The organism is Xenorhabdus poinarii G6 (assembly GCF_000968175.1).
GTDB lineage: Bacteria > Pseudomonadota > Gammaproteobacteria > Enterobacterales > Enterobacteriaceae > Xenorhabdus > Xenorhabdus poinarii.
In genome coordinates, this window is sequence record NZ_FO704551.1 from 2,998,348 (window position 1) to 3,056,018 (window position 57,671).

General features: G+C 44.4%; 40 protein-coding genes, 1 tRNA gene, 3 rRNA genes and 6 pseudogenes (2 of these 50 only partly in view). 15 read left to right on the forward strand and 35 right to left on the reverse strand.

Translation table 11 applies throughout. From position 1 onward, the window contains the following. Positions 1-179 carry the 5' portion of a type II toxin-antitoxin system RelE/ParE family toxin gene (locus tag XPG1_RS13915; RefSeq protein WP_045959581.1) on the reverse strand. Its footprint begins 118 nt before the window's first position, so the window shows 179 of its 297 coding nt (coding positions 1-179); it begins with the start codon at positions 177-179; its stop codon lies beyond the left edge, outside the window. Further along, the gene (locus XPG1_RS13920) at positions 172-414 is read right to left on the reverse strand and encodes a type II toxin-antitoxin system ParD family antitoxin (RefSeq protein WP_045959582.1); all 243 of its coding nucleotides are present in this window, start codon (positions 412-414) and stop codon (positions 172-174) included. Before XPG1_RS13920 ends, XPG1_RS13915 begins: the two co-directional genes overlap by 8 nt. 225 nt (positions 415-639) lie before the next feature. Between XPG1_RS13920 and XPG1_RS18095 the strand changes: the two are divergent. Next, positions 640-1,480 (forward strand): annotated as a pseudogene (locus tag XPG1_RS18095) (IS5 family transposase). A 12-nt stretch (positions 1,481-1,492) separates the two neighbouring features. Here the strand turns inward: XPG1_RS18095 and XPG1_RS13930 are convergent. The 7 genes and pseudogenes from XPG1_RS13930 to XPG1_RS17770 all read right to left on the reverse strand — a co-directional run bounded on the left by XPG1_RS13930 (position 1,493) and on the right by XPG1_RS17770 (position 6,737). Continuing rightward, positions 1,493-2,379: pseudogene (locus XPG1_RS13930) on the reverse strand (IS982 family transposase). 265 nt (positions 2,380-2,644) lie between these two features. Beyond that, the gene (locus XPG1_RS13935) at positions 2,645-3,814 is read right to left on the reverse strand and encodes an IS701 family transposase (RefSeq protein WP_045959584.1); all 1,170 of its coding nucleotides are present in this window, start codon (positions 3,812-3,814) and stop codon (positions 2,645-2,647) included. A gap of 464 nt (positions 3,815-4,278) precedes the next feature. Then, positions 4,279-4,389, reverse strand: a pseudogene (locus XPG1_RS19320) (IS110 family RNA-guided transposase); the annotation flags it as partial. Between the two features lie 23 nt (positions 4,390-4,412). Then, positions 4,413-4,574, reverse strand: a pseudogene (locus tag XPG1_RS18100) (IS30 family transposase); the annotation flags it as partial. After that, positions 4,541-4,675: a hypothetical protein gene (locus XPG1_RS19190; protein WP_366300640.1), complete on the reverse strand. Its 135-nt coding sequence runs from the start codon at positions 4,673-4,675 to the stop codon at positions 4,541-4,543. The pseudogene XPG1_RS18100 and the gene XPG1_RS19190, both read right to left, overlap by 34 nt. Positions 4,676-5,032: 357 nt before the next feature. Continuing rightward, entirely contained in the window at positions 5,033-5,812 is a 780-nt protein-coding gene (locus XPG1_RS13940) for a TSUP family transporter (protein ID WP_197541107.1), read from the reverse strand. A gap of 4 nt (positions 5,813-5,816) precedes the next feature. Then, positions 5,817-6,737: a Fe(II)-2OG oxygenase family protein gene (locus XPG1_RS17770; RefSeq protein WP_197541108.1), complete on the reverse strand. Its 921-nt coding sequence runs from the start codon at positions 6,735-6,737 to the stop codon at positions 5,817-5,819. 1,366 nt (positions 6,738-8,103) lie between these two features. On the opposite strand from XPG1_RS17770, the pseudogene XPG1_RS19325 reads away from it, so the two are divergent. Next, a pseudogene (locus tag XPG1_RS19325) lies at positions 8,104-8,313 on the forward strand (transposase); the annotation flags it as partial. A 386-nt stretch (positions 8,314-8,699) separates the two neighbouring features. On the opposite strand, the gene XPG1_RS19090 reads toward XPG1_RS19325, so the two are convergent. Together XPG1_RS19090 and metE are read right to left on the reverse strand one after the other, a co-directional pair. Then, positions 8,700-8,825: a hypothetical protein gene (locus XPG1_RS19090; protein ID WP_269450573.1), complete on the reverse strand. Its 126-nt coding sequence runs from the start codon at positions 8,823-8,825 to the stop codon at positions 8,700-8,702. A gap of 259 nt (positions 8,826-9,084) precedes the next feature. Then, complete coding sequence (gene metE / locus XPG1_RS13950) at positions 9,085-11,364, reverse strand: 5-methyltetrahydropteroyltriglutamate--homocysteine S-methyltransferase (protein ID WP_045959585.1); 2,280 nt, start codon at positions 11,362-11,364, stop codon at positions 9,085-9,087. A 108-nt stretch (positions 11,365-11,472) separates the two neighbouring features. Here metE and metR point away from each other — a divergent pair, with 108 nt between their 5' ends. After that, on the forward strand, positions 11,473-12,429 hold the full coding sequence (metR, locus tag XPG1_RS13955) for an HTH-type transcriptional regulator MetR (RefSeq protein ID WP_045959586.1): 957 nt from the start codon (positions 11,473-11,475) through the stop codon (positions 12,427-12,429). Here the strand turns inward: metR and XPG1_RS17780 are convergent. The 3 genes from XPG1_RS17780 to XPG1_RS13965 form a co-directional block, all read right to left on the reverse strand. Next, entirely contained in the window at positions 12,314-13,213 is a 900-nt protein-coding gene (locus XPG1_RS17780; protein WP_071825389.1) for a carboxylate/amino acid/amine transporter, read from the reverse strand. The genes metR and XPG1_RS17780 overlap by 116 nt on opposite strands. A gap of 22 nt (positions 13,214-13,235) precedes the next feature. Then, positions 13,236-14,885 (reverse strand): Na+/H+ antiporter, encoded by a 1,650-nt coding sequence (locus tag XPG1_RS13960; protein ID WP_045959587.1) that lies wholly within the window; start codon positions 14,883-14,885, stop codon positions 13,236-13,238. Positions 14,886-15,191: 306 nt separating this feature from the next. Then, entirely contained in the window at positions 15,192-16,538 is a 1,347-nt protein-coding gene (locus tag XPG1_RS13965; RefSeq protein WP_045959588.1) for an NCS2 family permease, read from the reverse strand. 339 nt (positions 16,539-16,877) lie between these two features. Here XPG1_RS13965 and glk point away from each other — a divergent pair, with 339 nt between their 5' ends. Continuing rightward, complete coding sequence (gene glk, locus XPG1_RS13970; RefSeq protein ID WP_045959589.1) at positions 16,878-17,846, forward strand: glucokinase; 969 nt, start codon at positions 16,878-16,880, stop codon at positions 17,844-17,846. A gap of 145 nt (positions 17,847-17,991) precedes the next feature. Here glk and XPG1_RS13975 read toward each other — a convergent pair whose 3' ends face one another. From XPG1_RS13975 to XPG1_RS13980, 3 genes and pseudogenes are all read right to left on the reverse strand, one after another. Beyond that, positions 17,992-19,626 carry a cyclic peptide export ABC transporter gene (locus tag XPG1_RS13975; protein ID WP_045959590.1) on the reverse strand — a complete coding sequence of 545 codons (1,635 nt, stop codon included), beginning with the start codon at positions 19,624-19,626 and terminating at the stop codon, positions 17,992-17,994. A gap of 264 nt (positions 19,627-19,890) precedes the next feature. After that, positions 19,891-19,998: pseudogene (locus XPG1_RS19330) on the reverse strand (IS1 family transposase); the annotation flags it as partial. Positions 19,999-20,246: 248 nt separating this feature from the next. Then, positions 20,247-20,768 (reverse strand): single-stranded DNA-binding protein, encoded by a 522-nt coding sequence (locus tag XPG1_RS13980; protein ID WP_045959591.1) that lies wholly within the window; start codon positions 20,766-20,768, stop codon positions 20,247-20,249. Positions 20,769-21,035: 267 nt separating this feature from the next. Between XPG1_RS13980 and uvrA the strand changes: the two genes are divergently transcribed. From uvrA to XPG1_RS13995, 3 genes are all read left to right on the forward strand, one after another. After that, positions 21,036-23,891 carry an excinuclease ABC subunit UvrA gene (uvrA, locus tag XPG1_RS13985; protein ID WP_045959592.1) on the forward strand — a complete coding sequence of 952 codons (2,856 nt, stop codon included), beginning with the start codon at positions 21,036-21,038 and terminating at the stop codon, positions 23,889-23,891. Positions 23,892-24,127: 236 nt separating this feature from the next. Next, the gene (locus XPG1_RS18720; RefSeq protein ID WP_173425877.1) at positions 24,128-24,286 is read left to right on the forward strand and encodes a DUF5993 family protein; all 159 of its coding nucleotides are present in this window, start codon (positions 24,128-24,130) and stop codon (positions 24,284-24,286) included. Between the two features lie 12 nt (positions 24,287-24,298). Then, on the forward strand, positions 24,299-24,865 hold the full coding sequence (locus tag XPG1_RS13995) for a disulfide bond formation protein B (RefSeq protein ID WP_045959593.1): 567 nt from the start codon (positions 24,299-24,301) through the stop codon (positions 24,863-24,865). Positions 24,866-25,076: 211 nt separating this feature from the next. On the opposite strand, the gene XPG1_RS14000 is transcribed toward XPG1_RS13995, so the two are convergent. From XPG1_RS14000 to dnaB, 3 genes are all read right to left on the reverse strand, one after another. Then, positions 25,077-26,273, reverse strand: a complete 1,197-nt coding sequence (locus XPG1_RS14000) for an amino acid aminotransferase (protein WP_045959594.1) — start codon at positions 26,271-26,273, stop codon at positions 25,077-25,079. Positions 26,274-26,333: 60 nt separating this feature from the next. After that, positions 26,334-27,413, reverse strand: a complete 1,080-nt coding sequence (gene alr, locus XPG1_RS14005; protein ID WP_045959595.1) for an alanine racemase — start codon at positions 27,411-27,413, stop codon at positions 26,334-26,336. Positions 27,414-27,517: 104 nt separating this feature from the next. Then, positions 27,518-28,927, reverse strand: a complete 1,410-nt coding sequence (dnaB, locus tag XPG1_RS14010; protein ID WP_045960784.1) for a replicative DNA helicase — start codon at positions 28,925-28,927, stop codon at positions 27,518-27,520. A 180-nt stretch (positions 28,928-29,107) separates the two neighbouring features. Here dnaB and XPG1_RS14015 point away from each other — a divergent pair, with 180 nt between their 5' ends. Further along, positions 29,108-30,091, forward strand: a complete 984-nt coding sequence (locus XPG1_RS14015; protein ID WP_045959596.1) for a quinone oxidoreductase — start codon at positions 29,108-29,110, stop codon at positions 30,089-30,091. 111 nt (positions 30,092-30,202) lie between these two features. Here XPG1_RS14015 and XPG1_RS14020 read toward each other — a convergent pair whose 3' ends face one another. Continuing rightward, positions 30,203-30,970, reverse strand: coding sequence for an aminoglycoside nucleotidyltransferase ANT9 (locus XPG1_RS14020; RefSeq protein WP_045959597.1), 768 nt, complete (start codon positions 30,968-30,970; stop codon positions 30,203-30,205). Between the two features lie 58 nt (positions 30,971-31,028). Next, positions 31,029-32,057, reverse strand: a complete 1,029-nt coding sequence (gene dusA, locus XPG1_RS14025; protein ID WP_084717322.1) for a tRNA dihydrouridine(20/20a) synthase DusA — start codon at positions 32,055-32,057, stop codon at positions 31,029-31,031. 210 nt (positions 32,058-32,267) lie between these two features. Between dusA and zur the strand changes: the two genes are divergently transcribed. Next, positions 32,268-32,780, forward strand: a complete 513-nt coding sequence (zur, locus tag XPG1_RS14030; RefSeq protein WP_045959598.1) for a zinc uptake transcriptional repressor Zur — start codon at positions 32,268-32,270, stop codon at positions 32,778-32,780. Between the two features lie 140 nt (positions 32,781-32,920). Here zur and lexA read toward each other — a convergent pair whose 3' ends face one another. Further along, positions 32,921-33,538 carry a transcriptional repressor LexA gene (gene lexA / locus XPG1_RS14035; RefSeq protein WP_045959599.1) on the reverse strand — a complete coding sequence of 206 codons (618 nt, stop codon included), beginning with the start codon at positions 33,536-33,538 and terminating at the stop codon, positions 32,921-32,923. A gap of 119 nt (positions 33,539-33,657) precedes the next feature. Then, entirely contained in the window at positions 33,658-34,029 is a 372-nt protein-coding gene (locus XPG1_RS14040; RefSeq protein ID WP_045959600.1) for a diacylglycerol kinase, read from the reverse strand. Between the two features lie 138 nt (positions 34,030-34,167). Between XPG1_RS14040 and plsB the strand changes: the two genes are divergently transcribed. After that, positions 34,168-36,645: a glycerol-3-phosphate 1-O-acyltransferase PlsB gene (gene plsB, locus XPG1_RS14045; RefSeq protein WP_045959601.1), complete on the forward strand. Its 2,478-nt coding sequence runs from the start codon at positions 34,168-34,170 to the stop codon at positions 36,643-36,645. Between the two features lie 85 nt (positions 36,646-36,730). Here plsB and ubiA read toward each other — a convergent pair whose 3' ends face one another. From ubiA to pgi, 3 genes are all read right to left on the reverse strand, one after another. Continuing rightward, positions 36,731-37,594 (reverse strand): 4-hydroxybenzoate octaprenyltransferase, encoded by an 864-nt coding sequence (gene ubiA / locus XPG1_RS14050; RefSeq protein WP_045960788.1) that lies wholly within the window; start codon positions 37,592-37,594, stop codon positions 36,731-36,733. A 13-nt stretch (positions 37,595-37,607) separates the two neighbouring features. Beyond that, entirely contained in the window at positions 37,608-38,156 is a 549-nt protein-coding gene (gene ubiC, locus XPG1_RS14055) for a chorismate lyase (protein WP_045959602.1), read from the reverse strand. A gap of 182 nt (positions 38,157-38,338) precedes the next feature. Continuing rightward, positions 38,339-39,985 carry a glucose-6-phosphate isomerase gene (pgi, locus tag XPG1_RS14060; RefSeq protein ID WP_045959603.1) on the reverse strand — a complete coding sequence of 549 codons (1,647 nt, stop codon included), beginning with the start codon at positions 39,983-39,985 and terminating at the stop codon, positions 38,339-38,341. 278 nt (positions 39,986-40,263) lie between these two features. Here pgi and lysC point away from each other — a divergent pair, with 278 nt between their 5' ends. The 3 genes from lysC to XPG1_RS14075 all read left to right on the forward strand — a co-directional run bounded on the left by lysC (position 40,264) and on the right by XPG1_RS14075 (position 43,370). Beyond that, complete coding sequence (gene lysC, locus XPG1_RS14065) at positions 40,264-41,637, forward strand: lysine-sensitive aspartokinase 3 (RefSeq protein WP_045959604.1); 1,374 nt, start codon at positions 40,264-40,266, stop codon at positions 41,635-41,637. Positions 41,638-41,819: 182 nt separating this feature from the next. Next, positions 41,820-42,650, forward strand: coding sequence for a glyoxylate bypass operon transcriptional repressor IclR (gene iclR / locus XPG1_RS14070; protein ID WP_045959605.1), 831 nt, complete (start codon positions 41,820-41,822; stop codon positions 42,648-42,650). A gap of 78 nt (positions 42,651-42,728) precedes the next feature. Continuing rightward, complete coding sequence (locus XPG1_RS14075) at positions 42,729-43,370, forward strand: bifunctional 4-hydroxy-2-oxoglutarate aldolase/2-dehydro-3-deoxy-phosphogluconate aldolase (protein ID WP_045959606.1); 642 nt, start codon at positions 42,729-42,731, stop codon at positions 43,368-43,370. Positions 43,371-43,438: 68 nt separating this feature from the next. Here XPG1_RS14075 and aceK read toward each other — a convergent pair whose 3' ends face one another. From aceK to XPG1_RS14115, 8 genes are all read right to left on the reverse strand, one after another. Further along, on the reverse strand, positions 43,439-45,190 hold the full coding sequence (gene aceK, locus XPG1_RS14080) for a bifunctional isocitrate dehydrogenase kinase/phosphatase (protein WP_045959607.1): 1,752 nt from the start codon (positions 45,188-45,190) through the stop codon (positions 43,439-43,441). 91 nt (positions 45,191-45,281) lie between these two features. Further along, positions 45,282-46,589: an isocitrate lyase gene (aceA, locus tag XPG1_RS14085; protein WP_045959608.1), complete on the reverse strand. Its 1,308-nt coding sequence runs from the start codon at positions 46,587-46,589 to the stop codon at positions 45,282-45,284. Positions 46,590-46,674: 85 nt separating this feature from the next. Beyond that, positions 46,675-48,270, reverse strand: coding sequence for a malate synthase A (gene aceB / locus XPG1_RS14090; protein WP_157879506.1), 1,596 nt, complete (start codon positions 48,268-48,270; stop codon positions 46,675-46,677). Positions 48,271-48,581: 311 nt separating this feature from the next. Next, the gene (gene metA / locus XPG1_RS14095; RefSeq protein WP_045959610.1) at positions 48,582-49,511 is read right to left on the reverse strand and encodes a homoserine O-acetyltransferase MetA; all 930 of its coding nucleotides are present in this window, start codon (positions 49,509-49,511) and stop codon (positions 48,582-48,584) included. Between the two features lie 256 nt (positions 49,512-49,767). Beyond that, positions 49,768-49,883: ribosomal RNA gene (rrf, locus tag XPG1_RS14100) — 5S ribosomal RNA — on the reverse strand. A gap of 79 nt (positions 49,884-49,962) precedes the next feature. Next, positions 49,963-52,870, reverse strand: a 23S ribosomal RNA gene (locus XPG1_RS14105). 184 nt (positions 52,871-53,054) lie between these two features. Further along, positions 53,055-53,130: transfer RNA gene (locus XPG1_RS14110), tRNA-Glu, on the reverse strand. 84 nt (positions 53,131-53,214) lie between these two features. Then, positions 53,215-54,757: ribosomal RNA gene (locus XPG1_RS14115) — 16S ribosomal RNA — on the reverse strand. Together the 16S, 23S and 5S rRNA genes with 1 tRNA gene alongside form the textbook arrangement of a ribosomal RNA operon. A 589-nt stretch (positions 54,758-55,346) precedes the next feature. On the opposite strand from XPG1_RS14115, the gene purH reads away from it, so the two are divergent. After that, entirely contained in the window at positions 55,347-56,945 is a 1,599-nt protein-coding gene (gene purH, locus XPG1_RS14125) for a bifunctional phosphoribosylaminoimidazolecarboxamide formyltransferase/IMP cyclohydrolase (protein WP_045959612.1), read from the forward strand. A 45-nt stretch (positions 56,946-56,990) separates the two neighbouring features. Next, positions 56,991-57,671 carry the 5' portion of a phosphoribosylamine--glycine ligase gene (gene purD / locus XPG1_RS14130; RefSeq protein WP_045959613.1) on the forward strand. Its footprint extends 618 nt past the window's final position, so only the first 681 of its 1,299 coding nucleotides appear in the window; its start codon is at positions 56,991-56,993; its stop codon lies beyond the right edge, outside the window.

Consider the following 57,671-nt stretch of genomic DNA (forward strand, 5'->3'; position numbering starts at 1 on the left):
CGAAGCCCTTCGGCAATCTCTGGACACTCATACCCTATCAGAGGGTGTTCTGCAATGGCGAGCAAAACGTTATGCATACTTTCTGTATAGTCATCGGCTTGTTCTATACCAAAATTCAGCAAGGTGTATTCAAAAATTCGCTCGAAGTCCCCTGCTGCAAGGTTAGAGAGCTTATACATTGTGTTTCTGCTTTACTTTAGCTGCGATGTCATGAAGTGATAATGAGCACTCGCCACTTTGCTCACCGGCTTCAATTGCCATTTTTAAAGCAGTAATTTGCTTTTCCTGTCTTTCTAGTAGCCGCAACGCAGAACGAACAACTTCGCTTGTCGAGCCGTAACGACCGGACGCAATGAGTTGACAGACAAACTCATCTAACTGTGATCCGATAGTAACACTAGTAGTACGTGACATGTTTTCACCTATGTGTGAATAGTTAACACAACAATACTAAGCAATTCGCAATCCAAAATCAAAGGTATCGCAATTTATCCCGCGCGATAACTGCACATAATGTATCTAAAGCCTTTGATAACCTTTTATATCCTTTGAAACCATCATAGATAATCAAATTCTGAATTGATGCGCCTTGTATTGGTAGTATTATCATCTAAACGGTTTTCAATATAGAAAAAGATGATGGCACGTTACGACATTCCTGATGACGCATGGATAGTAATAGAACCTTGCCTGCCCCCTATTCATTCAAAGCGAGCAGGACGTCCACATGTTGAACACCGCCGTGTGATAAATGGGATGTTCTGGGTATTGTGCTCTTGGGCACCCTAGCGTGATTTACCTGACCGCTACGGGTCTTGGAAAACGGTCTATAACCGATTTAATCGTTGGTCAAAGTCGGGCATTATCAACACGATATTTAATCGGTTACTGTCCACTCTGGATGAAAAAGGGTTGATTGACTGGGCTGAAATTTGCCTGGATAGTAGCCATATTAGCGCGAGTAAAGATGCCGCCGGCGCGAAAAAAACAGCCCGATATCGCTGACGAGCATGTGCTGGGTCGCTCACGCGGTGGTTATGGCACCAAAATCCACCTGGCAACCGACCGAAAGGGTTTTCCCCTCAACTTGATAGTAACCGCTGGGCAAGCCTATGAAAGTCAATCGGCCATCCCGTTGCTTGATGGCATTGGCGTCCAACGCAAAAATGGTTTCATGAAACGGCGCGGTAAAGCGGTACTGGCAGATAAAGGTTATTCGGGCGGAAAACTCCGCGGTTATCTGCGTAAATTGAGGATAAAGAGCATTATTCCTTATAAAATCAATGAAAAAGGCAGTACTGATGGTCGTACGCAATTTGATAAACAGGCTTATCGTGACCGCAATGTGGTCGAACGCTGTTTCAGTTTTCTCAAAGGAAATCGGCGTATTGCAACACGCTACGAAAAAACTGCACGAAACTACTTGTCCATGGTGAAATTAGGCTGTATTCGACTCTTTTACAAGCGGTTATATAATTAACCTGAGATCGGTTTAAGCCATCACCCGAAGTCCTGTTTTTTCAGCGCTTGTGATATTGAGTGATGGCTTTTTGGGTTTTAAGCAGTAAGCGATTAATCCACCTAATAAATTCAGCATGAAGCCATGCAAACTACGATGGCGGGAATGCTCAAGTTGTGTGACGTTCTTAAGCTGATCATTGATGGTTTCGATGATGAACCGTTTAGCTAACATGGCTCTATCCCAAGCCGCTAATAACCTGGGTTTCATGTTTTTCCGTTGCCCTGTCATTAAGGTTATTCCTTCTGCTTTTAAGTCTTCCGTTAATGCCTTGCTGATATCGCCTTTATCCGCATAAAGTTTATCTAAAAGTCCTTTTGATAATTCTCGAACCGGTGTCCTATCATCAACATTCGCGGGGGGAGTTTTGCCGCCACAATTTCACCAAGATGATTAATAACGAGGTGAAGTTTAAAACCATAGAACCATCCCATCGTTCCTTTTCCTCTCGCCGCCGTCTCTTTAAACACTTTATGTCTTGGTATTCTGAGGTTGTGACACACTTTAATACTGGTTGAATCAATAAATTCAATACCTGTCGGCTTGCCTTTAAGATGCGTAAAAAACGAACTCAATGGGATAAGTACCGTTGGCATGACCTCAAGAAAACGGGTGTAGCTGAGCAATGTAGGAAACGCTTTTCTATGATATAAGCAAATGAATCCAAGATAAAAATTCTTGAAATCACGCTGGTGTGACATATGAAAAGCAATAATAATGGTCATAATTTCACTCGTACTCATTCGTCCTTGGCGTAAGCGTTGACGTTCACCACTCTCAATCAGATACTGTTGCCATTGAGGCATAAAAATCTGACAAAAATCGTCGACATGACAATATAAGTTGACTAAATTACGCATAGCGGGTTCCTTTGTGAGAAGTCATTCTTGGTCGACAGATCTGATCACAGAACTCGCTTTTAGTTCCCTTCTTTTTATCCCGAGTTCAGGTTAATTAAGGGACACGGCCTAATACTACAGCCGTAATTGCTCTGTAACCCTATGATCTTCTCGGCGATGATAATGACATTGTTATGCCCGGTATTGATGCCGTCGTCGCCAGTCTGACCAAGGTAAAATCTGTTCGATTGTCTTTCCCGCTTTTTCCATCAGTTTTGACAGTAGCTTACGGAGTTCCGCTACACTGAGCGGAACCCGACCTACCGGTGTTTTTTTTCTCCTGTACCCGCAGAACCGCGAGGACTGCATGGGCCAGTAACGACAAGGTAATATGCCGGTGCCAACTCTGCCACCGCCGCACTTCATAGTGATCTAGCCCACATTCCCCTTTGGTTTCCTCAAAGCCACTTTCGATTTCCCAGCGACAACCCGCTACCTGAACCAGCGTATTAAGATCAGCCTGTTCTCGCAAGGCATACACCACATAGTAAGCCCGTTCCTGTCTACTATCCCGGCTGCGGCGAACCAACAGATAATGACCATAACGCCGCTCCTCTTCACTGAGCTGTAAACGCCATAATGGCACAACAGCCCAGTCATACTCTCGCTCACCTTTTGTTCCCGTTCCCGCTGAGCGTGTTTTCCAGTCAGTGGCAGTCAACGTATCGGCAATCCGTTCAGCACGGAGATATTTGGGTCCTTGCCACCATAAAGGGGTATTACAGGGAATGGCTAACACGAAGGGCGGGTGTCGGGACTCCAGCCAGACCCTCAGACGACGGTCACGGCCATACACTTCATCCGCGGTCACCCAGCGACAGGGCACGCCAGCATCCCATGTCCGTTCCAGCATCTGCCGGGCTAACTGGGGTTTCGTTGCAAACGTGACACTGGCCGGGATACCCGCAGCTTCACAGCGGGCACGGTCATCGGTCCATTGGCGGGGCAGGTATAAGGCCCGGTCAATAAAAGCATGCCCGCCGTGGCCGGCGTAACACAGAAAGACGCCTATCTGGCTGTTTTCTACCCGTCCAGCGGTCCCACTATACTGACGCTGTACCCCGGCAGAATGGGTCCCTTTTTTGATAAAACCGGTTTCATCAAGGATAAGAACTCCCTGTTCATCGCCCAAATGTTCGGTGACATAATCCCGCAGGATATCGCGGGCCATCTCGACATCCCAATCAGCGCGTTCCAGCAAATATTGAATGCCATCGGGAGAACTTTCCCCCATCCATTCAGCCAGTTGCCAGCTATTCTTACGTTCAACATCACTGAGCAATCCCCGAAGATAGGCGAGGCTGCGTTGTCGCGGGCCGGTAGAGTGAAATAAGGGAGCCAGACGGGCATGTAATGCCTGTAGCGCCTGTTCCCAGATTTTGGCAGGGGATGGCATGTGACACCGCCTTTTATTTAAGGAAGAAGAGCCCTATCATGGCACAATATGGATTACGACTGTAGTACTAATATTATCTCTCATCAATTTACTCCGTTCTCAATCGTAATATTTACATAAAAAAACACTTCAATCGTTATTTAATACCTTTTATTTAACACAGCTCTGATATTAACTTAAATACACGGAAATTTTCATTACAGGATAAGAACTTCTATTATGAATTTTCGCCATAAATACAAATAACAAGATCCTCTATGAAAGGTTAAAACCATAACAATATTATTGTATTAACCAGAAAAAACAAACCCAACAAAAAACAGTTGAAAATTATTATTAAAATAATGATAATTCCTTAAGAAGAAATAAAATTATAAGTTTAAACTTATTATATATAATCCAGAGTGGAAATAATAAATTATCATTAGTTCGTGGTTTCGCATAATAATCTACCATCTTGATTGTCAAGTATTGATAGCATAGCTTTCATCATATGATTGCTGCGTACTTAGTACTCCGTAGCACAAATGAACTAACTTACGCATCTCAACGCCTAAAACCAACATTTTTTCCTTTATTAATAAATAAGTTATTGGAGTTCATCAATACTGACTCTATTTTTTGTTTTTCCTCGTCGTTCATAGCTGCCATGGCGTTTACGGTAGGGTTTACTGGCAATCTGGAGATGTTACCATAAATCGCCTCCATCACTTTTATCTTTATAAATCAGTCTATAAACCGTCTCATAATGTAAAAATACTGCTGGAACTGGCTGGATTCGATGCAGGCAATCACCCGGGCAATTGTGTCATGTACTGGTATTCCCGCTTTGAACAGTCCTTTCTTTTGGAACCATTGCAAGTGACCTTTGTCATAATCCTAAGTATATTATCATCCTTCAGCTCCAGCAATAACAGCGCAAAAATAGACAAAAAAGAATATCAAAAAGGAGATATTGGATTTTAAAAGATTGTCTGTTGTCTTCAATTTAGCCGAAATACAGTCAAAAGTTGTCAATATCCATGAGAAAGTGTCCAAAAAAAGCGTATAAGATTATATCTGCTCTTGTAGGTCAAATCCGGTTTTTGTTAACAAAATCTTCACGATCTTGCCCTGATGTAAGAAGCCGAAGATTTGTTGGATTCACTAATTTCATATAATGGTACGATATAAAAAATAACTTCATCCCTTTAGGGATGAAGTTATTTTTTAATGATGTTACATGGTTGTTATATATAAATATATTGGATTACTAGGCTCAGTTAGTAGCTTTACTGCCATTATAGAACTTATTATTATTAATAACGGTTTGATAATCTTTGTACCATATCTAACAGCAAATTTGGTACCTAACTGGGCTCCAATTGATGCACCTAAGGCCATAGAAATAGCTATTGAAAAAATAATTTCACCTTGATGTAAAAAAACGCTTAATGAACCTAAATTACACGCAACATTAGATAATTTCGTATATGACATTGCATTAATAAGGTTAAATCCCATTAATAAAATGAACGAAACGATGAAAAAAGATCCAACTCCTGGCCCAAAGACACCATCGTAAAACCCTAGAATGGGAGCTACTAATAATGCGAAGCTTGAATAAGTTATCTTAGCTTTTCTTTCTTCCTTATCTAACTTAGGAGAGAATAAAAAATATAAAACAACAAATATAAGTAATATTGGGACAGATATTTGCAATATATATTTAGGAATAAAGCTGATTGATATTGCCCCTATTATTCCACCTAAAAAAGACATAATAGCTATCGGAGTAGCCCGTTTCCAATCTATAAGACCTTTTCGTGCAAAAGCAATTGTAGCAGAAAAAGTTGCGGCTGATGCTTGTAACTTATTAGTAGCTATAGCAGACACTGGGTTTACCCCAGATAAAAGTAAGGCTGGTAATGTTATTAATCCTCCTCCTCCTGCTATCGAGTCAATGAAGCCAGCAATCATAGCGATTATAGTTAAAATGAATATAATATCGTAATCCATTAATTTACCCTTGAATAAGAAGAGGTTGCTCTCTTAATATAATGGGGTTTATGTCACTGCTATATCCAAACAAACGAATTAATAACCGACGATTATCTTTAATAACATCTCTGCAGTGTAGAGATGTGTTATTATTAATAATAATGGTTTTATTTGGGGATAAACTTACTTTTATCATTTTAGCTTCATTTACAAAAAGTTCAAAATTTTTAAATGCTTTTTTTACAAACAAGGGAGCATTTGGATTTACAGTGAATCTATAGGAATTATATTTCATTGAAAATCTACCCATTTTATCAATATCTAATATTGATGTGTTTTTTCCTTCAGCCCCTTTTCCATCAGTAAAAGTCTCACTTCTTGTGAAATCAAAGTTTTTAGTGGTTAGGGCTAGAATTTCCTCAAAATTAAGTTTGTTCAGTATAGGCGCTATAGGAATTATCGTTGTTGGTTCGGATAGTGGATTAAATTTAGCTGTTAAGATAAGTGAAGATGGCGCTGGAGAATGCCCATCTTCAGAACTTGTTGTACAATGATAAGGAGCTTCTGTATGAGCACCAAGAGCAATACCAGAGTGAGAGCTTTTATCAACATTTTCAGGTCGTTCTGTTGCTAATTTATTTGCTCCCCCACCTTTGAAATTGGCAACTAATCTCATTATTTTCCCATGATTATCTATATCATAAGCGAATGAAGACTGCTCAACTAAATGTAAGAGAATTTGATTCGAGGAAGCTAATCTTAAGCATTCTAAATCGTTTTCTAATTCCTCTGGTGATGGAAGAAAATCTGGTATTTTTTTATTATATTGAGTATTTTTTTCGTTTATATGATTAAATACAATGAAACTGGTATCCTTGTTTTTAAATTTATTTATTTCATATATGTTGTCTTTTTCTAATGTATCATAAATTTCATTTGCCACTTTTTCAGCAAACTCGTTACTACCAATAGATTGTGGCCCCCCCCTATCGCTAGTTCATATGATTTCTTGTGTAAGAAACTAGATATTTTTGATGGGAAATTTACAGTTGACTGGAATGATTCTAAAGTCATTTTTTCCGTTCCATGTTTTAGATTTTTTAAGATGTATTTTATGTGTTAGTTCTATGCGTTTGTTTTTCGTTCTGGATGTTAATACTGTGCAAATATTTTTAGTTAAAAATAATTTATTATTTGATTACATATCAAACAAGTTAATGTGATCAGATATCTGTCTGTGTGATTTTACTTAAATTATTTCTGCTTTTTATTTAAAAATTCATGCTCCCACTGATATTATTTATATGAAGCTCATGAGTGATTGGTATTTCACTTATTGAAAATAATATTGTTTTGGATATCTTGTTATTAACCCGACGACAGTTTACATCGCCATAGATCTAGCTCCCATGCGGCTTACTGCCACATAGATTCCAACCTAAATGTCCCACGGGTTAATAGTTAGATTAACCTCTGCAACATTATCATAATGAAAATAAATTAAATGTATCAATAAATTTTAACATCTAATTTTAATTATGTGATGATTATCACTTTTTTTTGTTTATATTTTTTACTTTTTCTATTTCATTTCTTGGTATTATATTTTTATATCTTCAATAAATACAGATATTTATTCTTTATTTTTTTGCTTTTTATATATAAAATTTTATATGCGTTACGGTTACTATATTGTAGTTATTATTAGATTAATATTGACATTCATTTAATGAATAATTTACTGACTTTTGGTGTGTTAATATGAATATTAACACGTAATAGTGAAGTTTTTTGATTATGACCATAAAGGGTTAATTTGATATTCTCATTTTTTTGAAGGACTATCAGAATAGCTGTCACTAATTTCACTTTCGGTTTTATATTTTATATTTTATATTTTTCAATGGAGACAGGTGTTTTTATCTTTATTTTAGGTTTTTATATATAACGTGTTATGGTTCTTACATTGTAGTTATTATCAGATTAATATTAGCATTCATTTAGTAAATGATTTATTGATTTTTGGTGTGTTAATATGAATATTAACAAGTAATAGTGAAAATTTTTTGTTGTGACTCTAAAGAGTTAATTTGATATTCTCATGTTTTTTTGAAGGGGTATCAGAATGGCTGTCACGATAAACGTCGCTTGCTGATATTGCGACCAAATCGAACCTGTACGCAAACCAGAATAAGAGCATGAACGTTTACTTTTCACTCACTGGTTCAAACCCCGATTCCAGGCCGTGTCCCTTAATGCAAATTGATAGTATTATCATCTGAACTGTTTTCAATACGGGGAAAAAGATGATGGCACGTTACGACATTCCTGATGACGCATAGATAGTAATAGAACCTTGCCTGCCCCTATTCATTCAAAGCGAGCAGGACGACCACATGTTGAACATCGTCGTGTGATGAATGGGATGTTCTGGGTGTTATGCTCAGGAGCACCGTGGCGTGATTTACCTGACCGCTACGGGCCTTGGAAAACGGTCTATAACCGATTTAACCGTTGGTCAAAGCAGGCATTATCAATTAGATATTTAATCGGTTACTGCGCATTCTGGATGAAAAAGGCTTAACTGACTGGGCTGAAATTTGCCTGGGTGGCAGCCATATTCGCACCAGTAGTAAAGATGCCGCCAGCGCGAAAAAAAACGCCGCCGGGACTGTCGCCCTCAGTGTGGCGGAACTGCGTAATCTGCTGTCAAAATTGATGGAAAAAACGGGAGACACCGTCGAGCAGATTTTACATTGGTCAGACTGGCGGCGGCGACGCCAATACTCCGCACAACAGTGTTATTATCGAAGCCGTGGTAACCTTATGATTACAAAACACTTACGACTGTGGTACTAGTGCGTTCTGGTGCTCTTTTTCGGCTTCCTGTGCCTAAACCTGTTCATTAACGGGCATTCAGCAAAATTTTTCGTTCAATGGTTTGTGCGATAGCGTCGGCTTTCCGTTCCGGTGACAATGTACAGGTGAAATACTCCCCCCAATAGTGTCGGGAATCCGCAGAACCAAGCAAGATCAAACACCTTTTATCCCGTCTGGCGGTGATGATACCCCCCTAAAATCGGGTGAAGTCAATTTGATACGGTACTGACACTCATCCAGCGGATTCACGCACCAGTCCTTACCTAAATGGTGGGAAAAAGCGGCGGAGCCAGCCTATGATGGATTGAGTTGAGGATCAGGGGAATGGGTTATTTTTTACCCGCCACATTGCATTGATTGCATACTGTGGCGGGTATCTTCGACTTATTTCAGTTTAAACTGATGACAAATCACTGAGTGACGGAGGAACGCAGACGTTTAGCCGCTTCGACCATGTTTGCGAGTGCTTGTCTGGTTTCTGTCCAACCACGGGTTTTTAAGCCACAGTCCGGGTTAACCCACAAACGCTCAACCGGAATACGATCCGCTGCTTTGCGTAATAATGCCTCAATCCATTCAACACTCGGTACATTTGGTGAGTGAATATCATACACCCCCGGTCCTATTTCATTTGGATATGAAAAATCTTCAAACGAATCCAGCAGTTCCATATCCGAGCGAGACGTTTCAATGGTGATCACATCCGCATCCAGTGCAGCAATGGACGGCATAATATCATTGAACTCGCAATAACACATATGGGTATGGATTTGGGTGTCATCTTTCGCAATTGCCGCACTCAATTTGAACGCATCCACCGCCCATTCCAGGTATTCCTGCCACTCTTCTCTGCGCAGTGGCAAACCTTCTCGCAATGCTGGTTCATCAATCTGAATAATGCCAATACCCGCTTTCTGCAAATCATCAACTTCATCACGCAATGCCAGCGCAATCTGTTTAGCAATGGTTTCACGGCTGACATCTTCTCTTGGGAATGACCAACAGAGAATGGTCACCGGCCCCGTTAACATGCCTTTGACGGGTTTATCAGTCAAAGATTGTGCATAGGTCGCCCAATTAACCGTTATCGCTTCTGGACGGCTAATATCACCAATGATCACCGGCGGTTTTACACAGCGGGAGCCGTAACTTTGTACCCAACCATTTTGGGTAAAAACATAACCCTCAAAGTGCTCACCAAAATATTCCACCATGTCATTACGTTCAGCCTCACCATGTACCAGCACATCCAATCCCAGATGCTCCTGTTCTTGAATCGCCTGTTTGATATGTTCACTGATATTGGTGCGATAGTGTGTACTATCTACCCGGCCTTTTTTGAAATCGAGACGCAAGCTGCGAATTTCCGTGGTTTGCGGGAATGACCCGATCGTTGTCGTCGGCCACAACGGTAAGTTATAACGTTGGCGCTGGAGTTTGGCGCGTTCAGGATATGCCTGATGACGTTCACTATCCTGCGGCTGAATCGCGGCAATACGCTCTGCTACCGATAGATTATTCACCCTTGTTGAATGACGACGAGCGCGAATAGGAGCACTATACGTTTCAAGTTCAGCCAGTTTACTGCCTTCTGGTGCATTTAATGCCCGTGATAACAAAGAGAGTTCCGCACATTTTTGCAAAGCAAACGCAAACCAGCTTTTCACTTCTGCATCCAACCCGGTTTCATCGTTCAAATCAATGGGGCTATGAAGCAATGAACAGGAAGTACCGATCCACACATCTCTCTTATTGATTAAAGGGGCAACAAGCTGATATTTCTCACTCAAATCAGCTCGCCAGACATTGCGACCGTTAATTACCCCCAATGAAAACAACCAGTTTTCCGGCAAAGATGTATCTAAATGCTCAAGGGAATCCTGCCCTGCCACTAAATCAACATGCAATCCTTGTACGGGCAGCGATTTTATCGTTTCCAGATTGTGACCAATGCTATCGAAATACGTCGTCAGCAATAATTTCACGTGTCCTTCAAGTGATTGGTAAGCAGTGGAAAATGCTGCCAACCATTCTTCCGGGAGTTCCAATACCAGAGCAGGCTCATCAATCTGCACCCATTCAAGGCCACGTTTTGCCAGTTCTGCCAGCACTTGCTGGTATACCGGAAGAATATCCTTTAAGAGCGACAGGCGATCAAAGGTTTTGCCTTTTACCTTCCCAAGCCATAAATAGGTCACTGGTCCCAAAAGAACGGGTTTGACTTTGTGTCCTAATGCCAGAGCTTCATCAACTTCATCCAATAATTGCGTCCAGCCTAGCGTAAATGCCTGCCCTTCCTGAAATTCTGGCACGATATAATGATAATTCGTATTGAACCATTTGGTCATTTCCGAAGCCGCCACCGGCGTACCTGTTGGTGCCCGACCGCGGGCAATACGGAACAGCGTATCCAGATCAATCTTACCATCTTCATTTTGATGACGCGGTGGCACATTGCCTAATAACAAACTCGTGGTCAATACTTGGTCATACCAGGCAAAGTCACCAACGGGGATTAAATCAACGCCCGCCTCTTTTTGTTGTTGCCAGTGACGTGCACGTAATTCACGCCCTGTTTCCAGCAATTCCTGTTGGGAAATTTTACCCGCCCAATAGTTTTCTTGCGCCTTTTTTAGTTCTCTTTTTAATCCGATACGTGGAAAACCTAATGTATGATTCAAAACCGTCATGTCGTCACCCGTGAAATTTTAGCCGTCTAGATGTTTACACTTCTATAATCAACAGGTAATGTATAAACCACAAGCGCAAATTATTCATTATCATCTTGAAGGTTTTTCATGATCGAAATAAAACATTTAAAAACACTCCAAGCCCTGAACCATTGTGGCTCACTGGCGGCAGCAGCAAATTACCTGCATCAGACGCAATCCGCTCTTTCGCATCAATTCAGTGAATTAGAACATCGGTTAGGGTTTAAGCTATTCATTCGCAAAAGCCAACCCTTGACGCTGACGCTTCAAGGAAAGGTATTATTAAAGCTGGCAGATCAAGTATTACCCTTGATTACCGCTTCCCTGCGTGAATGCAACGAACCGGAAGAGACAAATTTACGTATTGCCATCGAGTGCCATAGCTGTATTCAATGGCTGACCCCTGCACTTAAGCGTTTTCGTGAAACCTGGCCGCAGGTGAATGTGGATTTCAAATCCGGCGTGACATTTGATCCCCAACCCTCACTCCAAAAACGTGAACTCGATATTGTTCTGACATCAGACATTATTGCGGACAGCCAATTACACTACACCCCGCTGTTTGATTATGAAGTGAAACTAGTCGTTGCACCGGATCACCCATTAGCAAATAAACGTCATATCTGCCCACAAGATCTTGCTGATGAAACTTTGCTGATTTATCCCGTCCAGCGACAACGTTTTGATATCTGGCGGCGTTTTCTCCAGCCTGCGGAAGTAACGCCGACATTAAAAACGGTCGATAATACACTGTTGTTGATTCAAATGGTTGCAGCCCGCTTGGGTATCGCCGCATTACCACATTGGGCAGTAGAGACATTCGAGAGACAAGGACTGGTTGTCACCCATACGTTAGGAGAAGGGTTATGGAGCAGATTGTACGCCGCCTGCCGAGAAGGAGAACAGCGCCAACCTGCTATTGATACGTTTATTCGTTCTGCGCGCCAGCACGCGGTGGATAATTTACCCTTTGTGAAGCGGGTTTCAGTATCCAGCGGTGATGCACCCAGAGCGATGCAACAATCAGGCTGCCCCCAATGGTGAAATTCAGCCAATTAGGGTGCGCCTGCCAAATGGCAAAATTGACCAACAATCCCGCCGGAACCAGCATGTTATTCATAATCGCCAGTGTTCCGGCATCCACTTGGGTTGCCCCATAGTTCCACATGAAGTAACCCATCCCCGATGCCCCGACACCTAACCAAATCAACACGCCCCACTGGCTTTCAGTGGTTGGCAATTTTTGCAGATCACCGAATATCAGCCAGCCAATGCTGGCAATAACACAGGCGCCCAAATAGAACCATGAAAATGCCACGTGCTGCGGGATTGGATGAACTTCCATCAAACGCTTATAACCTACCTGGCCAATCGCAAAGAAAATATTGGCCAACTGCACGAGTACCAGGCCAATCCAGAAATCTTCACTCAATTGGTCATAACGAATAATCGCGGCACCTGCCACAGCCAATAAAGAACTTAAAGCATACCCCCAACGCAACCGCTGACGTCTCATCAGATCATAAATCAAGGTGACATAAAGTGGCGTCATGATGGTAAACAGTAAAAATTCTGCCACGGTCAGATAATGATAAGCATGAAAGACAAACAAATACATCACACCAAGCTGACAGGCGCCGACGGCCATATAGAGTGAAATGACTTTCAGCGATAGCCCACGCCAGCGCAAAAATGGCAAAAATACCATTGCCGCCAACACGACTCTGACAAGCACAGAAAACCAGCTATCAACCTGACCAGCGAGATACACACCGATCAAGCTAAATGAGGCAGCCCACAAAAATGTTGTGATCGTTAACAGCCACATAATTTATTGATCTTTTACCTTTTTATTGTTCTTTATCCACTAAAAGCGCTTCTAGCAAATCCAGATCATGCAGCAACGTTTGAAGTGTTTCATTACTAATCTTACGGGTTGCACGCAAGTGATACAGCTCGCCTCGTTCAGCCCTTAATGCCGTCAAACGAAAACGACGCTCCAGATCTTCAACCATAAGATTGTGCTCGATTTCATCCGTTCCTGCGGTACGACGCCGTAAAGAACCTGTGACGCGAGAAGCCACTTCACCGATAACTTCGGCATCCAGTTTTTCTTCCGTACTGGCCGACAAACGCTCTTCCATCTTATTCATACTGATAATAGCCACTTCGGCCATTGCTGCTTTTGCCATTCGGATTTCATTAAGATCTGCCTGCTTATCACCAACGGTCATGCCACGCAAGAACAGAGGCAACGCGACAACCCCGACAAAGAGGGAGAACAAAATCACACCCGCAGCAATGAAAACCAACATATAGCGTGCCGGGAACGGATCACCATCCGGCAAGAAAAACGGCACAGACAGCGCACCGGCCAGCGTAATTGCACCACGAACACCAGCGAATGAGGCTAACCACAGCTCACGGGTCGTATAGGAAGCAAATTCAAGTGGTTTTTTCTTTATCAATACCTTGCTGATATTTTTCATCAGCCATAACCAACCGAACCGCAGTAATAGCAGCGCAACGTAAATGATCCCAACCGCGGCGAACAGCATCCATGTTTCAACCTGTGGGTCAAGATCGGCCTCAGCAACCGACGTTTCCCAAATACCGGGTAATTGCAGCCCCAGCATGATGAACACAAGGCCATTGAAAACAAAGGCCAGCATTCCCCATACGTTATCGGCACGCAGACGCATATCCAGCGGTGCATTACGGATCACGCCCGCCTTACTGATTGTCATACCGGCGGTGACCGCAGCCAGGATCCCGGATACCCCCAGATGCTCAGCAATCATATAAGAGGCGAACGGTAACAACATCATAAACATGATTTGGGTTGCGGGATCGTCTCCACTCCAGCGGCTCATCAATCGCAGTGACTTACTGTACAGCAGTGTGACGACGATACCCGACACCAAACCACCCACCGCGACTTTGATAAACTCGATGGTTGCGCCAGTCACCGTAAAAGCCATCGTTCCCATGGCAATTGCCACGGCGAATTTCAGCGCCACCAGACCAGAAGCATCGTTCATTAATGCTTCCCCTTCCAGCACACTCATCATGTTTTTAGGAATACGTCCTTTTCCAACAATCGAGGACAAGGCCACCGCATCCGTTGGCGATAATACCGCCGCCAGTGCAAAAGCGGCAATCAGTGGAATACTCGGCAATAACCCATGAATCAAATAGCCAATGCCAACCACGGTCACCAAAACCAACACTAAAACTAATATAACGATTTCACGCCCATGCTGGAAAAACTCTCTGGTCGGCGTTTTCCAGCCATCAACAAACAATAAAGGCGGGATAAGTAAAACGAGGAATAATTCAGGGTCGAAAGTAACGTGTAGTCCAAAATAAGGTAAGGCCAGCAACGCTCCCATTGCTATCTGCACTATCGGCAAGGGGATACGGAAAGGTATCATTTTAGTGAGAACACCAGAAACTGACACCACCAAAATCAAAATCAAGATAGTAAAAAATATCTCCATGTTACCCTTACAAATTGCCAAAAATCCGTCGGTGAAAAGATTGTGACTGTTTTTGATTATTAATAACAGCGCTAATACCCATAAATTTTACAGCTATTAGAAAAAACCAAAAAACAATCACATTATGAGTCATCAATCGATAGAACTCCTTTTATCTATTTTAGACTTATCGGCAAGGGGATGTGAAAAATCAGGCTATTTTAGCTTTCTCTTTCAAAGAGAGGGAAAATACCTATTTCAAAAAGAGGGAAAATGCGCAAACGCTATCGCTTACGCATCATATTTTCATTAAGCCACTATTTTTAATCAGATAGCCCAATTTCCGGCATAAAAGACAACTAACACGGCAGCAAGAATAACGGTACCAATATTCAGTTTACGCCATTCGCCCGAAAAAATACGGCCAACAACCAGTGCACTGAAACCTAACATAATACCTGTCACAATATTACAAGTGAGTACAATAAAGACGGCGCACAGCAAACCCGACATAGCATCGACAAAATCATCAAAGTTTAGCTTTCGTACATTACTCAGCATCAATAACCCGACATACATTAAGGCGGGCGCAGTTGCATAGGCAGGCACCAAATACGACAGCGGAGACAGGAATAGAATCGACAAAAACAAAATACCCACAACAGAAGCCGTTAAACCTGTTTTACCACCGACCGCAGTTCCGGCGGCGGATTCAATGTACACCGCCGCGGGGGAAGCACCGATGATGCCCGCAAAAATACTGCTAACAGAGTCTGCTGTCAGAGCCTTACCGCCATTCACGATCTGGTCTCTCTTATCCAATAAATTTGCCTGCCCCGCTACAGCCCGAATCGTTCCCGTTGCATCAAATATTGCTGTCATGACCAATGCCAGAACACTGGGTAAAACAATCGGCTGTAATGCCCCCATAATATCCATGCTGAACATCAGGGACAGGCTATCTTCCCCTAATGTCGGCATTTTAAAAAATCCTTGATATTTAACGGCCGGATCAAAAATCAAACCGAGAATAGATATCACGATAATCATCAACAAAATACTGCCCGGCACTTTCTTCCGTTCCAGACCGATAATTCCCGCCAGCCCCAATATTGTCATCACCACCGGAAATGCCGTCAATGAGCCAAAGGCAACCGGTAAACCCGCATGGGGATTTTTCACCACCAGACCGACGCCATTGGCCGCAATCAACAATAGAAATAACCCGATACCAATGCCGGTTCCATGTGCGATGCCCATCGGCATATTACGCAAAATCCATGCCCGTATGCCTGTCACTGAAATCACCGTAAACAAGCACCCCATCAGGAATACCGCACCCAGTGCCACAGGAATGCTGACCTGCTGTCCTAATACCAAACTAAAAGCCGTAAATGCAGTCAACGAGATGGCACAGCCAATCGCCATTGGCAAATTCACCCACAACCCCATCAATAACGAACCTATACCCGTCACTAAACAGACAGAAATAAACACAGCGGTATGGGGAAATCCGGCTTGCCCAAGCATTCCCGGAACCACAATAACGGAATAGACCATCGCCAAGAATGTCGTTAATCCAGCAAGAATTTCCTGACGCACCGTCGATCCACGTTCAGTAATCTTAAAATACTTATCGAGTTTGCATTGAGTGAGTGCCTGCTTGCCAGACATGTTTTTCCCCTGCTTTTGTTGAATATGCCGCATAAAAAATCGCTCACTTTTTTCCTCAAACCCATCTAAACGAAAACGATTACGTCATAAGTTCACAATATCAATGCGGGACTCGCGAGTTCAGCTATTCGTTTGCGCAATCGTTTGGCTTACTGGACAAAAATAAAGTGAGAAAATTTGAAGCGGATGATTATCCAGTGAATCGGGGATAAGGATCAAGCGATAATCGCCAATTTTATGCGGCCTTTGTGTTTGACCTTGTGTAAAATCCCCTCAGTTCGACATCTGACTGGTTCATTAGGATATTGACCCTTTCTGTAAGATTTTAGGAGATAAATCATGACAACTTATGCCCTGGTAGGCGATATCGGTGGTACAAATGCACGGCTGGCATTATGTGATATAGATACTGGACAACTGAGCGCAGTTGAATTTTACCCCTGCGCACATTATGCATCACTTGAAATTGTTATCCGCCAATATCTGCAACAGCAAGACTGTGACGTCAATGATGGCTGTATTGCCATTGCCTGTCCGGTGACCGATGACATTATCCGTATGACCAACCACAGTTGGTGTTTTTCTGTTAACCAGATGAAAACATCTCTTGGCTGGGAACGTTTTGAAGTGATTAACGATTTTACCGCCGTTTCCCTTGCTATTCCGGTTTTGCAGACAAATGATGTGATTCAGATTGGAGGAAAACAACCTCAAGCTAAGCGCCCTATCGCCGTTTATGGTGCAGGTACGGGGTTGGGAGTTGCCCATCTCATTCATACGGGAAATCAATGGATAAGCCTACCCGGTGAAGGGGGTCATGTCGATTTTGCGCCAGACAGTGAGGAAGAAGATCATCTGTTAAACGTTCTACGGAAAGAATATGGACATGTCTCCGCCGAACGCGTTCTTTCCGGGCCAGGATTAGTGAACATCTATCGTTCTCTCCAGAAGCTGAATAATCAGTCTGTCGAAGATCTGACCCCTAGCGATATTTCTGATCGCGCATTGAATGGCAATTGCCCTATCTGCAAACAAGCATTGGAACTCTTCTGTCGCGCATTAGGTCGTTTTGGCGGAAACTTAGCGCTGAATATCAGTGCCTTTGGGGGCGTTTATATTGCGGGTGGGATTGTTCCCCGTTTCCTTGAATTCTTCCAGACATCAGGATTCCGGCAGGGATTTGAAAACAAAGGCCGATTTACCCATTATTTACGGGATATTCCGGTGTACCTGATTACCCATGATAAACCCGGGTTATTAGGCGCGGGTTCTTATATTCGTCAATTATTAGGCAAGGAAATTGGGTAAATAACCTCAATATATTTGCATGACAAAGGTATGGGAATTTTCATTCCCACCTTTTTAAGTTAATTTCTGTTAAAAAACATTAAGTTTGCCGGGTTTTAAATTTAAGCTAAAATTATCTAAATATTTAGTTTATGACACGATAAAGCTAAGTGTTAGCTGGCTCAATTATCCCCTTAATATTACCATCTTCCAACTTAATTACACGATCAGCAATATGGAAATAAGATTCATCATGGCTAATAACAATGACCGTTTTGCCTCGAGATTTTAGTTCAGGCAAAAGCTCAGTATAAAATAATTTTTTAAACACAGGATCTTGATCCGCAGCCCATTCATCAAATAAATATACTGGCCGATCTTCTAAGTAAGCGGAAATTAAAGCTAACCTTTTTCTTTGTCCTGTTGAAAGTTCAATCGTGGAGAATTTACCATCAACAATTTTGACTTTATGACTCATATTTAATGCTTCAACGTAATAAGTTGCTTTCTCTGTAACATTTGTGTTTGTATCTAATAATTGATCAAATAAATAATAGTTGGAAAAAATTGCAGAAAAATACTGACGATAGTGTTCATTGTTAGACTCATTCATCTTCACACCATTGAGAAAGATAGAACCAGACTCTTGCTCAAATAAACCAACTAGTAGCATAGCAAGAGTAGTTTTACCACAACCATTACCACCAACAATAAATACAATATCTCCTTGATATATTTTTAGGTTCAAAGGGCCAAGTATGAACTGATGTTCTTCTTTATCTTTAGTGTAGTGATGTGTAATCTCTTTTAGCTCAAGCACCAAAGGTTTTTCACTTAAGAATGGGTTGGTTGTATTAATCTCAAGCTGTTTGTATTGTAATTCATTCAACTGGCTATCAAGTTGATTCATTTTATTCAATGAAATTTCCGCTTCTCTGATTTCTGGAATTGCCCCGATAACTTCGCTGATTGGGCCTGTCAAGAATAAAACGATCAGTGCTACTACCACTAAGTTAGCTGGTTCTTGAGGAAGCCAAATAGGGACAACAAACACAATGATACCAATAATTATATAGAAAGCCACGGAGCTTGCATTTAATACCCATGCATAGCTATTAGTGGCTTTAATACAAATATCTTTGAACTTTCTAGCGTCTGGAGATATCACTTTATCGATGAAAATATTTCCTTTTTGTTTATTCAATTTCAGTTCCTTACTTCCGTCTATTAAGCTCTGGAAATTGAAGTATAATTTATCTATTTGATCCCGCAATTCGTTCATTAGGCGTATAGGCCGTTTTTCTAGAATATAGAAAATATACATAGTAAATAAAGAAAGAATAGTCAGAATGATAAATAGTTGCCAAGAAATAAAAGCCAGGTAACCCAAACAAGCGATAATCAACGTGATATTTCCAAATGCTGTCGGTGCTAACATAAAAGATTGTACAAAGACATCTACATCTTTAGTTAAAACCGCCAATAATCCATGCCTCCCTAATTTATTAATTTTTTTGAATGGAGCTTGTAATATTTTAATACTTAAACTTAAACGCAATGAATAAATTGCTGATTGAGTTAAATGTGATAATGTAATTTGCGATAAGGTTTTGCTGAAAAAAAATATAATACACGCACTAAAAAAATCCCAGATGAGAGATCTAAAACTAACTATTTCTGTAATCCCTTTACTAATCACACTGATAACATAAGCACCAGAAAAACCACTCATTAGAGCACTTATTGTCGATAATAAAAATAAAACCCAAGATTGGCGATACAGATACATTACCAAAGTCATATAAAAACCATTAAATAAAATTGTAGTTAATACAGACTATATACTTATTGAGCAATTTACAATACTTGCCTCTTATTGTGACTCAAAAAATGTAACACAGTATCTAATTGAACAACAGATTAATATTTTCGACTTAATAACATTTAGTCAGAAATTGTTTAATAGTGAAAATATATAATAATTCTTTCTTAGATATCTGAAAAACCATCGAAGCTATATTTACAAATGATGACTTCTTTTCCATAAGGCTAAGAATCACACTTTTCATGATTGTAGTGGATCGAAACGTTTTTCAGATTTAGAGTCACCTATCGTTTTTCGGTTCAGCTTTTTGATTCGTGTACGATGAGTTAAATGAGTTCTCTCTTTTCGTCATATCACAACAACTAACTATCTAATACATGCCCCTCTTAAGCGTAAGACATCTAAAAAAATCAATAACTTCTTGAGATATTCCGGGATATCTCCATTCAACCCAATTGCGCACCAGCCTCCTTAATTTTGGATAATTTTCGCTCCTCATCACGTGATAGAGTAGAGTGGTACGAAATAGATAATGAAAAGCCCCGAATTAACGGGGCTTACAAACTTAAAATTTACAAAAGTCTCTATGGTATTTTTTAAAACGGAATATCATCATCAAAATCCATTGGTGGCTCATTGCTCTGTGGCGCCGGAGATTGTGCCGGACGAGATGAGGCCATACCGCCACCACTGAATTGTTGAGATGCCTGTGGCTGCTGTGGTTGTCCCCAACTACCTTGTGCTGGTGTATCCTGTGCTGCGCCACCACGGCTGCCCAACATCTGCATTGTGCCACCGATAGGGTTGACCACAACTTCGGTGGTATAGCGGTCTTGACCGTTCTGATCCTGCCATTTGCGAGTCTGCAAAGCGCCTTCAATATAAACCTGAGAGCCTTTTTTCAGATATTCACCGGCAATTTCTGCCAGTTTGCCAAACATCACTACGCGATGCCACTCGGTTTTTTCTCTCATCTCACCGGTTTGTTTATCGCGCCAGCTCTCAGACGTTGCCAGAGTAATATTGGCAACTGCACCGCCATTCGGCATATAGCGAACTTCCGGGTCCTGCCCCAAATTACCCACTAAAATAACTTTATTTACGCCTCTGCTGGCCATTGGGAATACTCCTGATGAAATGAATTTTGCTAAAAATGAACTTCTCTGATTATAAGCAAAGTAGTTTACCATGCGAGGACTAAGTTTAAACATAAGCTCATTATATTATACTTTGCGAAGCGCATCGTACTCTGTGTTGCAATGGATACAGTATGATTCTCCGTTAAGCACTGTATATCTACTCAGCCATATTTGTGCAATAATAACGCGTTTTTGAGTTTTGCACTATTAATAAAGTCTTGCATTATCAATAACCTGGGAAGTGATATGGATAACATCGAAGTTCGGGGCGCCCGCACCCATAATCTTAAGAATATCAATTTAGTTATTCCCCGTGACAAACTGATAGTTATTACTGGGCTATCGGGTTCAGGTAAGTCCTCTCTGGCTTTCGATACCCTGTATGCAGAAGGCCAACGTCGTTATGTTGAATCTCTCTCTGCCTATGCCCGCCAATTTTTGTCACTGATGGAAAAACCGGATGTCGATCATATTGAGGGATTATCCCCCGCAATTTCCATTGAGCAAAAGTCCACTTCCCATAACCCGCGCTCTACAGTTGGAACAATCACTGAAATTCACGATTATCTCCGTCTGCTCTTTGCGCGCATAGGTGAACCCCGTTGTCCCGATCACGATATTACGTTGGCGGCACAAACGATCAGCCAGATGGTGGATAATATTTTGGCTCTGCCAGAAGGACAACGACTGATGTTATTGGCTCCAGTCGTTAAAGGACGCAAGGGAGAGCACACCAAGCTACTGGATACGCTCTCTGCACAGGGTTATATTCGCGCTCGTATTGATGGTGAAGTGTGTGATCTTTCCGATCCACCAACACTCGAATTACAGAAAAAACACACTATTGAGGTCGTCGTCGACCGTTTCAAAGTACGAGCAGACCTCGCTCAGCGATTAGCGGAATCATTCGAAACTGCGCTGACACTTTCCGGTGGTACGGCTGTCATTGCCAATATGGATGATGATCAGGCCGAAGAATTGGTTTTCTCTGCCAATTTTGCCTGTTCAATATGTGGCTATAGTATGAGCGAACTGGAACCTCGCCTGTTCTCTTTCAACAATCCTGCGGGAGCCTGCCCAACCTGTGACGGTTTAGGTGTTCAGCAATTTTTTGATCCTGAACGTGTGGTGCAAAATGACTCTATTTCCCTGGCCGGCGGCGCTATTCGAGGTTGGGATCGCCGTAATTTTTATTACTTCCAGATGCTACGATCACTGGCTGAACACTACAAATTCGATATTGAAGCGCCGTTTAATCAATTAAGCCCGGCGCTTCGAAAAGTCGTTTTATACGGTTCAGATAAAGAGTCTATCGAATTCAAATACACCAATGATCGTGGTGATGTCACTGTTCGTCGCCATCCGTTCGAAGGCGTTTTGCATAATATGGAACGCCGCTATAAAGAGACAGAATCCATCGCAGTACGGGAAGAACTGGCAAAATATATCAGCAATCGCGCTTGTGTTTCTTGTGAGGGTACGCGATTGCGTAAAGAAGCACGTTATGTCTTTATCGAAAATACCACGTTACCGCAAATTTCGGATTTCAGCATCGGCCATGCGATGGCGTTTTTCCAAAATATCAAACTCAGTGGACAACGTGCCAAAATTGCTGAAAAAGTTCTGAAAGAGATCCGTGATCGCCTGAAATTCTTGGTTAATGTCGGATTGAATTATTTGACGCTTTCCCGTTCGGCTGACACCCTCTCAGGCGGAGAAGCTCAGCGTATCCGCCTGGCAAGCCAAATTGGAGCGGGTCTTGTCGGTGTGATGTATGTGCTGGATGAGCCTTCTATTGGTCTGCATCAACGAGATAATGAACGTTTACTGGAAACATTGCTTCACCTGCGCAATTTGGGTAATACCGTTATCGTTGTCGAACATGATGAAGATGCTATTCGCGCGGCTGACCATATTATTGATATCGGGCCAGGCGCGGGGGTACACGGTGGCGAAATTGTTGCCGAGGGCACAATCGCCGATATCATGGCAAGCACCAAATCCCTGACAGGAAAATACCTGAGTGGCCAACGTAAAATTGCCATTCCAGAACAGCGTGTACCAGCCAATCCAGATAAGATGCTGAAATTGATTGGCGCAAAAGGCAACAATCTGAAAAAGGTAACATTAACACTGCCTGTTGGCCTATTTACTTGTATCACCGGTGTTTCTGGCTCCGGTAAGTCGACGCTGATCAATGATACGTTATTCCCTATCGCGCAGCGCCAGTTAAACGGAGCAACCAATATTGATCCTGCACCTTATATTGACATCCAGGGTCTTGAACATTTCGACAAAGTGATCGATATCGACCAGAGTCCGATTGGCAGAACGCCTCGTTCCAATCCTGCCACTTATACTGGTGTGTTCACGCCGGTGAGGGAATTATTCTCTGGTGTTCCTGAATCCCGCACCCGTGGCTACACTCCGGGGCGTTTTAGTTTCAACGTTAAAGGTGGGCGCTGCGAAGCCTGTCAGGGCGATGGGGTCATTAAAGTTGAGATGCACTTCTTGCCTGATGTTTATGTACCTTGCGATCAATGCTGCGGTAAGCGTTACAATCGCGAAACGCTGGAAATCAAATATAAAGGCAAAAATATTCATGAAGTGCTGGATATGACCATCGAAGAGGCGCGTGAGTTTTTCGATGCAGTTCCTGCCCTTGCCCGTAAATTACAAACTTTAATCGATGTTGGCCTCTCTTATATTCGTCTGGGTCAATCCGCTACAACACTTTCAGGCGGGGAAGCACAACGGGTAAAACTGGCGCGGGAATTGTCCAAACGAGGTACAGGCCAGACATTGTATATCCTTGATGAGCCAACAACTGGCCTGCATTTTGCGGATATTCAACAATTACTTTCTGTTCTACATCAACTACGGGATCAAGGAAATACCATTGTCGTTATCGAGCATAATCTGGATGTCATCAAAACGGCTGACTGGATTGTTGACCTCGGTCCCGAAGGTGGCAGCGGCGGCGGTGAAATACTGGTATCAGGGACGCCAGAAGCAATCGCTATGTGCGAACAATCTCACACTGCTCGTTTTTTGAAGCCAATATTGAGAAAGGTTAATTCAATTATCCCGCCGCTAAATTAGCTACCCTGCTCCCCACTTGGTGGGGAGTTTTTTCGTCATTTCATCACACATTGTTAACTAAATTTTCCTTTATACACGGAGGAAGAAAGTCTTTTTTCACTATTATTTCGAATAAATCCCCCCTCCTTAAATCAGTATTTTGTATTGTTGTTCTAATATTACTTATAGTCACATTGCTGACATATTCATTCCATCGTGTTATTACATATGCTTTAAATTTTTAATGGAGATTAAACATGTATATGTTTTTACCGTTCTTGGTTGCGCTGGTTACCATCGTTACTGTCATTACTAACAAGAAAAAGCTGACGTATACGCTTTGGTTTACTTTATTCATCATTACGGTGTTTTGGTTTAAATATCATGCAACTGATGCATTGAATTTGTCTTTCTAATCGGAGGCCGTTATGAATAATACAATGTCAGCACCGCGTAATATTAGCCTCGCAATGACCTTGAATATCCTTGGCTTGTTCGGTATTAGTGTAATTTTGATCGTCGCGTTTTATTATCAATTAGCGCGTTTTGAACTTCCCTGCCCATTATGTTTATTACAGCGCGCAGGCATTATCATGATTGGTTTTGGTTTTTTGTTTAATATTTATTTCGGTATAAAAAACGCCCACTACAGCCTCTCACTGCTCGGCTGTATTGTGACTGGTTTCATTGCTATGCGTCAGGTTTCTCTCCATATCCTGCCGGGAGATATGGGGTATGGTTCCACGTTCTTCGGACTGCATTTTTATACCTGGGCTGCTATTTTGTCTATTCTGACCATCATTGCTATTGCCGCTATTATGCCTCTAAAAGCAGGAAATATTGATTCAGAAAAATACACGCCTCCCACATTCGGCAAAATAGCGATGGGGTTATTTGCATTTTTAATTGCAGCTAATCTGATTTCTACCATATTGGAATGTGGCAGTGGACAGTGTGATGATAATCCAACGTTTTATCAGTTACTGAAGAAATAATCTTTTCCAAACTAACATCATTATTAAAGTAGAAAGCTCTGAATTTATGTAGCCTTCTACTTTTTTCACTGTTTTTTCAATCTGACGCTTCGCGGAAAACCCACCCAAAATACATCCTGAGCTTAGCGCTTCAGCATCGCCGCATCAATGAGATAACAAATTTCATGTCATCAAACAACACTGCAACTTGAAACGCTATCAGTAATATACATTACCGACTCACTGCGGCAAATGCTTCAACAATACGTTGTACATTATGATGATTCACGCCTGCCATACAAACTCGGCCTGAACCGACCAGATAAACGCCGAATTCCTTACGCAATCTCTCGACCTGTTCCGGGCTGAACCCGGTATAACTGAACATACCACGCTGTTTCAGTAAATGGTCAAAGTTTTTCTCCGGCAAGGCATCTTTTAATGCGTTTACTAATACAGTTCGCATTTCCAGAATACGCAAACGCATCCGTTCCACTTCTTCTAGCCATTGATTTTTTAATTCAGCATTACCCAATACTCTGGCAACAACCTGCGCCCCAAAATTTGGCGGGCTGGAGTAAATACGACGGATACCGGCTTTCAATTGTCCTAAGACATTTTCAGCCGCGTTTGTATCGTCACAAATCACGGATAACCCACCCACACGCTCACCGTACAGTGAGAAAATTTTCGAAAATGAGTTACTCACCAGACAAGGTAACCCTGCATCTGCCATTGCACGGATCGCATACGCATCTTCTTCCATACCATCGGCAAATCCCTGATAAGCGATATCCAGGAAAGGGATCAATTCGCGTTCTTTGGCAACCTGAACCACTAAATCCCATTGGTTATTGGTCAGATCAGAGCCTGTAGGATTATGGCAACAAGGATGCATCAAAATAATGCTTTTACCAGGCAATTGCTTGAATGTTGCCAGCATTTCGTCGAATCTCACCCCTTTATTTTTATCATCAAAATAAGGGTAATAGTTCACTTTGACGCCAGCGCCAGCAAAAATAGCAGCATGATTTTCCCAGGTTGGATCGCTGCACCAGACTTCAGAACCAGGGAAATAACGGTGTAAGAAATCAGCACCCACTTTTAATGCGCCCGAACCGCCCAATGTTTGAACAGTTGCGATGCGACGCAAGCTTAACAATGGATGATCTTGACCAAATAGCAATTCCTGAATTGCCACTCGATAAGCAAGCAAGCCTTCCATCGGAAGATAAAGGGAAGCAGACTGCGGCAAAGTGCGCATCTGTTCTTCAGCAGCAGCGACAGCTTTCAATTGTGGCGTTATACCCTGCTCATCGTAATACAGCCCGATGCTCAGATTAATTTTTTCTGCACGAGGATCATTTTTGAATGTTTCCATCAATGACAAGATAGGATCACCCGCATACGCATCAATATTCTGGAACACTACGTTACACTCCTTGCTCCGAGTTGATAAAAGATGCAATCAACAATATAGCTTATCGGTTTATTCGTCTAGATATTCCATGACGACGCGTGAAGTCAGCTTTGTCATTAACTCGTAGGCGCTAATGCCTGAATGTTTGGCAATTCTTTCCACTGGTAGAACATTTCCCCAAAGGATAATTTCATCCCCAACTTTATCCTGACATGCAGGCCCCAGATCCACAGTGATCATGTCCATGGACACGCGACCAACCAGCGGTACTTCCCGGCCATTAATAAATACCGGTGTGCCAGCAGGTGCACTGCGGGGATAACCGTCACCATACCCCATTGCCACAACGCCAAGGCAGGTATCACGTTCACTACGCCACGTACCACCGTATCCTACTGATTCCCCCGCTTTATGTTTACGTACTGCGATTAAGCTAGATTTTAGTGTCATCGCAGGGAGTAAATTAAAATCGGCCGCCGTTTTGTCCGCTGTTGGTGAAGCGCCATACACCATAATGCCGGGACGAACCCAGTCCAAATGTGCCTGTGGCCACAATAAAATCCCCCCCGATGCAGCAATAGATTTTTCGCCGGATTTATCCGCAACAAATGCCAAAAAGCAATCAATTTGTTGTTGGGTTATTGCCACGGCAGGCTCGTCTGCATGGCTAAAATGACTCATGATATTAACCGGTTGTTCAATGTTACGGCAGCGGCTCAGGCGTTGATAAAACGCTTCTGCTTCATCAATCCTCACCCCCAGACGATGCATACCGGTATCAAGCTTCATCCAGACTTTCACCGGATGGGGTAAATCCGCCTGTTCTAATGCCTCAAGCTGTTCAATACTATGCACCACGGTTTCAATATGGTTGGCGACTAAAACCGGTAAAACAGTAGCTTCAAAAAAGCCCTCTAGTAGCAAGATGGGTTTGACTACGCCTCCACTGCGTAAGGCAAGGGCTTCCCCGATGCGAGCGACACCAAAACAGTCTGCCTCTTCCAGCGTGGCAGCCGTTTCTAATAAACCATGTCCATAGGCGTTTGCTTTCACAACGGCAATCAGTTTACTGCCAGGCGCTTGTACCCTGACTTGTTGCAAATTGTGTCGCAGAGCGCGGCGGTCGATAACAGCAGTTGCCGCTTTCATTTCATCCCCTTTTTTTATGATTTTCCGGTCAGGTTTGATCAATAACAGCCTATCTTCACTGTTGATAATTTAGTCAGTTAAACAAGGACGATAGGCTCTCAGATTTATTCGTCACTGTAACTTGGCCCGGCATAATTATCGAAGCGTGACCATTGACCATTAAACGTCAACCGGACTGCCCCGATAGGGCCATTACGCTGTTTACCAATGATGATTTCTGCCACGCCTTTCAGTTCACTGTTATCGTGATAAACTTCATCCCGGTAGATAAACATAATCAAATCAGCATCCTGCTCGATAGAGCCTGATTCACGTAAGTCGGAGTTAACCGGACGTTTATCGGCGCGTTGTTCCAGGCTACGGTTAAGCTGAGAGAGTGCGACAACCGGTACTTGAAGCTCTTTCGCCAGCGCTTTCAATGAACGGGATATTTCCGCGATTTCCAGCGTTCGGTTGTCAGATAAAGAAGGAACCCGCATCAATTGCAGGTAGTCGATCATAATCATGCTCAGCCCACCATGTTCGCGGAAAATTCGCCGCGCACGGGAACGCACTTCCGTTGGTGTCAAACCGGATGAGTCATCAATATACATGTTGCGTTTTTCCAGCAAGATCCCCATCGTGCTGGAAATTCGCGCCCAGTCCTCATCATCAAGCTGACCAGTTCGAATACGTGTTTGATCTACACGGGATAAGGATGCCAGCATACGCATCATGATCTGACTGCCTGGCATCTCTAAGCTGAAAATCAGAACAGGTTTATCCTGCATCATAGCGGCGTTTTCACACAGGTTCATCGCAAAGGTTGTTTTCCCCATTGAAGGACGCGCCGCCACGATAATTAAATCTGACTTCTGCAATCCTGCGGTTTTTTTGTCCAGATCCTGATAGCCGGTAGAAACCCCTGTCACGCCATCATGTGGGCGCTGATAAAGCTGCTCGATTCGTGCAACGGTTTCTTCCAGGATCTGTTCAATCCCTCTCGGCCCCTCGTCTTTATTGGCCCGGTTTTCTGCGATCTGGAATACGCGTGATTCTGCCAAATCCAGGAGCTCTTCACTGGTTCGGCCTTGTGGATCATAACCCGCATCTGCAATTTCATTGGCTACCGCAATCATGTCGCGTACGACCGCCCGCTCGCGGACAATATCCGCATAGGCATTGATATTCGCAGCACTTGGGGTATTTTTTGATAATTCGGCAAGATAGGCGAACCCACCGACATTATCGAGCTCACCATTTTGTTCAAGAGATTCCGATAATGTGATCAGGTCAATGGGTTTGCTCCTTTCGAGCAAACGCTGCATTTCAGTGAAAATACGTCTGTGTGGTCGGCTAAAAAAATCATTGCTGCTAACCCGCTCGGATACATTATCCCAACGTTCATTATCCAGCATCAAACCGCCTAACACGGATTGCTCTGCTTCCAAAGAGTGTGGTGGAAGTTTCAGCCCTTCCACTTGGCGATCTTTTGGTTCAGCCATACTGTTGTTAGTTGGTTTTTTCCCAGCCATGTACCACATCAATCCACTAAACAAAAAACGAAATAGCGTATCAGTATACGCCATGAAAACAGCCTTGAGTAATTATATATAGTCTGTAATGATTTCCGATAAATTCACACAGGTTGCATCCATTTCATTGCAAACGTGCGAAGCTGTTCCCAATATTTCCACTATAACGAGCGAGTGACCATGGCAAAACATATTGAATTTTCCGCCACTGGCGGCCCAGAAGTACTCCGATATTGTGAATTTATACCTGCTGATCCGGCACCTGATGAAGTCCAAGTCGAACATAAAGCCATTGGGGTTAATTACATTGATACCTATTTTCGCAGTGGATTATATCCGTTAACTGATTTGCCATCCGGCCTGGGAACAGAGGCTGCCGGCATTGTCACCAAAGTAGGTGCCAATGTGACATCCGTTAACATCGGTGATCGCGTTGCTTATGCCCAATCGACAATCGGTGCTTACAGTGAAGTGCATAATGTTCAGGCGAATAAGATCGTTCTTCTGCCCGATGCCATTTCATTTGAACAAGCAGCCGCTTCCTTGCTGAAAGGTTTAACCGTTTACTATTTATTTTTTCTGACGCATAAGGTGCAAAAAGACGACGTTTTCTTATTCCACGCCGCAGCCGGAGGGGTTGGACTGATTGCTTGCCAGTGGGCGAAGGCATTGGGAGCAAAATTGATTGGTACTGTCGGCTCTGATGAGAAAGCCGCACTTGCCCACGCTGCGGGCGCGTGGCAAACCATTAATTATAATCGCGAAAATATTGTAGAACGTGTTCTGGATATCACTGGCGGGGAAAAAGTCGGGGTTGTTTATGATTCTGTAGGCAAAGCGACATGGTTGGATTCATTGGATTGCCTGAAGCGCCACGGACTGATGGTCAGTTTTGGCAACGCATCCGGGCCAGTGACCGGGGTCGATTTAGGGATCCTCAATCAAAAAGGCTCCCTGTTTGTTACCCGCCCCGCAATTAATGGGTATATCACCACTCACGAGGAATTGAACGAAGCCAGCAAAGCGTTATTTGACGTCATTGCAGCGGGAAAAATCAACGTTGATGTGCCAGAAAGCCAGAAATTTCCGCTGAATGAAGCAATGGCAGCACATCAAGCATTGGAGAGCCGCATGACTCACGGCTCCAGTTTATTGATCCCATAATGGCAAGCACTGTTCCTGATTAACGGAATATGTCACTCGGTGCGGGCATGAAAGAGCCCCGCGCCTTATGCTTGTCCAGACCTGTCTGTCCGGCCATGTAGGTGGGGAGCATTATAGATTCGTTAGCACACAATCGTGCAATGCATTTACCGTGAGCTGAAGTTCTTGCTGGCGATTTTGCCAATCTTCTTCACACCCGCTCAAATAGCTCTCCCGCACATCGATCAAAACAATAGCCTGTACGACTGGAAGGCGGGCTGCAGCCCAGCCGGCAGCGACATCCTTAGCGACAAACTCTCCGGTAACAACGGTTCGCCACATACGTGCCAGCGTTAGCAGAACATTGCGCTCATCTCCCTGTAGCGTTTCAAGTAAAACCGGCAGAACCTCTTTAATCGCCCGGCGAATGTCTGATCTTGGAATAACGGGTATAAGACGACTTGCATCCGGACCGAGCAGAGGTATTGCTTCCTGTCGTGATTGAGCCAACACCAAAGTAAGTTCTGGATCACAAACAGGTTTGGGCGTTTTCCCTTCTTCATATTCGTCACGCAGCCACTCGCCATAAATGAATTCGCTCCGGGCAGGATAAGGTGATGCAATAAGATCGGTGCGCAAGAAAACAATCACTTCAACAGGGCGGCGTCCATCAGGATCAGCGGGATAGCGACCCGATATCATCATTAAATCGGCAGCAAGACTTTCCCGAATCTCAGATGTTATTGGCTGGTCAATAACCACGAGCAAATCTACATCGCTACGGGGACGAAGGCCACCAACCACGGCCGAACCATGCAGGTAGACTGCTACCAGCGATTCCACTAATCGCTTCTGGACTATCAACAATACCTCAGCTGCCTCGGATGGAATTAGCAACATCGTCAACCCTATTTTCCGAATACGCCAAAAGACTTGATTAACAAAACACCTGAGCGGATTACATCCGCTCTTTCACCATTTCCAGGGCTTTCTCGACAACCATAATATCAGCGCCTGGTTTATGGGCGTTCTCACTTAAATGACGACGCCATTGACGTGCCCCCGGTATTCCCTGAAAGACTCCTAAAATATGGCGAGTAATATGGCCCAAATAAGTGCCTTGAGATAATTCCTGTTCGATATAAGGATAGAGGGACTTAACCGCGTCAACAGTATTGGTCACAGGAACGGTGTGATCAAAAAGCTCACGATCCACATGCGCTAGAATAGAGGGATTTTGGTAAGCTTCTCGCCCAATCATCACACCATCGATGTGTTGTAAATGTTGTTTCGCTTCTTCCAGCGATTTAATACCACCGTTAATAGAAAGGGTGAGTTGCGGAAAATCTTTTTTCAATTGATAAACCCGCGGGTAATCCAAAGGGGGAATTTCACGGTTTTCTTTTGGGCTTAAACCCGACAGCCACGCTTTGCGTGCATGGATAATAAAATTATCGCAATCGCTGTTTTTCACGACGGTATCAATGAAATCACACAAAAACGCGTAACTATCCTGTTCATCAATGCCAATCCGGGTTTTCACCGTGACAGGAATATCCACCACGTCCTGCATTGCTTTAACACAGTCGGCTACCAGTGTGGCTTCGCCCATCAGACAGGCGCCAAAGCGACCATTCTGCACCCGATCAGAAGGGCAACCGACATTCAAATTGATTTCATCGTAATCCCGCGTCTGTGCCATTCTGGCACATTGCGCCAATGCCTGAGGATCACTTCCCCCTAATTGCAATGCCACTGGATGCTCTTGCTCGTTATACGCCAGATAATCCCCTTTACCATGAATAATCGCCCCCGTTGTGACCATTTCCGTGTAAAGAAGCGCTTCCTTGCTTAATAAGCGATGGAAGTAACGGCAATGACGGTCAGTCCAGTCCAGCATCGGCGCAACAGAAAAGCGGGAGGGTTTGAATGTATGGGTTTTCCCGTTGATTTCAAAGGGAGTTTTAACTTCTTTATGTTCTTGCATTTCAAGATATTTCAAATGTTTTTAAATTAACCACACCCTTTCAGCACTTCTGGAGAGCCGTGGGTATAAAATGTGGTCTACTATAGCATAGAAAAATGTCCCCAATACCCAACCAAACACGGCAGTATATTGTTTGCTCTCCCACCTCTCTCCTCCCCGAAAACATGATAATATTAAAGCTGTTAGCGTCATGTCAGTGTGAGAGATGTAATGAAAACGATCAATCCAAAAAAGTTACTGGCTCAGGCTGAAACAATCTGCCTGTCAAGAGGGGTACGTTTAACACCTCAACGCCTTGAAATACTTCGCTTAATGACAGAGCAGCCTGGGGCAATAAGTGCTTATGACTTGCTGGATCTGTTACGTGAAGTAGAGCCACAGGCTAAACCCCCTACCGTTTATCGTGGATTAGAGTTTTTGCTGGAACAAGGTTTTATCCACAAAATAGAATCCACAAACAGTTATGTGCTTTGCCATCATTTTGAAGAACCCTGCCACACTTCGGCCATGTTTATCTGTGAAGTGTGTCGTTCAGTGACCGAAAAAGAGGCAAAAGACATTGAATCGGCTATCCAGCAGTTAGCTCAAGGGACAGGGTTTCATTTGCGAAATAGTGTGATAGAAGTCCATGGTATATGTTCTTCCTGTGATGAGATTGAATCTTGCACGGCGCACGATACATGTCAGCACAATCATTCGGTTGAAGAGAAGAAAAAGAAATAAAAAATGCTTGAGGCCGGGTGAAATAATCAGGCGGTCATAGCAATGAGCACCTATTTTTAAGTCCCGCTAAACCCACGTTTAACGGGTACTGGCAAAGATGACCGCCCCAAAATGGCAAAATACAGTATCCGATTTTACAGTCAGAACCAATCCCCGTTACGAATAATGCCTACTGCCAACCCTTCAATAGTGAAACTCTGTTCGCTCAAGTCCACAACAATTGGTTGAAATTCCTGATTCTCAGCAATCAATTCAATTTTGTTTCCTGTTTGCTTAAAGCGTTTTACTGTGACTTCATCTTCAATGCGCGCCACGATAATTTGTCCATTATGCACATCCTGTGTTTTATGCACGGCCAGTAAATCGCCATCCATAATACCAACGTCTTTCATAGACATTCCGCTTACACGCAGCAGAAAATCAGCGCTCGGTTTGAAGAGTTCAGGATCAACCTTATAGTGACTTTCGATATGTTCCTGCGCCAGCAATGGTTCCCCGGCAGCAACACGACCTATCAGCGGTAACCTCGCCCCTGCATCTTCTTCTTCGAGAAGCAAACGGATACCTCTGGATGCCCCAGAGATAATCTCTATCACCCCTTTACGCGCAAGTGCTTTTAAATGCTCTTCTGCTGCGTTAGGTGAACGAAAACCAAGACGTGCTGCAATTTCAGCGCGTGTTGGTGGCATACCCGTTTGCGAAATATGGTCACGCACCAAGTTATAAACTTGCTGCTGCCTGGCAGTTAATGCTTTCATTTCGCCCCCTGTTTGTTTATACAGCCAAACTGTGAGTATATACAGGTAAATTCAAATTGGGAACCGTCAGCATGTAAAAGCAACTAATTAACCTGTTTTGATGAAAAAAACAGACCACTTCAGCACAAAAAATGTGACCAAAAGATCATTCCCCAAGTAAACAGCGCTAAAAATATGGTGAGCAAGACAGCCGCTGATCCCATATCTTTCGCCCGACCTGATAATTCATGATATTCACTGCCGATACGATCCACCACCGCTTCTATCGCACTGTTGAGGATTTCAACAATGACCACCAGCACAACAGAACCAATAAGAAGGAGTCGCTCAAGTAAGCCAAAATCTAAAGAGAATGTAATGATGATTGCAAGCAGGGCAACGATCGTTTCCTGCCGAAATGCAGCTTCATTTTTCCATGCCGCCTTGATTCCTTTTGCTGAATATTCAATTGCTTTAATGATGCGGATAAAACCTGTTGATTGATTGGCCATAAAAAATCATCTTCAGTGAGTTTAATAATTGTCTGGTTAGATAACTTTTAGCCTTTATTATTGTCTTATTTCCACAGATCTCAAAATCTGTTTCTGGTATCCTTGCGACGCATTGCTAACAAGAGGCTTAAAGCAGTTATGTCAGGTTGGCGTAAAATATATTATAACTTATTGAATTTGCCACTAAAATTTTTAGTAAAAAGTAAACTTATCCCTACGGATCCCATTGCGGAGCTGCGTCTTGATACGACCCGCCCTATTTTATATGTGCTGCCGTACCATTCAAAAACAGACTTATTGACCCTGCGTCAACAATGTCTGGCGCAAGATCTGCCGGATCCGTTAGATCCTTTGGAAATTGGCGATACACAACTTCCAAGCTGTGTCTTTATCGATAACGGCCCACGAGTGTTCCGTTGTTATGCGCCAAAGCATGAGTCAGTGAAAATTTTTCACGCCTATCTGGATTTACATCGTAATAATCCTGATTTAAATATCCAGATGGTGCCGGTTTCCGTCATGTTTGGTCGTTCTCCCGGACGCGAGGGACAAGAAGGCAATACCGCTCCGCAACTCCGTTTGCTCAATGGCGTACAGAAGTTTTTTGCAATCCTGTGGCTTGGACGAGATAGTTTTGTGCGATTCTCCACCCCTGTATCTTTACGCCGGATGGCTGATGAGCATGGGACGGATAATATTATCGCCAATAAACTTGCCCGTGTTGCACGAATACACTACTCCCGCCAGCGTCTTGCGGCGGTTGGCCCACGTTTGCCTGCCAGACAAGATCTGTTCAACAAGCTACTGACTTCAAAGGCGATAGAAAAAGCCATTGCTGATGAAGCGCGCAGCAAAAAAATCACGCCCGAAAAGGCAAAACAACATGCCATCAATATGCTGGAAGAGATTGCTGCGGACTTCTCCTATGAAACCGTACGTTTGACCGACCGGGTTTTAAGTTGGACATGGAACCGTTTGTATCAGGGCATTCATGTTCATAACGCTGAACGGGTTCGTCAATTAGCACAAGATGGCCATGAACTGGTTTACGTCCCCTGCCACCGCAGCCATATGGACTACCTTTTGCTCTCTTATGTGCTTTATCACCAGGGGCTGGTTCCACCGCATATTGCGGCGGGCATTAACCTGAATTTCTGGCCCGCAGGCCCGATATTCCGTCGTCTCGGTGCGTTCTTTATCCGCCGAACATTTAAAGGCAGTAAACTTTATTCGACAATCTTCCGTGAATATCTTGGTGAGTTGTTTACCCGTGGTTATTCGGTTGAATATTTTGTCGAAGGGGGACGTTCTCGTACTGGTCGCCTGCTTGATCCCAAAACGGGCACTCTCTCCATGACATTACAGGCGATGCTGCGGGGAGAATCACGGCCAATCACCATCGTGCCGATCTATATCGGTTATGAGCATGTGATGGAAGTGGCAACATATGCCAAAGAACTGCGTGGTGCAACCAAAGAAAAAGAAGGGTTTTTCCAGATGGTTCGTGGGCTGCGCAAATTACGTAATCTGGGGCAGGGTTACGTGAATTTTGGTGAGCCGATCCCGTTGGTACAGTATCTGAACCAGAATGTGCCGGAGTGGCGTGACGCTATTGACCCAATCGACCCCCAACGTCCAACTTGGCTGGCGCCAACGGTCAGTAAGCTGGCTGGCAATATTATGGTCAACATCAATAATGCGGCTGCAGCCAATGCGATCAATTTATGCACCACAGCCTTGTTATCATCACGTCAGCGAGCACTGACTCGTGAACAGCTTATTGAGCAGTTAGATTGTTATCTGCAATTACTGCGTCATGTGCCTTACACACACGATATCACTGTGCCGAATAAAAGCGCGGAAGAATTGTTAGATTCTGCTTTGTTGATGAATAAGTTTGAAGTCGAAAAAGACAGTCTGGGGGATATTATTATCCTGCCACGCGAAAGCGCGGTATTGATGACTTATTATCGCAACAATATCCAACACTTACTGATCCTGCCATCCTTAATTACCAGTATTGTTATGCATCACCGCCGCATTAGCCGCAGTGAATTACTCAGACAGGTCGCACTGATTTATCCGCTGATCAAGCAAGAGCTTTTCATGCGTTACAATCAAGAAATGCTCCCCGGTGTCGTCAATACTCTGGTTGATGAACTGGCACGCCAATGCCTTATCTGTCACAAAGAGCAAGAAATGCTGGTGCTGAATCCGGCACGTATTCGTCCACTGCAATTACTGGCGGCAGGTATCAGAGAAACGCTGCAACGTTATGCCATTACGCTTTCTTTGTTGAATGCCACCCCTGAAATTAGCCGTGGTGTACTGGAAAAAGAGAGCCGAATGCTGGCACAACGTCTGTCTGTCCTGCATGGTATCAATGCCCCGGAATTTTTTGACAAGGCAGTCTTTGCCTGTTCGGTTAATACGTTACGCGAAGAAGGTTACATTCAAGACAGCGGTGACATGATCACTACCAGTGCTCAGGAGCTTTATCATGTATTAAGCGAGCTGATGTCACCTGAGATTCGTCTGACGATTGAAAGTGTCAGTATGCCAGCAGAACAAAATGAACCTGTACAGGTCACACAAGATCAGCAATCACACTATTAAGCTGATCATGGCAGGCACTGATCATCGAAAACAAAACATTAACGGGCGGATCTCCGCCCGTTATTTATATTAATGGCATATCACCCTAGACATAGCTGAAATAACTAAAGAAGATACCCAAGAATAAAATAAAACCGACGTAGTTATTGTTCATAAATGCCTGAAAGCAAGCCGATCTTTCCCGATTTGCAATCAATTTCTGCTGGAAAACGAACAACGCGGCAACCAATAATACCGTCCAGTAATATATGCCTTTTAAATTCATCATACTGCCAACCCAAACCAGGATGCTCAGCATAATGAATTGCAAAATCCCAATAATCAGTTTATCGAAGCGGCCAAAAAGCACCGCGGTCGATTTGACCCCTATTTTCAGGTCATCATTGCGATCTACCATGGCATACTGTGTATCATAAATCACAGACCAAATGATATTTACCAGAAATAGCAGCCAGCACTCTAGAGGTAAGGATTCACTGACTGCGGCAAATGCCATGGGAATTGACCAGCCGTAAGCCGCACCTAATACGACTTGTGGCAGGTGACTGACACGTTTAACGAAAGGATAAGCCCATGCCAGCACCAACGCCACAACTGACAGTGCAATCGTCATTTTATTCAGCGTCAGCACCATCACAAAAGAAATCAGTACCAGTGTGGCAAACAGGATTTTGCTTTCTTTTTCGGTGATGTCACCACTGGGGAGAGGACGAGATTTTGTCCGCTCCACATACCCATCAATTTTTCTGTCGGCGAAATCATTAATGCAGCATCCTGCGGCACGCATAGAAAATACGCCAATAGTGAAGACTAACAATATAGGTAGATTCGGTATGCCTTTTGCCGCGATCCACAATGCCCAATAGGTCGGCCATAGTAATAATAATATGCCAATGGGTTTATCGATACGCATCAAACGGCAATACGCACGCCATTTATTCTGCGTCATACTGACCTTCAATCTATTTCTCCCTTTTTATTTTGTTGATCTGATAGACCGGTGATTCAGAAAGAAAAATTTCTGTTAACAACAAAGGCTTACCTGATATTCTCAGTAAAGAACGCCGCGCCCAACGATCTTCTTGCCGCCCTATTTGAATATAATCTCGTGTCAGATTATGACTACTAAAAAGATAACGTCCAAGTGGCACGGTTCCCACATCGACCAACTTTTTATCCGGGCCCGTTAATGTTTCTGTCGGAATGACCGTACGCCCCAATAACCAGGGCGTGCCATCCCCATATAAAACAATTTCGCGCAACCAATACTGTTCACTTAAAGGTAAGTGCTTACTTTCATCTCCTAATTCTTCGGCGGTGATAAAGCACTCCCGCAAGGGAGAAACGGAGACTTGCTGACAATATTGTTCAAAGCGGCGTGTCATTGAGCCAGCTTCCATCAGCCAGTCTAAAATTGCATCAGGCAGGTCAGGCTCATCAGCCGATAACCAGTGAATGGGGGGTGAAGTAATTATGTGATGTGTCGAAGTTAATGTAGTGTTATCTGCCATGTCATTTTTCCATTGCGGGAAATATCAAATTCCCCGATAGCACAACGAATGCAGGGTGAGGATATCATGTTGCAGACTGATAAAAGAAAAAGTTAATAACAAATTATGTCAATAACAAAAAACTCACCTCAATGAATATGGTTATTGAGGTGAGCCAGGTGCAAATAAAATGGAAAGTCAGATTAACGCCATTTTTTGAACCGATTAATCAAACCATTTGTTGAGCTATCGTGGCTAGTAACCGCTGCTTCATCATGCAGTTCCGGCAGAATACGGTTCGCTAATTGCTTACCCAGTTCAACGCCCCATTGATCAAACGAGAAAATATTCAAAATGGCGCCCTGAACAAAAATCTTATGTTCATACATGGCAATTAATGCCCCCAAGCTGAATGGGGTAATTTCGCGCAATAGAATAGAGTTAGTCGGGCGGTTACCTTCAAATACTTTGAACGGCACAACATTCGCCACATCTTGAGCACTTTTCCCTGCTTGTGTAAATTCCGCCTCCACTTGAGCCTGAGTTTTACCAAATGCTAATGCCTCTGTTTGCGCAAAGAAGTTAGAAAGCAATTTACGATGGTGATCGCCAACAGGATTATGGCTAATTGCCGGGGCAATAAAATCACATGGGATCAATTTGGTTCCCTGGTGAATAAGCTGATAAAAAGCGTGCTGACCATTCGTCCCCGGTTCACCCCAGATAATCGGCCCGGTCTGATAACCCACCGGATCGCCGTTACGATCGATGTACTTACCATTTGATTCCATATTGCCTTGCTGGAAATAGGCAGCAAAACGGTGCATGTATTGATCATAAGGCAGAATCGCTTCAGTTTCTGCGCCAAAGAAATTGTTGTACCAGATCCCGATCAGTGCCAGCAAGACAGGAATATTCTGTTCAAAGTCGGTCTGTGCAAAATGTTTATCCATCGCGTGAGCGCCACTCAGTAACTGCTCAAAGTTTTCATAACCAATGGAAAGTGCGATAGATAAACCGATTGCAGACCAGAGCGAATAACGACCCCCAACCCAATCCCAAAACTCAAACATGTTTTGTGGATCGATACCGAATTTGCTGACTTCATGTTCGTTCGTTGATAATGCCGCAAAATGTTTCGCCACATGTGTTTCATCAACCGCACTTTCCAGGAACCAACGACGCGCGGTGTGCGCATTGGTCATCGTTTCTTGTGTGGTAAACGTTTTGGAAGCAATCAGGAACAACGTTGTTTCTGGGTTCAATGTTTTTAACGTTTCGGCGATGTGTGTTCCATCAACATTCGAAACAAAATGCATATTCAGGTGATTTTTATACGCTTTCAGGGCTTCAGTCACCATATAAGGGCCGAGATCAGATCCCCCGATGCCAATATTCACCACATCGGTTATCGTTTTTCCTGTATAGCCTTGCCACTCACCACCGATGATACGCTCGCTGAATGATTTCATTTTCGCCAGCACGGCATTGACTTGTGGCATCACATCTTCCCCGTCCACCATAATCGGGGTATTACTACGGTTACGCAGAGCGATGTGCAATACCGCACGATCTTCCGTACGATTAATTTTCTCACCAGAGAGCATACTGCGGATTGCACTAGCTAACTCCGTTTCTTGCGCCAATGCCTGTAACTTTGCCAGTGTTTCTGCGGTAATACGGTTTTTGGAATAATCCACCAGGATTTGCTGATCGAATGTCGCAGAAAATGCGGTAAACCGTTCTTTATCCTGTTCAAACAGATCCCGCAAATGCACATTTTTCATCTGCTCAAAATGTTGTTGTAATGCTTTCCAGGCTTCTGTCTGGCTTGGGTCGATGTTTTTCATAAGTTATGCTCTCTATCAACGATCAATAAACAATGCCAATAAACAATAGGAATACACAGATTGTAACGGTTTAATGCTGTGATTTATCTCCCTTTCCTTGTGATTACTGATATTGGTCAAAATAGTCAACGATTTCCAGCCCTAATTATTGAGATAGGCAAAAACGATAATTTCATTTCCATCATGAAAATTATTGATACTTCGCTGTCAGGCATTGACTCAGTACACCCAACCCGATATTTCTAAAAGCCAATTTTCCGAACAAAAGGCTATCTTTCATGTGTGCTGTTTCCTCTCCTGACTCGCAGTATGTTGTCGCAAAATTCGGTGGTACGAGTGTGGCAGACTTTGATGCCATGAATAACTGCGCCAATATTATTTTGGCAAACGCCAATGTCCGTGTGGTCGTTTTGTCAGCCTCCGCTGGCGTGACTAATTTGCTACTTGCGTTGGCCGCTGGCTGTGATGGCGACAAGAGGGAGCGCGAGCTGAAACAGATTCGTGATATTCAATATGCCATTATTGATCAATTGGCCGAAGCGGAAGTGATCCGCGAGGAAATTGATCGCCTGCTGGAAAATATTGAGATGCTGTCAGAAGCCGCATCGCTCGCAACGTCAGCAGCCTTGACCGATGAATTGGTTAGCCACGGTGAAATTATGTCCACGTTGCTGTTTGTGGAGTTGTTGCGTCAACGCCATGCTCATGCTGAGTGGTTTGATATCCGTCGGATCATGCGAACCAATGATAACTTTGGGCGGGCAGAGCCCGATGTTTTCCAGCTCCAGACTTTAGCGATGGAGTATCTGCATCCCCGCCTGAGCAATACCATCATCATTACACAGGGTTTTATTGGCAGAGAGGAAAAAGGCCGCACAACGACACTGGGACGAGGTGGCAGTGATTATACCGCCGCCTTGTTAGTCGAAGCGCTTGGTCTACAACGCGTTGATATCTGGACAGATGTTCCAGGTATCTATACCACCGATCCCCGTATTGTGCCTGCTGCTCATCGCATTGATAAAATTGCCTTTGATGAAGCAGCAGAAATGGCAACATTTGGTGCCAAAATCCTCCATCCTGCCACATTGTTACCTGCGATCCGCAGTGGGATCCCGGTATTTGTCGGTTCCAGCAAAGATCCACAAGCAGGCGGTACTGTGGTTTGTGATCACACCGAAAATCCTCCGCTGTTCCGTGCATTAGCGTTACGTCGCAGACAAACGTTGCTGACACTGCATAGCCTGAAAATGCTTCATGCCAGAGGTTTTCTGGCAGAAATCTTTACCCTACTGTCACGTCACAATATTTCAGTTGATCTGATTACCACGTCAGAAGTCAGCATCGCTTTGACGCTGGATACCACTGGCTCCACCAGCACGAATGGCAGTTTGCTGACCAATGCACTACTCACTGAGCTGACAACGTTATGTCGGGTCGAAGTCGAAGAAGATATGGCGCTGGTTGCCATTATTGGCAATGCGCTTTCGCAGGCACAAGGATTAGGAAAACGGGTCTTTGGCGTACTGGAATCTTTTCATATTCGCATGATCAGCTGTGGTGCAAGCAGCCATAATATCTGTCTGCTCGTTCCCGGTAAAGATGCGGAACAGGTGATCCAAACATTGCATCAGAGCTTGTTTGAAGCATAGTGTCTTTTTTGAAGCATAATGTTTTTTTGAAGCATAGTGTCTTTGTGACGCGTTGTGTAACGACACATCGGATGTGTTTTTCTTCTCTTTATCATCCATAATAATAAAACGAAAACAAATTCCATTTTTTACCCATCGCAGCTACCATTGCTGCAATCAGATGATGATTCAGAGGGAACCTTATGAACACAGCCGTTGCCAGCAAACGCACAAAAAAAGCTAAAATGACGACAAACAGTGCCGTTGCAAGCGGTCAGGTTCAATCGTTAAGTCGAGGTTTAACACTTTTGGAATATATTTCCGATTCTACCGTTGGCGTTACCTTGACTGATCTGGCCATCCAGGCCGGCTTGCCCAACTCCACGACTCATCGCCTTTTAACGACTTTACAGCAACACGGTTTTGTCCGCCAAATAGGGGATCTGGGATTATGGGTGATTGCTTCCCATGCGTTTGTGGTTGGCAGTAGTTTTCTACAAAGCCGCAATTTGATGGTCTTGGTTCATCCGATATTGCGTCAGTTAATGGAAGACTCAGGTGAAACCGTCAATCTCGCCATCCTGAACCTTGATGAATATGAGGCGGTGATTGTTGACCAAGTGCAATGCAATGCGCTGATGAGAATGTCCGCACCTATTGGCGGTAAGCTCCCGATGCATGCTTCTGGTGCCGGAAAAGCGCTGCTGTCTACGCTACCTGAACAAAAACGCCTGCAATTGCTGCATAAGAAAGGAATGCACGCTTATACGCAACGTACCTGTACCACCGCGGCGGCATTAACAGACAATCTTGAACAGATCCGTAAGCAAGGATTTTCGTTTGATGATGAAGAACATGCATTAGGATTACGTTGTATTGCTGCTTGTATCTATGATGAACATCAAGAAGCTTTTGCCGCGATTTCCATTTCCGGCCCGATATCACGCATCTCTGATGATCAAGTGACTGAACTCGGAGCCCTTGTTATGCGAGCCGCAAAAGCAGTGAGTCGGGAATACGGTGGAATTAAGTGAAGAACATACCGGTTGTGGCCGTGGACGATTAAGGGATTTTAATCCCCTGGTGTTCTACATTAACGAGAAAAACTGCCAATGGATAACTGGAAAACAACCGCAGAAACGATCCTGACCGACGGCCCTGTTGTCCCTGTCATTGTGATCAATGACATTGAACACGCGGTTCCTTTGGCAAAGGCGCTGGTTGCTGGTGGCATTCGTGTTTTGGAAGTCACATTAAGAACGGCGTGTGCGCTGGACGCGATTCGCTTAATCGCTCAAGAAGTTCCCGCTGCCATTATCGGTGCAGGCACAGTGCTCAATCCAGAACAACTGGCGGCGGTCACCGAAGCGGGTGCTCAATTTGCCATTAGCCCGGGATTAACCGATGCGCTGTTAAAGGCAGCAACTACCGGCTCAATTCCGCTTATTCCGGGGATTGCCACGGTTTCTGAATTAATGTCAGGCATGAATAATGGCCTGCAATATTTTAAATTCTTCCCCGCAGAAGCAAGCGGTGGGGTTAACGCACTGAAAGCCATTGCTGGCCCATTCCCACATATCCGTTTCTACCCAACTGGTGGTATTTCTCCGGAAAATTATCGTGATTATCTGGCACTGGATAGTGTTCTGTGTATTGGTGGTTCGTGGCTGACACCAAGCGATGCACTGAAAAAAGGTGATTACGCCCACATAACAGAACTGGCACGCACCGCAATTGCAGGCGTAATAGCGTAATTGGCTTATTGAAATATTTTTTAGGTGGGAAGGAGTAAAGCCGCTACCATTGGCATTATTATCCGCCACTATCGAATATCGCGGTTGATGGTTTTTATTTCATTGCGCTGACTGAAGCGCTGCCTGCGACGATAAGCAAAAACATCTTCGACATGCCCGTTTTTGATACGCTCTTGCAATGCTCGCCAATAATCTGCTTTGAATAAATCACTGTGACTTTCTTCAAAATAAGAACGGATGCGCTTGTCAGTACATAAAAAATACCGGAATTCTTCTGGAAAAACATCGTTGGCAGCAACGCTGTACCAAGGCTCACTGGCCAATTCATCTTCTGGGTAGCGTGGTGGTGGAATATCCCGAAAATTGACTTCAGTCATGTAACAAATTTCATCATAATCGTAGAAAATCACTCTTCCGTGACGTGTTACCCCAAAATTTTTAAATAACATATCACCCGGGAAAATATTCGCAGCCGCTAATTGTTTAATGGCATTTCCATATTCTTCAATCACATCTTTCAATTGCGTTTCATTGACATGCTCCATGTAAATATTCAACGGTATCATTTTACGTTCCATATAAAGATGCTTGATCAAGATCTTATCGCCTAAATCTTCTAATTTTTCTGCGATCTCTCTTTGTAATTCTTCCATTAGCGCAGAACTGATATGACGTTTATCAATAACAAAGTTTTCAAATTCCTGAGTATCCGCCATTCTGCCAACACGATCATGCTCTTTTACCAAGCGGTAGCATTCCTGAACCCGTTCTTGAGAAACTTCTTTCTGAGGGGCGAATTTGTCTTTAATAACCTTAAATACACGATCAAAGGAAGGCGAAGTAAAAACCAGCATCACCATACCTTTCACACCCGGCGCAATGGTAAATTGTTCCTGAGTAGCATGAATAAATGTCATATATTCACGGTAGTATTCGGTCTTTCCATGTTTCTGACAACCTATTGCCATGTATAACTCTGCCGTAGATTTCGTCGGAAGAATTTCGCGCAACCACGCCACTAACGCTGCTGGCAGAGGTGCGTAAACCATAAAATAGGAGCGGGCAAACCCAAAAACAATGCTGGCATCATCGTAATGGGTCAAACAGGTATCGATAAAAATGCCGCCCGATTCGTTGTGATGAATCGGCAACAAGAACGGATAAACCGCTGTTTTCATCCTGATTTTTCCTACCAACCAGGCTGCTTTATTCCGGTAAAATAATTCATTAGCAATTTGGAATCTGGATTGTAGTAAATCACTTTCTGCAAAGGTATGCTGTAAATATTGCGTGATATAACGAATATCCCGATCCAAATCTTCCCATTTAAGGCGTAATGGCAAATCATTGAAGATGGCTCGTAGCATTGACGCAAGATTATTCTCAGGAAAAAAGTCCCGTGATAATGGGCGAGAAATATGGCGAAAACGGGAAGGAGGCTGGGAAGAAAAGAGGTATAAGTTTTCTGGTTTCAAATTGCGGTGATGAAAAAAACGACAGTAAACCGAGTTAAAAAAACTTTCTGCAATTTCAAAACGTGGATAGTCGGGCAATAAACGGGTGTAAACAGCTTTAACTTCCGCAATGTAATCTTCGTCATGTTGCAATGAAGTGTGAATGCATTTCAATTGCTCCACCACTAACCCGACATGATGATCGTACAGGTTAATCCTCTTTTTCATGGCCTGTTGTACCGCAGGCCAATCAGCCTGTTCAAAACGTTGCTGGGCACCCGAAGTGACTTCCAGAAATCGGCCATATTGCGCATCAAATCCCTGCAAAATGGTTTGTGCAATTAAATGTGCGAGATCTATTGCCATCTTTAACCACCTTTATCCGATATCTATCCGATACGTAAAGGGGAATTCCGTTTGGAATCCCCCTGTTACCTGGCTTCTACCAATATTGAAATTAGAATTGCTGTTCCTCAGTTGATCCGGTCAGGGCAGTCACAGAAGCGCCTTCTCCTTGAATAATCGTCGTTACTTTATCAAAATACCCGGTTCCGACTTCCTGCTGATGTGAGGAGAATGTATAACCTCGCTCAAGAGCGGCAAATTCTTGCTCCTGAACTTTTTCTACATAATGTTTCATGCCTTCACCACGTGCATAGTCGTATGCCAAGTCAAACATGTTGAACCACATATTGTGGATACCTGCTAATGTGATGAACTGGAATTTATATCCCATCTCAGACAATTGATCCTGGAAACTGGCGATCGTTTTATCATCCAGATTCTTTTTCCAGTTGAAAGATGGGGAACAGTTATAAGCCAGTAATTTACCCGGATATTTTGCATGAATAGACTCAGCAAAAAGGCGAGCCGCAGCAATGTCGGGGGTCGACGTTTCACACCAGACAACGTCGGCGTAAGGCGCGTATGCCAATCCGCGACTGATTGCTTGTTCAATACCTGCTCGTGTGCAATAGAAACCTTCACAGGTTCTTTCCCCCGTAATGAATTCACGATCATAAGGATCGCAATCAGATGTCAGTAAATCGGCTGCATCTGCGTCAGTACGTGCAATTAACAATGTTGGTACACCAGAAACATCCGCGGCTAAGCGCGCGGCCACCAGTTTCTGAATGGCTTCTTGAGTCGGCACTAATACTTTGCCCCCCATATGCCCGCATTTTTTCACCGCAGCCAGTTGATCCTCGAAATGCACTGCGGCGGCACCCACTTCAATCATGGCTTTCATCAGCTCAAATGCGTTGAGTACACCGCCAAATCCCGCTTCTGCATCTGCGACAATCGGTAAGAAATAGTCAATATATTCTTGGCTGTCGGGATCGACGCCGTTTGACCATTGGATCTGATCTGCTCGACGGAAGCTATTGTTGATACGTTTGATCACATTGGGTACAGAATCAACCGGATATAATGATTGATCGGGATACATACTGGATGCGGTGTTCGCGTCTGCCGCAACTTGCCAGCCGGAAAGGTAAATCGCCTCAATGCCCGCTTTAGCCTGCTGAAGTGCCTGACCCCCTGTCAGGGCTCCAAGTGCATTTACATAGCCTTTTTTCGCACTGCCATTCAGCAATGCCCACAACTTTTTCGCACCCCTTTGCGCCAAAGTGTGTTCAGGATTCAGAGAGCCGCGTAATTTAACGACATTTTCAGCACTGTACGGACGAGTAATACCTTTCCAACGCGGTTGTTGCCATTCTTGCTCCAATTGGGCGATTTGTTGTTTCCGGGAAATGGTCATGATGTTCTACTTCCTATTCTTAATTAGTCGGATGTTTTTGCCATTATTGTTTTTAAGGTAATATTTTTAAGGTAATGTTTTTACACTAATCTAATAACTGATAGCCTGGTAACGTCAGGAAATCAATTAAGTCATCCTGAGTGGTAATTCTTTCCATTAAATTAGATGCTTCCATAAACCTTCCTTGACTAAAACGCAATTCACCAACTTCCTGTTTAATCACCTCCAGCTCTTCTTTCAGCGTTGCCCTGAACAGCTCTTTTGTGACTTTTTTACCATCAGAGAGTGATTTTTCATGGCGAATCCATTGCCAAATGGACGTTCGGGAAATCTCTGCTGTCGCCGCATCTTCCATCAAACCATAAATCGGTACGCATCCATTTCCTGAAATCCAGGCTTCAATGTATTGAACGGCAACCCGAATATTGGCACGCATACCTTCTTCTGTTCTTTCTCCTGAACAAGGTGCCAGCAATTGCTCAGCCGTAATCACTTCATCTTCTTCACGCAACACGGTCAATTGGTTCTGATTCTCGCCCAATTTTGTATCAAAAACCGCCATAGCAATATCTGCCAGCCCTGGGTGTGCAACCCATGTTCCATCATGGCCGTTATTTGCTTCCAGCGCTTTATCTTCTCTGACTTTGTTTAAAACTTGTTGATTTTGTACAGGATCTTTACTGGGTATAAATGCTGACATTCCGCCCATCGCAAACGCACCGCGTTGATGGCAGGTTTTAATCAGCAAACGAGAATAAGCACTCAAGAAAGGTTGTGTCATGGTGACAGATTGGCGATCCGGTAAAACACGATTCGCATGGTTTTTCAGTGTCTTGATATAACTGAAAATATAGTCCCAACGTCCACAATTGAGTCCAACAATGTGATGGCGTAAGTAGTACAGAATTTCATCCATTTGGAATACGGCGGGTAATGTTTCAATCAATACCGTTGCTTTAATCGTCCCTTTTGGTAAGTTAAAACGTGACTCAGTAAAGCTAAAAATATCACTCCACCACTGTGCTTCATGGTAGCTTTGTATCTTTGGCAGATAAAAATAAGGCCCACTGCCTTTTTGCAGTAACTTCTGATGGTTTAAGTAGAAGTAGAGCGCAAAATCAAACAATCCACCAGAAATGGGTTCGTTCTTATAAAGAATGTGTTTCTCTGACAGGTGTAACCCTCTGACACGGGCAATCAATACCGCAGGGTTAGGTTTCAACACATAACGTTTTCCCTGCTCATTGGTATATGAGATCGTACCATTCACGGCATCCCGCAGGTTAATTTGTCCATTGATGACCTTATCCCATTCAGGAGCCAAAGAGTCTTCAAAATCCGCCATAAATACCTTTACATTCGCATTTAAGGCGTTGATAACCATTTTACGCTCTACAGGGCCAGTGATTTCAACACGACGATCGTTGAGATCATCCGGTATTCCCTGAATTTTCCAATCCCCCTTTCGAATGGAAGCTGTTTCCGAAATAAAGTCTGGTAATGCTCCATCATCTATTTTTTTCTGCCAACGTACACGTTCATCTAATAATTTTGTACGCCTGTCTGAAAATTCAAGGATTAAATCTTCTAAAAAGCGAATAGATTCAGGTGACAGCACCTGATTTTCTGCCTCGCCAAAAGGTTTAATAAAGGTTAATTTAGTGGCTGATGATTGCTGCATAATCTCCCCCGCTTCTTCTCTTTAAACACTCACCTGATCAAGCTTATCCAATCCAGACAATAAATCAAAAACCATTTCCATTATTTTAAATTTAAATAATTAATTGATTTCAATCAACAAGTTAAGTGGTTACAAAAGAACAAACATTAGAGGAAGTAAATTCCAAAAAATTAGCAAAGCAATGTTAAGCTTTTGTTATACATGAAGATAATGGACGGCTGTCGAACAACAGAAAAGAAAGAGAAATTTAACAAAATGAGAAATGGCTCGCTTCAGCAAGCCCTCATTTTTTCCTGAAAATTAAGTTTAGCTCAATCTATGGTGGGATTCATAAACGATAAATCATAAGGCGTAATTTGGTAGACATAGTAATTTAACCAATTTAAGAATAGTAAATGACCATGACTACGCCAAGTTGCAATGGGTTTATTTTCCGGATCATTATTAGGAAAATAATTAACAGGCAATTCAGGTTGCAAACCAGCCGTACAATCACGCCAATATTCTGCGGCTAATGTGCCAACATCATATTCAGGATGCCCCGTCACAAATACTTGTCTTTTATCTTTACTGGCAAAGAGATAGGCCCCCGCCTCTTCCGAACTGGCTAAGATAGTTAAATCCGTATGTTCAAGAATTAACGATTCAGGAAAATCAGCAAAACGTGAATGAGGAGCAAAAAATGTTTCATCAAATCCACGAGTTAATAGTGCCAGAGGATCTAAAGTTGAATGAGAATAAATACCCGATAGTTTAGTTTTCCGAGTATGTTTAGGCAGGCGATAAAGAATTTTTAATGCCGCTTGAACGGCCCAACAAACAAAAAGTGTCGAAGTAACATGTTCTTTTGCCCAAGCTACGATTTTTTCAACTTCTTCCCAATAAATGACATCTTCAAATTCAACAAGCCCTAAAGGGGCTCCGGTTACAATCAATCCATCAAAATTCTGATCTTTTATTGAATCAAAATCATAATAAAAGGTATCTAAATGTTCGGTTGGCGTATTTTTACATTGGCGACTATCAATGCGTAATAATTGGATATCTATCTGGAGGGGCGTGTTAGATAATAACCGAATAAATTGATTTTCAGTTTCTATCTTTTTTGGCATGAGGTTAAGTAGCAATACCTTCAATGGACGAATATTCTGAATACTAGCCCGTGTTGACGTCATAACAAAAATGTTTTCATTACGAAGAATGTTCACCGCAGGTAATTCATCTGGTACACGAATTGGCATGGCTCAAAACCTCAACTCTATTTAACTTGTACATTTAGACTTCCAGATAGCTAAATCTACCCTAAAGAAAAGGGAAATGTCGAGTTATTGTACTCAAGTTGAAATTATTTCATTCTATTATATTGAAAGCATGAATAAAAATAAGCATTAAAAACAATGCAATAAAATTACACCATGATGTAATCAATATTACTTTGCAGGGTACAAAAACGCAAAAAAGCCATCCGGTGACGGATGGCTTCTCTGACTAATGAATGTCTGGCAGTGTCCTACTCTCACATGGGGAGACCCCACACTACCATCGGCGCTACGGCGTTTCACTGCTGAGTTCGGCATGGGGTCAGGTGGGACCACCGCGCTATTGCCGCCAGACAAATCCGGTTTTCAATCTCGAACAAGCTATTTCTCTCTGAAACTCTCTCTCTGCCCACTAAAACACCTTCGGTGTTGTCAGGTTAAGCCTCTCGGTTCATTAGTACTGGTTAGCTCAACGTATCGCTACGCTTACACACCCAGCCTATCCACGTCTTCGTCTTAAACGTTCCTTCAGGACCCTCTAAGGGTCAGGGAAGACTCATCTTAAGGCAAGTTTCCCGCTTAGATGCTTTCAGCGGTTATCTCTTCCGCACTTAGCTACCGGGCAATGCCATTGGCATGACAACCCGAACACCAGTGGTGCGTCCACTCCGGTCCTCTCGTACTAGGAGCAGCCCCTTGCAATCTTCCAACGCCCACGGCAGATAGGGACCGAACTGTCTCACGACGTTCTAAACCCAGCTCGCGTACCACTTTAAATGGCGAACAGCCATACCCTTGGGACCTACTTCAGCCCCAGGATGTGATGAGCCGACATCGAGGTGCCAAACACCGCCGTCGATATGAACTCTTGGGCGGTATCAGCCTGTTATCCCCGGAGTACCTTTTATCCGTTGAGCGATGGCCCTTCCATGCAGAACCACCGGATCACTAAGACCTACTTTCGTACCTGCTCGCGCCGTCACGCTCGCAGTCAAGCTAGCTTATGCCTTTGCACTAACCTCACGATGTCCGACCGTGATTAGCTAACCTTCGTGCTCCTCCGTTACGCTTTGGGAGGAGACCGCCCCAGTCAAACTACCCACCAGACACTGTCCGCAACCCGGATGACGGGTCCACGTTAGAACATCAAACATTCAAGGGTGGTATTTCAAGGATGGCTCCATGCAGACTGGCGTCCACACTTCTAAGCCTCCCACCTATCCTACACATCAAGGCTCCATGTTCAGTGTCAAGCTATAGTAAAGGTTCACGGGGTCTTTCCGTCTTGCCGCGGGTACACTGCATCTTCACAGCGAGTTCAATTTCACTGAGTCTCGGGTGGAGACAGCCTGGCCATCATTACGCCATTCGTGCAGGTCGGAACTTACCCGACAAGGAATTTCGCTACCTTAGGACCGTTATAGTTACGGCCGCCGTTTACTGGGGCTTCGATCAAGAGCTTCGCCTTGCGGCTAACCCCATCAATTAACCTTCCAGCACCGGGCAGGCGTCACACCGTATACGTCCACTTACGTGTTTGCACAGTGCTGTGTTTTTATTAAACAGTTGCAGCCAGCTGGTCTCTGCGACTGGCCTCAGCTCCGGACGCGCGGTCCTTCACCTAGCGCCAGCGTGCCTTCTCCCGAAGTTACGGCACCATTTTGCCTAGTTCCTTCACCCGAGTTCTCTCAAGCGCCTGAGTATTCTCTACCTGACCACCTGTGTCGGTTTGGGGTACGATTAATGATAATCTGGAGCTTAGAGGCTTTTCCTGGAAGCAGGGCATCAGCAACTTCGCCACCGTAGTGACTCGTCATCAGACCTCAGTGTCATGGTCAGCCGGATTTACCTGGCTCACCCACCTACATCCTTAAACCGGGACAACCGTCGCCCGGCCTGCCTAGCCTTCTCCGTCCCCCCATCGCAATTATCACCAGTACAGGAATATTAACCTGTTGCCCATCAACTACGCTTTTCAGCCTCCCCTTAGGGGTCGACTCACCCTGCCCCGATTAACGTTGGACAGGAACCCTGTGGTCTTCCGGCGAGCGGGTTTTTCACCCGCTTTATCGTTACTTATGTCAGCATTCGCACTTCTGATACCTCCAGCAGACCTCACAGTCCCCCTTCAACGGCTTACAGAACGCTCCCCTACCCAACAACACCTAAATGTCGCTGCCGCAGCTTCGGTGCATGGTTTAGCCCCGTTACATCTTCCGCGCAGGCCGACTCGACCAGTGAGCTATTACGCTTTCTTTAAATGATGGCTGCTTCTAAGCCAACATCCTGGCTGTCTGAGCCTTCCCACTTCGTTTCCCACTTAACCATGACTTCGGGACCTTAGCTGGCGGTCTGGGTTGTTTCCCTCTTCACGACAGACGTTAGCACCCGCCGTGTGTCTCCCGTGATAACATTCTTCGGTATTCGCAGTTTGCATCGGGTTGGTAAGTCGGGATGACCCCCTAGACGAAACAGTGCTCTACCCCCGAAGATGAATTCACGAGGCGCTACCTAAATAGCTTTCGGGGAGAACCAGCTATCTCCCGGTTTGATTGGCCTTTCACCCCCAGCCACAAGTCATCCGCTAATTTTTCAACATTAGTCGGTTCGGTCCTCCAGTTAGTGTTACCCAACCTTCAACCTGCCCATGGCTAGATCACCGGGTTTCGGGTCTATACCCTGCAACTTAACGCCCAGTTAAGACTCGGTTTCCCTGCGGCTCCCCTATACGGTTAACCTTGCTACAGAATATAAGTCGCTGACCCATTATACAAAAGGTACGCAGTCACACCCTAAAGGGTGCTCCCACTGCTTGTACGTACACGGTTTCAGGTTCTCTTTCACTCCCCTCGCCGGGGTTCTTTTCGCCTTTCCCTCACGGTACTGGTTCACTATCGGTCAGTCAGGAGTATTTAGCCTTGGAGGATGGTCCCCCCACATTCAGACAGGATACCACGTGTCCCGTCCTACTCATCGAGCTCACACTGCCAACGCCTTCGGATACGGGGCTATCACCCTTTACTGCCGGCCTTTCCAGACCGTTCTCCTGACGCTGACACTGCTGATGGCTCTGGGCTGCTCCCCGTTCGCTCGCCGCTACTGGGGGAATCTCGGTTGATTTCTTTTCCTCGGGGTACTGAGATGTTTCAGTTCCCCCGGTTCGCCTCATTAACCTATGAATTCAGTTAATGATAGTGTGACAAGTCACACTGGGTTTCCCCATTCGGACATCGCCGGCTATCACGGTTCATATCACCTTACCGGCGCTTATCGCAGATTAGCACGTCCTTCATCGCCTCTGACTGCCTAGGCATCCACCGTGTACGCTTATTCGCTTAACCTCACAACCCGAAGGTGTCTTCGGAGATGCGGGTTGAGAGACTCGCTCAATACTGTCTTAACAGTACTGAGTGTTTCAAATTTTCAGCTTGTTCCAGATTGTTAAAGAGCATGATTTGTAAATCGGCTGTCACCAGCCCACTTAAAAATACAGTCGGTTACGCCTTTCACCCGTTCCCCGCAGCGTGGCGTCCCCTAGGGGATTCGAACCCCTGTTACCGCCGTGAAAGGGCGGTGTCCTAGGCCTCTAGACGAAGGGGACATCAGTCTTCTTCGCAGACGCGCTGCTTCTTCATTTTCATCAGACAATCTGTGTGAGCACTGCAACAATAACCTATCGTCGGTTTAAGGAGGTGATCCAACCGCAGGTTCCCCTACGGTTACCTTGTTACGACTTCACCCCAGTCATGAATCACAAAGTGGTAAGCGCCCCCCCGAAGGTTAAGCTACCTACTTCTTTTGCAACCCACTCCCATGGTGTGACGGGCGGTGTGTACAAGGCCCGGGAACGTATTCACCGTAGCATTCTGATCTACGATTACTAGCGATTCCGACTTCATGGAGTCGAGTTGCAGACTCCAATCCGGACTACGACAGACTTTATGAGGTCCGCTTGCTCTCGCGAGGTCGCTTCTCTTTGTATCTGCCATTGTAGCACGTGTGTAGCCCTACTCGTAAGGGCCATGATGACTTGACGTCATCCCCACCTTCCTCCGGTTTATCACCGGCAGTCTCCCTTGAGTTCCCACCATCACGTGCTGGCAACAAAGGATAAGGGTTGCGCTCGTTGCGGGACTTAACCCAACATTTCACAACACGAGCTGACGACAGCCATGCAGCACCTGTCTCACGGTTCCCGAAGGCACTTTCGCATCTCTGCAAAATTCCGTGGATGTCAAGAGTAGGTAAGGTTCTTCGCGTTGCATCGAATTAAACCACATGCTCCACCGCTTGTGCGGGCCCCCGTCAATTCATTTGAGTTTTAACCTTGCGGCCGTACTCCCCAGGCGGTCGATTTAACGCGTTAGCTCCGGAAGCCACAGCTCTAGGCCACAACCTCCAAATCGACATCGTTTACAGCGTGGACTACCAGGGTATCTAATCCTGTTTGCTCCCCACGCTTTCGCACCTGAGCGTCAGTCTTCGTCCAGGGGGCCGCCTTCGCCACCGGTATTCCTCCACATCTCTACGCATTTCACCGCTACACGTGGAATTCTACCCCCCTCTACGAGACTCTAGCCAACCAGTCTTAGATGCCGTTCCCAGGTTAAGCCCGGGGATTTCACATCTAACTTAATTGACCGCCTGCGTGCGCTTTACGCCCAGTAATTCCGATTAACGCTTGCACCCTCCGTATTACCGCGGCTGCTGGCACGGAGTTAGCCGGTGCTTCTTCTGCGGGTAACGTCAAACGCCAACCTTATTCAGGTTCACGCCTTCCTCCCCGCTGAAAGTACTTTACAACCCGAAGGCCTTCTTCATACACGCGGCATGGCTGCATCAGGCTTGCGCCCATTGTGCAATATTCCCCACTGCTGCCTCCCGTAGGAGTCTGGGCCGTGTCTCAGTCCCAGTGTGGCTGGTCATCCTCTCAGACCAGCTAGGGATCGTCGCCTAGGTGAGCCTTTACCCCACCTACTAGCTAATCCCATCTGGGTTCATCCGATGGCGTGAGGCCCGAAGGTCCCCCACTTTGCTCCACAGAGATTATGCGGTATTAGCCACCGTTTCCAGTGGTTATCCCCCGCCATCGGGCAGATCCCCAGACATTACTCACCCGTCCGCCGCTCGCCGGCAAGAAAGCACGCTTTCTCCCGCTGCCGCTCGACTTGCATGTGTTAGGCCTGCCGCCAGCGTTCAATGTGAGCCATGATCAAACTCTTCAATTAAAAGTCTGATGCTCAAAGAATTAAACGGTTTATTCATAATGAATTCACTGTTAGTCACTCTTTAAGACTTGCATAATCTTTTCCGCCTTTCGGCGTTAAGATAGGGTCTTGCGAGTGCCCACACAGATTGTCTGATTAATTTGTTAAAGAGCGTGTCAACCGGGCATGACTGCCGGGTTGCGAGGCTGCGTATCTTACGCTTTTCGCCTCGAGAGTCAAGCGTTTATTTTCGCTTTCTTCTCCCTGCCCGGCGCGGCCTGTGTCAGCGTGGCGTCGGTCAGTGGTGGCGCATTATAGGGACTTTTACGGCGCTGGCAATCGTTTTTTTGAAAAAAATTATCGTTTGCCTAATAACACAGCAAAACACCACTTTATACCCGTTTGCACACAGAATTATCCACAATCAAATATTTTGGTGAAAATTATCGAGCATCACGCAAACGTTTTCGTTACAATCTGCGAAGGAAAAATCACCAAATATTTTTTCAGGTTGTTTTGAAATGTTATTGCAGAACCCCTTTTTTCTATACATCCGCGGTTTTTCTTCAATAACACATTCTTGTTTTATGAAATTCGAAGGATCACTCCAATGCAACAGCTTCGCCCAATCCGTCGTGCCCTGCTAAGTGTTTCTGATAAAGCGGGGGTTGTTGAATTTGCTAAGGCCTTATCACATCGTGGTGTCGAACTCCTTTCTACAGGAGGCACTGCCCGTTTACTGGCCGAAGCAGGATTGAATGTTACCGAGGTGTCTGACTACACCGGCTTCCCCGAAATGATGGATGGGCGTGTCAAAACACTTCATCCCAAAATTCATGGCGGTATTTTGGGTCGGCGTGGGCAAGATGATGAAGTTATGACACAGCACCAGATTTTGCAAATCGATATGGTCGTCGTTAATCTTTATCCTTTTGCCCAAACTGTAGCAAAACCAGATTGCTCTCTGGACGACGCTGTAGAGAATATTGATATCGGTGGCCCGACAATGGTTCGCTCCGCAGCTAAAAACCACAAAGAAGTCACGATTGTCGTCAACACCCAAGATTATGACAATATCATTGAGGAAATGGATAACAATCAGAATTCATTGACACAATCCACTCGTTTTAACTTAGCGGTTAAAGCTTTTGAACATACCGCGTCCTATGACAGTATGATTGCCAATTACTTTGGTCAATTAGTTCCACCATATCACGGTGATACTGAGCAACCCGCTGGACGTTTCCCTCGCACTCTGAATCTGAATTTCATTAAAAAGCAAGATATGCGTTATGGCGAAAACAGCCATCAGGATGCCGCTTTCTATATAGAAGCAACAGAAGGACAACCTGCTGAGGCGTCCATTGCTACGGCAACCCAATTACAAGGCAAGGCTCTCTCTTATAACAATATTGCAGATACCGATGCAGCACTGGAATGTGTCAAAGCTTTCGCTGAACCAGCCTGTGTTATTGTCAAACACGCCAATCCTTGTGGTGTTGCAATAGGCACTGGCATCGATATCGCCTATGATCGCGCGTTTAAAACCGATCCGACTTCCGCATTCGGAGGCATCATTGCGTTTAACCGCGAGCTCGATGCGAATACCGCTCAAACCATCATTGAACGCCAGTTTATTGAAGTTATCATTGCGCCTTCTATTCATAAAGCCGCTTTGCCAATTCTGGCAACCAAAAAAAATGTCCGTGTTTTGGCATGTGGTGAATGGCATTCCCCTATTGCTAACCTAGATTTCAAACGTGTTAACGGTGGCTTGTTAGTACAAGATCGGGATTTAGGCATGGTGACAACGCGTGATCTGGTTGTTGTCTCCAAACGCCAGCCAACGCAACAAGAGATGCAAGATGCTCTGTTCTGCTGGAAAGTCGCTAAATTCGTTAAATCCAATGCGATTGTTTATGCCAAGGATAATATGACTGTTGGTATTGGCGCCGGGCAAATGAGCCGGGTTTACTCCGCCAAAATTGCCGGTATAAAAGCCTCAGATGAAGGCTTGGAAGTTCAGGGCTGTGCCATGGCTTCCGATGCATTTTTCCCATTCAGAGATGGTATTGATGCCGCGGCTGCGGTTGGCGTCAGATGTATTATCCAACCAGGTGGTTCCATTCGTGATGAGGAAGTCATTGCAGCCGCCGATGAACACGATATTGCCATGATTTTCACCGGCATGCGCCATTTTCGCCATTAACCATTTTTGTCTTATGACTTGTGCTTTATAAATAGGAGCCTTCAGATGAATATATTGATTATTGGCAGTGGCGGAAGAGAACATGCATTAGCCTGGAAAGCGGCACAATCACCTCTGGCAAGCCATGTTTATGTCGCACCGGGTAATGCAGGCACCGCATTGGAAACAAATTTAGAAAATGTCGATATTGCCGCGACAGATATTGAAGGATTACTGGCATTTGCCCGAGATCATGATATTGCTCTGACTATTGTCGGGCCAGAAGCGCCACTGGTTATCGGGATCGTTGATGCGTTTAAACAGGCAGGGCTGACTATTTTCGGGCCGACAAAAGCAGCGGCTCAATTGGAAGGCTCTAAAGCGTTTACCAAAGACTTCCTTGCCCGCCACCATATTCCTACAGCCGCCTACCAAAATTTCACCGAAATTGACCCCGCATTGGCCTATCTGGAGAAAACGGGCGTCCCAATCGTCATTAAAGCCGATGGCCTTGCGGCCGGTAAAGGCGTCGTGGTTGCTACCACCATGGATGAAGCACAACATGCCGTCAAAGATATGCTGGCAGGCAATGCATTTGGAGATGCAGGGCATCGTATTGTCATCGAAGAATTTCTGGATGGGGAAGAAGCCAGTTTCATTGTCATGGTGGATGGCAAAAATGTGGTTCCTATGGCGACCAGTCAAGATCATAAGCGCGTAGGTGACGCTGATACAGGGCCAAATACC

Excerpts from the sequence above, each read along its gene's own strand:
- XPG1_RS13920 (WP_045959582.1), bottom strand. The coding sequence starts at position 414 with ATGTCACGTACTACTAGTGTTACTATCGGATCACAGTTAGATGAGTTT.
- XPG1_RS13935 (WP_045959584.1), bottom strand. The coding sequence starts at position 3,814 with ATGCCATCCCCTGCCAAAATCTGGGAACAGGCGCTACAGGCATTACAT.
- XPG1_RS13940 (WP_197541107.1), bottom strand. The coding sequence starts at position 5,812 with ATGGATTACGATATTATATTCATTTTAACTATAATCGCTATGATTGCT.
- metE (WP_045959585.1), bottom strand. The coding sequence starts at position 11,364 with ATGACGGTTTTGAATCATACATTAGGTTTTCCACGTATCGGATTAAAA.
- metR (WP_045959586.1), top strand. The coding sequence starts at position 11,473 with ATGATCGAAATAAAACATTTAAAAACACTCCAAGCCCTGAACCATTGT.
- XPG1_RS17780 (WP_071825389.1), bottom strand. The coding sequence starts at position 13,213 with ATGTGGCTGTTAACGATCACAACATTTTTGTGGGCTGCCTCATTTAGC.
- XPG1_RS13960 (WP_045959587.1), bottom strand. The coding sequence starts at position 14,885 with ATGGAGATATTTTTTACTATCTTGATTTTGATTTTGGTGGTGTCAGTT.
- XPG1_RS13965 (WP_045959588.1), bottom strand. The coding sequence starts at position 16,538 with ATGTCTGGCAAGCAGGCACTCACTCAATGCAAACTCGATAAGTATTTT.
- glk (WP_045959589.1), top strand. The coding sequence starts at position 16,878 with ATGACAACTTATGCCCTGGTAGGCGATATCGGTGGTACAAATGCACGG.
- XPG1_RS13975 (WP_045959590.1), bottom strand. The coding sequence starts at position 19,626 with ATGACTTTGGTAATGTATCTGTATCGCCAATCTTGGGTTTTATTTTTA.
- XPG1_RS13980 (WP_045959591.1), bottom strand. The coding sequence starts at position 20,768 with ATGGCCAGCAGAGGCGTAAATAAAGTTATTTTAGTGGGTAATTTGGGG.
- uvrA (WP_045959592.1), top strand. The coding sequence starts at position 21,036 with ATGGATAACATCGAAGTTCGGGGCGCCCGCACCCATAATCTTAAGAAT.
- XPG1_RS18720 (WP_173425877.1), top strand. The coding sequence starts at position 24,128 with ATGTATATGTTTTTACCGTTCTTGGTTGCGCTGGTTACCATCGTTACT.
- XPG1_RS13995 (WP_045959593.1), top strand. The coding sequence starts at position 24,299 with ATGAATAATACAATGTCAGCACCGCGTAATATTAGCCTCGCAATGACC.
- alr (WP_045959595.1), bottom strand. The coding sequence starts at position 27,413 with ATGAAAGCGGCAACTGCTGTTATCGACCGCCGCGCTCTGCGACACAAT.
- dnaB (WP_045960784.1), bottom strand. The coding sequence starts at position 28,927 with ATGGCTGGGAAAAAACCAACTAACAACAGTATGGCTGAACCAAAAGAT.
- XPG1_RS14015 (WP_045959596.1), top strand. The coding sequence starts at position 29,108 with ATGGCAAAACATATTGAATTTTCCGCCACTGGCGGCCCAGAAGTACTC.
- XPG1_RS14020 (WP_045959597.1), bottom strand. The coding sequence starts at position 30,970 with ATGTTGCTAATTCCATCCGAGGCAGCTGAGGTATTGTTGATAGTCCAG.
- dusA (WP_084717322.1), bottom strand. The coding sequence starts at position 32,057 with ATGCAAGAACATAAAGAAGTTAAAACTCCCTTTGAAATCAACGGGAAA.
- zur (WP_045959598.1), top strand. The coding sequence starts at position 32,268 with ATGAAAACGATCAATCCAAAAAAGTTACTGGCTCAGGCTGAAACAATC.
- lexA (WP_045959599.1), bottom strand. The coding sequence starts at position 33,538 with ATGAAAGCATTAACTGCCAGGCAGCAGCAAGTTTATAACTTGGTGCGT.
- XPG1_RS14040 (WP_045959600.1), bottom strand. The coding sequence starts at position 34,029 with ATGGCCAATCAATCAACAGGTTTTATCCGCATCATTAAAGCAATTGAA.
- plsB (WP_045959601.1), top strand. The coding sequence starts at position 34,168 with ATGTCAGGTTGGCGTAAAATATATTATAACTTATTGAATTTGCCACTA.
- ubiA (WP_045960788.1), bottom strand. The coding sequence starts at position 37,594 with ATGACGCAGAATAAATGGCGTGCGTATTGCCGTTTGATGCGTATCGAT.
- ubiC (WP_045959602.1), bottom strand. The coding sequence starts at position 38,156 with ATGGCAGATAACACTACATTAACTTCGACACATCACATAATTACTTCA.
- pgi (WP_045959603.1), bottom strand. The coding sequence starts at position 39,985 with ATGAAAAACATCGACCCAAGCCAGACAGAAGCCTGGAAAGCATTACAA.
- lysC (WP_045959604.1), top strand. The coding sequence starts at position 40,264 with ATGTGTGCTGTTTCCTCTCCTGACTCGCAGTATGTTGTCGCAAAATTC.
- iclR (WP_045959605.1), top strand. The coding sequence starts at position 41,820 with ATGAACACAGCCGTTGCCAGCAAACGCACAAAAAAAGCTAAAATGACG.
- XPG1_RS14075 (WP_045959606.1), top strand. The coding sequence starts at position 42,729 with ATGGATAACTGGAAAACAACCGCAGAAACGATCCTGACCGACGGCCCT.
- aceK (WP_045959607.1), bottom strand. The coding sequence starts at position 45,190 with ATGGCAATAGATCTCGCACATTTAATTGCACAAACCATTTTGCAGGGA.
- aceA (WP_045959608.1), bottom strand. The coding sequence starts at position 46,589 with ATGACCATTTCCCGGAAACAACAAATCGCCCAATTGGAGCAAGAATGG.
- aceB (WP_157879506.1), bottom strand. The coding sequence starts at position 48,270 with ATGCAGCAATCATCAGCCACTAAATTAACCTTTATTAAACCTTTTGGC.
- metA (WP_045959610.1), bottom strand. The coding sequence starts at position 49,511 with ATGCCAATTCGTGTACCAGATGAATTACCTGCGGTGAACATTCTTCGT.
- purH (WP_045959612.1), top strand. The coding sequence starts at position 55,347 with ATGCAACAGCTTCGCCCAATCCGTCGTGCCCTGCTAAGTGTTTCTGAT.